The sequence below is a fragment of the Limimaricola cinnabarinus LL-001 genome (assembly GCF_000466965.1).
In the GTDB taxonomy this organism is placed as follows: Bacteria; Pseudomonadota; Alphaproteobacteria; order Rhodobacterales; family Rhodobacteraceae; genus Limimaricola; species Limimaricola cinnabarinus.
In genome coordinates this window covers 1-45214 of record NZ_BATB01000026.1, presented here as the reverse complement: position 1 = coordinate 45214, position 45214 = coordinate 1, and the positions used below count along the sequence as shown (strand labels likewise).

General features: G+C 66.4%; 36 protein-coding genes, 1 tRNA gene and 9 pseudogenes. 21 read left to right on the top strand and 25 right to left on the bottom strand.

The window, feature by feature from the left end:
• A partial coding sequence (locus tag MBELCI_RS21030; protein WP_200861268.1) for a nucleotidyltransferase-like protein occupies positions 1-492 on the top strand: 492 nt, incomplete at its 5' end.
• Positions 493-600: 108 nt separating this feature from the next.
• On the opposite strand, the pseudogene gyrA reads toward MBELCI_RS21030, so the two are convergent.
• Positions 601-3365, bottom strand: a pseudogene (gyrA, locus tag MBELCI_RS10330) (DNA gyrase subunit A).
• A 207-nt stretch (positions 3366-3572) separates the two neighbouring features.
• On the opposite strand from gyrA, the gene MBELCI_RS10325 reads away from it, so the two are divergent.
• Positions 3573-3848, top strand: a complete 276-nt coding sequence (locus MBELCI_RS10325) for an usg protein (RefSeq protein WP_021694143.1) — start codon at positions 3573-3575, stop codon at positions 3846-3848.
• Between the two features lie 58 nt (positions 3849-3906).
• On the opposite strand, the gene rocF is transcribed toward MBELCI_RS10325, so the two are convergent.
• From rocF to MBELCI_RS10310, 3 genes are all read right to left on the bottom strand, one after another.
• Entirely contained in the window at positions 3907-4767 is an 861-nt protein-coding gene (rocF, locus tag MBELCI_RS10320) for an arginase (RefSeq protein ID WP_021694142.1), read from the bottom strand.
• A gap of 120 nt (positions 4768-4887) precedes the next feature.
• Positions 4888-5346, bottom strand: coding sequence for a disulfide bond formation protein B (locus MBELCI_RS10315; protein ID WP_021694141.1), 459 nt, complete (start codon positions 5344-5346; stop codon positions 4888-4890).
• Complete coding sequence (locus tag MBELCI_RS10310) at positions 5343-5921, bottom strand: YqaA family protein (RefSeq protein WP_021694140.1); 579 nt, start codon at positions 5919-5921, stop codon at positions 5343-5345. The genes MBELCI_RS10315 and MBELCI_RS10310 overlap by 4 nt, the downstream gene beginning before the upstream one ends.
• A 93-nt stretch (positions 5922-6014) precedes the next feature.
• Here MBELCI_RS10310 and ypfJ point away from each other — a divergent pair, with 93 nt between their 5' ends.
• From ypfJ to MBELCI_RS10285, 5 genes and pseudogenes are all read left to right on the top strand, one after another.
• Positions 6015-6872, top strand: coding sequence for a KPN_02809 family neutral zinc metallopeptidase (gene ypfJ, locus MBELCI_RS10305; protein WP_021694139.1), 858 nt, complete (start codon positions 6015-6017; stop codon positions 6870-6872).
• A 45-nt stretch (positions 6873-6917) separates the two neighbouring features.
• A tRNA-Leu gene (locus MBELCI_RS10300) sits at positions 6918-7002 on the top strand.
• Positions 7003-7117: 115 nt separating this feature from the next.
• Positions 7118-8292, top strand: a pseudogene (locus tag MBELCI_RS10295) (glutathionylspermidine synthase family protein).
• A 22-nt stretch (positions 8293-8314) separates the two neighbouring features.
• On the top strand, positions 8315-8920 hold the full coding sequence (locus MBELCI_RS10290) for a DUF1190 domain-containing protein (protein ID WP_021694137.1): 606 nt from the start codon (positions 8315-8317) through the stop codon (positions 8918-8920).
• A 548-nt stretch (positions 8921-9468) separates the two neighbouring features.
• On the top strand, positions 9469-11898 hold the full coding sequence (locus MBELCI_RS10285) for a Hint domain-containing protein (protein WP_021694136.1): 2430 nt from the start codon (positions 9469-9471) through the stop codon (positions 11896-11898).
• Positions 11899-11931: 33 nt separating this feature from the next.
• On the opposite strand, the gene MBELCI_RS10280 is transcribed toward MBELCI_RS10285, so the two are convergent.
• Positions 11932-12561: a CTP--molybdopterin cytidylyltransferase gene (locus tag MBELCI_RS10280; RefSeq protein ID WP_021694135.1), complete on the bottom strand. Its 630-nt coding sequence runs from the start codon at positions 12559-12561 to the stop codon at positions 11932-11934.
• A 113-nt stretch (positions 12562-12674) separates the two neighbouring features.
• Here MBELCI_RS10280 and MBELCI_RS10275 point away from each other — a divergent pair, with 113 nt between their 5' ends.
• Positions 12675-13931 (top strand): DUF2254 domain-containing protein, encoded by a 1257-nt coding sequence (locus tag MBELCI_RS10275; RefSeq protein ID WP_021694134.1) that lies wholly within the window; start codon positions 12675-12677, stop codon positions 13929-13931.
• Positions 13932-13933: 2 nt separating this feature from the next.
• Here MBELCI_RS10275 and MBELCI_RS10270 read toward each other — a convergent pair whose 3' ends face one another.
• Positions 13934-14491: a lipid-binding SYLF domain-containing protein gene (locus MBELCI_RS10270; protein ID WP_021694133.1), complete on the bottom strand. Its 558-nt coding sequence runs from the start codon at positions 14489-14491 to the stop codon at positions 13934-13936.
• A gap of 103 nt (positions 14492-14594) precedes the next feature.
• Positions 14595-15596: a porphobilinogen synthase gene (gene hemB / locus MBELCI_RS10265; protein ID WP_021694132.1), complete on the bottom strand. Its 1002-nt coding sequence runs from the start codon at positions 15594-15596 to the stop codon at positions 14595-14597.
• 130 nt (positions 15597-15726) lie between these two features.
• On the opposite strand from hemB, the gene MBELCI_RS10260 reads away from it, so the two are divergent.
• The 5 genes and pseudogenes from MBELCI_RS10260 (at position 15727) to MBELCI_RS10240 (ending at position 22197) form a co-directional block, all read left to right on the top strand.
• Positions 15727-16251 (top strand): hypothetical protein, encoded by a 525-nt coding sequence (locus MBELCI_RS10260; RefSeq protein WP_021694131.1) that lies wholly within the window; start codon positions 15727-15729, stop codon positions 16249-16251.
• Between the two features lie 47 nt (positions 16252-16298).
• Positions 16299-19761 (top strand): annotated as a pseudogene (gene mfd / locus MBELCI_RS10255) (transcription-repair coupling factor).
• Positions 19761-20504 (top strand): glycosyltransferase family 2 protein, encoded by a 744-nt coding sequence (locus tag MBELCI_RS10250; RefSeq protein ID WP_045319999.1) that lies wholly within the window; start codon positions 19761-19763, stop codon positions 20502-20504. The pseudogene mfd and the gene MBELCI_RS10250 overlap by 1 nt, the downstream one beginning before the upstream one ends.
• A complete protein-coding gene (locus tag MBELCI_RS10245) occupies positions 20501-20818 on the top strand; it encodes a lipid-A-disaccharide synthase N-terminal domain-containing protein (protein ID WP_021694128.1) in 318 nt (105 codons plus the stop codon). The genes MBELCI_RS10250 and MBELCI_RS10245 overlap by 4 nt, the downstream gene beginning before the upstream one ends.
• On the top strand, positions 20815-22197 hold the full coding sequence (locus MBELCI_RS10240) for a glycosyltransferase family 39 protein (protein ID WP_021694127.1): 1383 nt from the start codon (positions 20815-20817) through the stop codon (positions 22195-22197). The genes MBELCI_RS10245 and MBELCI_RS10240 overlap by 4 nt, the downstream gene beginning before the upstream one ends.
• Here the strand turns inward: MBELCI_RS10240 and MBELCI_RS10235 are convergent.
• Positions 22194-22837 (bottom strand): annotated as a pseudogene (locus tag MBELCI_RS10235) (DsbA family oxidoreductase). The gene MBELCI_RS10240 and the pseudogene MBELCI_RS10235 sit on opposite strands and share 4 nt — an antisense overlap.
• An 86-nt stretch (positions 22838-22923) precedes the next feature.
• On the opposite strand from MBELCI_RS10235, the pseudogene MBELCI_RS10230 reads away from it, so the two are divergent.
• Positions 22924-23552, top strand: a pseudogene (locus MBELCI_RS10230) (helix-turn-helix domain-containing protein).
• A 9-nt stretch (positions 23553-23561) separates the two neighbouring features.
• Here the strand turns inward: MBELCI_RS10230 and MBELCI_RS10225 are convergent.
• From MBELCI_RS10225 to MBELCI_RS10220, 3 genes are all read right to left on the bottom strand, one after another.
• Positions 23562-23900 carry a hypothetical protein gene (locus MBELCI_RS10225; protein WP_021694123.1) on the bottom strand — a complete coding sequence of 113 codons (339 nt, stop codon included), beginning with the start codon at positions 23898-23900 and terminating at the stop codon, positions 23562-23564.
• Between the two features lie 124 nt (positions 23901-24024).
• Positions 24025-24153: a hypothetical protein gene (locus MBELCI_RS22280; RefSeq protein WP_021694122.1), complete on the bottom strand. Its 129-nt coding sequence runs from the start codon at positions 24151-24153 to the stop codon at positions 24025-24027.
• Positions 24150-26015: an extracellular solute-binding protein gene (locus MBELCI_RS10220; protein ID WP_021694121.1), complete on the bottom strand. Its 1866-nt coding sequence runs from the start codon at positions 26013-26015 to the stop codon at positions 24150-24152. The genes MBELCI_RS22280 and MBELCI_RS10220 overlap by 4 nt, the downstream gene beginning before the upstream one ends.
• Before the next feature lie 376 nt (positions 26016-26391).
• Here MBELCI_RS10220 and MBELCI_RS10215 point away from each other — a divergent pair.
• Together MBELCI_RS10215 and MBELCI_RS10210 are read left to right on the top strand one after the other, a co-directional pair.
• Positions 26392-27164: pseudogene (locus MBELCI_RS10215) on the top strand (3-hydroxybutyrate dehydrogenase).
• Complete coding sequence (locus tag MBELCI_RS10210; RefSeq protein WP_045319998.1) at positions 27161-28192, top strand: patatin-like phospholipase family protein; 1032 nt, start codon at positions 27161-27163, stop codon at positions 28190-28192. The pseudogene MBELCI_RS10215 and the gene MBELCI_RS10210 overlap by 4 nt, the downstream one beginning before the upstream one ends.
• A 7-nt stretch (positions 28193-28199) precedes the next feature.
• Here the strand turns inward: MBELCI_RS10210 and MBELCI_RS10205 are convergent, their stop codons facing one another.
• From MBELCI_RS10205 to MBELCI_RS10190, 4 genes and pseudogenes are all read right to left on the bottom strand, one after another.
• Entirely contained in the window at positions 28200-28925 is a 726-nt protein-coding gene (locus MBELCI_RS10205; protein WP_021694118.1) for a DUF502 domain-containing protein, read from the bottom strand.
• 98 nt (positions 28926-29023) lie between these two features.
• Entirely contained in the window at positions 29024-29938 is a 915-nt protein-coding gene (locus tag MBELCI_RS10200; RefSeq protein ID WP_021694117.1) for a pseudouridine-5'-phosphate glycosidase, read from the bottom strand.
• Positions 29935-30826, bottom strand: a pseudogene (locus tag MBELCI_RS10195) (carbohydrate kinase family protein). Before MBELCI_RS10195 ends, MBELCI_RS10200 begins: the two are co-directional and overlap by 4 nt.
• A 32-nt stretch (positions 30827-30858) precedes the next feature.
• Positions 30859-31653: a DUF4198 domain-containing protein gene (locus MBELCI_RS10190; protein WP_021694115.1), complete on the bottom strand. Its 795-nt coding sequence runs from the start codon at positions 31651-31653 to the stop codon at positions 30859-30861.
• A gap of 28 nt (positions 31654-31681) precedes the next feature.
• On the opposite strand from MBELCI_RS10190, the gene MBELCI_RS10185 reads away from it, so the two are divergent.
• Positions 31682-32791: a HupE/UreJ family protein gene (locus tag MBELCI_RS10185; RefSeq protein ID WP_081698550.1), complete on the top strand. Its 1110-nt coding sequence runs from the start codon at positions 31682-31684 to the stop codon at positions 32789-32791.
• 79 nt (positions 32792-32870) lie between these two features.
• Here MBELCI_RS10185 and MBELCI_RS10180 read toward each other — a convergent pair whose 3' ends face one another.
• From MBELCI_RS10180 to MBELCI_RS10150, 7 genes and pseudogenes are all read right to left on the bottom strand, one after another.
• The gene (locus MBELCI_RS10180; protein WP_021694113.1) at positions 32871-34169 is read right to left on the bottom strand and encodes a branched-chain amino acid ABC transporter permease; all 1299 of its coding nucleotides are present in this window, start codon (positions 34167-34169) and stop codon (positions 32871-32873) included.
• A complete protein-coding gene (locus tag MBELCI_RS10175; RefSeq protein WP_021694112.1) occupies positions 34166-35179 on the bottom strand; it encodes a branched-chain amino acid ABC transporter permease in 1014 nt (337 codons plus the stop codon). Before MBELCI_RS10175 ends, MBELCI_RS10180 begins: the two co-directional genes overlap by 4 nt.
• Entirely contained in the window at positions 35176-35556 is a 381-nt protein-coding gene (locus MBELCI_RS10170; RefSeq protein ID WP_021694111.1) for a hypothetical protein, read from the bottom strand. The genes MBELCI_RS10175 and MBELCI_RS10170 overlap by 4 nt, the downstream gene beginning before the upstream one ends.
• A 1-nt stretch (position 35557) precedes the next feature.
• A complete protein-coding gene (locus MBELCI_RS10165) occupies positions 35558-36271 on the bottom strand; it encodes an ABC transporter ATP-binding protein (protein WP_021694110.1) in 714 nt (237 codons plus the stop codon).
• Positions 36272-36310: 39 nt separating this feature from the next.
• Positions 36311-37095, bottom strand: a pseudogene (locus tag MBELCI_RS10160) (ABC transporter ATP-binding protein).
• A gap of 100 nt (positions 37096-37195) precedes the next feature.
• A complete protein-coding gene (locus MBELCI_RS10155) occupies positions 37196-38392 on the bottom strand; it encodes an ABC transporter substrate-binding protein (protein ID WP_021694108.1) in 1197 nt (398 codons plus the stop codon).
• 140 nt (positions 38393-38532) lie between these two features.
• A complete protein-coding gene (locus MBELCI_RS10150) occupies positions 38533-39540 on the bottom strand; it encodes a GlxA family transcriptional regulator (RefSeq protein WP_021694107.1) in 1008 nt (335 codons plus the stop codon).
• 211 nt (positions 39541-39751) lie between these two features.
• Here MBELCI_RS10150 and MBELCI_RS10145 point away from each other — a divergent pair, with 211 nt between their 5' ends.
• Positions 39752-41122 carry a class II 3-deoxy-7-phosphoheptulonate synthase gene (locus MBELCI_RS10145; protein WP_045319997.1) on the top strand — a complete coding sequence of 457 codons (1371 nt, stop codon included), beginning with the start codon at positions 39752-39754 and terminating at the stop codon, positions 41120-41122.
• Between the two features lie 142 nt (positions 41123-41264).
• On the opposite strand, the pseudogene MBELCI_RS22950 reads toward MBELCI_RS10145, so the two are convergent.
• The 3 genes and pseudogenes from MBELCI_RS22950 to MBELCI_RS10130 form a co-directional block, all read right to left on the bottom strand.
• A pseudogene (locus tag MBELCI_RS22950) lies at positions 41265-41642 on the bottom strand (integrase core domain-containing protein); the annotation flags it as partial.
• Between the two features lie 26 nt (positions 41643-41668).
• Positions 41669-41878, bottom strand: coding sequence for a hypothetical protein (locus MBELCI_RS22945; protein WP_021694104.1), 210 nt, complete (start codon positions 41876-41878; stop codon positions 41669-41671).
• A gap of 197 nt (positions 41879-42075) precedes the next feature.
• Positions 42076-42924 (bottom strand): LysR family transcriptional regulator, encoded by an 849-nt coding sequence (locus MBELCI_RS10130; RefSeq protein WP_045319996.1) that lies wholly within the window; start codon positions 42922-42924, stop codon positions 42076-42078.
• 132 nt (positions 42925-43056) lie between these two features.
• On the opposite strand from MBELCI_RS10130, the gene MBELCI_RS10125 reads away from it, so the two are divergent.
• The 3 genes from MBELCI_RS10125 to MBELCI_RS10115 are packed head-to-tail and all read left to right on the top strand — an operon-like array spanning position 43057 to position 45127.
• On the top strand, positions 43057-43413 hold the full coding sequence (locus MBELCI_RS10125) for a DoxX family protein (RefSeq protein WP_021694102.1): 357 nt from the start codon (positions 43057-43059) through the stop codon (positions 43411-43413).
• Positions 43414-43464: 51 nt separating this feature from the next.
• The gene (locus MBELCI_RS10120) at positions 43465-44091 is read left to right on the top strand and encodes an NADPH-dependent FMN reductase (protein WP_021694101.1); all 627 of its coding nucleotides are present in this window, start codon (positions 43465-43467) and stop codon (positions 44089-44091) included.
• Positions 44030-45127 (top strand): NAD(P)/FAD-dependent oxidoreductase, encoded by a 1098-nt coding sequence (locus MBELCI_RS10115; RefSeq protein WP_045319995.1) that lies wholly within the window; start codon positions 44030-44032, stop codon positions 45125-45127. The genes MBELCI_RS10120 and MBELCI_RS10115 overlap by 62 nt, the downstream gene beginning before the upstream one ends.
• The last annotated feature ends 87 nt before the right edge of the window (positions 45128-45214 follow it).

The following is a 45214-nucleotide window of genomic DNA, read 5'->3' as shown; positions in this document are numbered from 1 at the left end:
GATATGTGCAACAGCGCCCATCGCAACTATCCCTTTTTGTTCCGGCACCACATTGACCAAAAGGGAAAGGAAACCGATGACGGCGCGAAGATGGCCATACGATTGCTGAAGAATCTCAGCGCAGACAGTCAAAAAGACTTGTCAATCAGCAGCTATGACATTGCCAGCGTAGTTTTTCACTGCCCGTCCCATGTGATTGGGCGCCATGTTGCGAGAGACTTGGCAATCCTTTCAGGGATCAGTGCTTTCCTGAATCAGTTGGCGGCCAATCGTTCGCAAGCTGAAGCTCTCATGTCTCCGGATGGAACTCGAAAGATCTTCGACAAGAGCGAAAAATGGGGCAGCTTCTTGACGTTAGCTGGAAACACTTCTCAGCTCGCACGCGAGGTGGAGCGGGAGCTGGTCGGGCCTCAGCTCCTCATGGACCGGGATTTTGGTCAGGTCCTCAAGAGCCTGAACGAGAGCAAGATTCCCGTCGTCCCAACCTATTGAACGACCCGCATCATCACCAAACGAGATCGCGCCCGAAAACACATTGTTTCCGGGGCGCGGTGTCCCATATTCCGGAATGAGCCACGGTGGTCCGGACGGGGCGTTGTTTCATTCGGCGTCGCCCTGCGGCGCTTCGGGAGTGGCGGCTTCGACCGCCTCCACCGCGTCGCCCTGATCGGCGATCCGCGCCACCGAGACGACCTCTTCGCCGCGCCCGGTATCAAACACCTTCACGCCGCCGGCGGAGCGGGAGCGGAAGGAGATGCCGTCCACCGGCACCCGGATCGATTGGCCGGCGGAGGTCACCAGCATGATCTGGTCGCCGGTCTCGACCGGGAAGGCGGTGACGATCGGCCCGCCGCGCATCGCCTTGTCAGTGGCGTTCACGCCCATGCCGCCGCGACCGCGCACCGGGTAGTCATGGCTCGAGGACAGCTTGCCCGTGCCGCGCGACGAGATCGTCAGGATCAGCGTCTCGGAGGCCGACATTTCGGCGTAGCGATCGGGCTGAGCGCCCCGGCGGCGACGCCATCATCTTCGTCTTCGGCCTCGGCATCGTCGGCGATCCCCGCCATGGCGCGACGCATCTTGAGATAGGCCACGCGCTCTGAGGCTTCGGCTTCGAAATGCGGGATCACGGCCATGGAGACGACGTGGTCGTCGCCCGACAGGCGGATGCCGCGCACGCCGGTCGAGGACCGGCCCTGGAACACTCGCACGTCGGTGGTGCGGAAGCGGATCGCCCGGCCCGAGTCGGTGACCAACATCACGTCGTCCTCCTCGGACGCGATGCGCGCGTTCACCAGCGTCACATCATCGGGCAGCTTCATCGCGATCTTGCCGTTACGCATGACGTTGGTGAAGTCGGACAGCGCGTTGCGGCGCACGTCGCCTGCAGAGGTGGCAAAGATGATCTGCAGGTCGGACCAGTCCTCCTCGGGACGGTCGACCGGCATGATCGCCGCGATCGAGACGCCCGTGGGAATCGGCAGGATGTTGACGATCGCCTTGCCGCGCGCGGTGCGGCTGCCAAGCGGCAGGCGCCAGCATTTCAGCTTGTAGACCATGCCCTCGGTCGTGAAGAACAGCATCTGGTCATGCGTGTTCGCCACGAAGAGCGAGGTGACGACGTCGTCCTCCTTGGTCTGCATGGAGCCGAGGCCCTTGCCGCCGCGCCGCTGGGAGCGGAACTCGGCCAGCGGCGTGCGCTTGATGTAGCCGCCCTGGGTCACGGTGACGACCATGTCCTCGCGCTCGATAAGGTCCTCGTCCTCCATGTCGCCGGCCCAGTCAACGATCTCGGTGCGGCGCGGTACGGCAAAGAGATCGCGCACCTCGCGCAGCTCCTCGCGGATGATCGTCAGGATGCGTTCGCGCGACGACAGGATGTCGAGGTAATCGCGGATCTTTTCGGCCAGCTCCTGAAGCTCGTCGGTAACCTCCTGCACGCCGATCTGCGTCAGGCGCTGCAGCCGCAACTCGAGGATCGCGCGGGCCTGCGCCTCGGAGAGGTTGTAGGTGCCGTCCTCGTTCACCGGGTGGAGCGGGTCGTCGATCAGCTTGATGTATTCGATGATCTCATGCGCGGGCCATGCCCGGGTCATCAGCTTTTCGCGCGCGTCGCCCGCATCGGCCGAGGACCGGATCGTGGCCACGACTTCGTCGACATTCGACACGGCCACGGCGAGGCCGCACAGGATGTGGCTGCGTTCGCGCGCCTTGCGCAGAAGATACGCGGTGCGCCGCGCGATCGCATCCTCGCGGAAGTCGAGAAAGGCGGTCAGGAAGCCGCGCAGGGTCAGCGTCTCGGGACGGCCGCCATTGAGTGCCAGCATGTTGCAGCCAAACGAGGTCTGCATCGGGGTGAAGCGGAACAGCTGGTTCAGCACGACGTCGGGGGTGGCATCGCGCTTCAACTCGACCACGACGCGCACGCCGTTGCGGTCGCTCTCATCCTGCACATGGGCAATGCCCTCGATCCGCTTGTCGCGCGCGGCTTCGGCGATCCGGTCGATCATCGAGGCCTTGTTCACCTGATAGGGGATCTCGTCGACGACGATGGCGTAGCGATCCTTGCGCAGTTCCTCCACGTGGGTCTTGGAACGGATGATCACCGAGCCGCGCCCTTCGAGATAGGCCTTGCGCGCGCCCGAGCGCCCGAGCATCAACCCGCCGGTCGGAAAGTCGGGGCCGGGGACGAATTCCATCAGCCCCTCGGACGACAGGTCCGGATCGTCGATCAGCGCGAGGCAGGCGTCGATGACCTCGCCAAGGTTGTGCGGCGGGATGTTGGTCGCCATGCCGACGGCGATGCCGCCCGCGCCGTTGACCAGCATGTTGGGGAAGCGGGCAGGCAGGACCGTCGGTTCGCGGTCCTTGCCGTCATAGTTGTCCTGGAAATCGACCGTGTCCTTATCGATGTCCGACAAAAGGAACGCGGCGGGGCGGTCCATGCGGACCTCGGTGTAGCGCATGGCCGCGGCGTTGTCGCCGTCCATGGAGCCGAAGTTGCCCTGACCGTCGAGCAGCGGCAGCGACATCGAGAAGTCCTGCGCCATGCGGACCAGCGCGTCGTAGATCGCGCTATCGCCATGCGGGTGATACTTGCCCATCACGTCGCCAACCGGGCGGGCCGACTTGCGGTAAGGCTTGTCATGCCCGTTGCCGGTCTCGTGCATGGCGTAGAGGATGCGCCGGTGCACGGGCTTGAGTCCGTCGCGCAGATCCGGGATCGCGCGGCTGACGATCACGCTCATCGCGTAATCGAGATAGGAGGTCTTCATCTCCTCGACGATGGAGACCGTGGGGCCGGTGGGCGCGGGGCGCTCGGGCATGGAATCGTCGGTCTCGGGTGTGTCGGGAATGTCGCTCACGGGGGGAAAGCCTGCTGTCTTGTGACTGCTATATATTGTGAGCCAAACCTATAGCACCCGCGCCATATGGGGCGCAACAGAGGATGCCGCCGCCCGCTGGCAGCCGCCGATGCACGTGGCTAACAATCTGGGATAATTGACTTTTCACGGTTCTAAGCTGGAATCAAACTGCGGGGTCAAGCCCGCGCGCCATGCAGGAGCCATTTCATGCCCGCAAATCCCTCGGAAACCGAGTTGATGCTCAGGGGCTACGGCCTCACCACGGCCGAACTGTTCTACCGGATGCCGGACTACAGACACGTGCTCAACAGCTTTGTCTGGCAGGAGTACGACCTCGCCCCGGACCACCCGAAACTCTTCGAGTTCATCGAGTTCTGGCAAGACGAGATCGAAGGACCGTTGCACTCGGTGCGCTTCACCCATCGCAAGATGATCTCGCCCGGCGAATGGCGCAACGTGACGGGCGAGTTTCATTATCACTGAGGATGCGCCCGGGGGCGCTGCCCCCGGACCCCCGGAGTATCTTGGGAATGAAGTAGCCTCAGAGACCGCGCGGTGTCGGCCGGTCGAAGACGCGGCGGCCCATGAGCGAGGCCGCAAGTTCCACCATCAGCGCGGCGGTGCGGCCGCGCTCGTCGAGCGAAGGGTTCAACTCCACGAGGTCGAGCGAGGCGACGAGGCCGCTGTCGGAGAGCATCTCCATCGCCAAATGCGCCTCGCGCACCGTTGCTCCGCCCGGGACCGTGGTGCCGACCGCAGGGGCCGCCGCCGGATCGAGAAAATCGACGTCGAGCGATACGTGCAGCAGGCCGTTGGCCGATTGCACTTTTTCGAGGAACTCCGACAGGGGGCGCGCGATGCCGATCTCGTCGATCATGCGCATGTCCACCAGCGTTGCATCACCATCCTCGAGCGCGGCGCGCTCCTCGGGATCGACGCTGCGCAGGCCGATCATGCCGACCTGACTGACCGGGACCGTGGCGGGCAGGGACGGGAAGGCGTCAAAACCTTCGCGGCCCGTCACATAGCCTAGCGGCGTGCCGTGCAAGTTGCCGGTAGTGGTGCTGTCGGGCGTGTGGAAATCGCTATGCGCGTCGAGCCAGAGCACGAAGAGCGGGCGCCCGACATCCTTGGCATATGCGGCCATGCCCGCGACCGAACCCAGCGACAGCGCGTGGTCGCCGCCCATGAAGATCGGAAAGCCATTGGTCGCCTGCTCGCGCGCCGTGCGCATCAGCGCGGCGGTCCAGCCGACGTTGAGCGCCAGCTCGTGGATCACGCCGTTGCGGGGCGGCGCCACCTCGACCCGGTCGGGGGCGACGTTGCCGATATCAATGACCCCGTGACCCAGCGAGGCAAGCGCCTCGGCAAGACCGGCGGTGCGGTAGGCGTCGGGGCCCATGAGGCAGCCGCGGCGTCGTTTGCCGCAGTCCACAGGGCGCCGATGAGGATGCAATCTGTCATGCGCGGATCATGGCGCGGCAGCGCGGGGGCGGGCAAGGGGTTTCCTCGGGTCGCCCTCTCAGCTGCGGCGCAGCGCGGAGATCCACAGCACGACGAGCACGGCCGAGAACAGAGCGTTCCAGCTTGCCATCGACAGGCCGAGCAACTCCCAGCTCACCACATCGCACATCACCAGCCGCGGCCCGTCGGTGGCGAGCAGATCGCCGCCCTTGAGCGAACCGAGGCTTTCGCCTGTGCCGGTGCAGCTCGACGGGCCTTCCCACCAGTCGCGCTCGACACCGGTGTGATAGACGCCGATCGCGGCGGTGGTCGTGGCAGCCAGCGCGCCCAGCAGGGGAAGAACGCGGCCCGGCAGCACCAGCGCGATCAGGCCCACCGCGATGGCGATGCCATGCGGCCAGCGTTGCCAGATGCACATCGCGCAAGGCGGATAGCCGAAGGCCTGAAAGAGGAAGGCCCCGCCCAGAAGCGCGGCGGAGCCGAGCGTGGCGAGAAGGACGGTCAGATAGCGGCTCACAGATACCTCGTTGCGTAAAACCCGGCGAAGAGCATGGCGCAGAACACCGTGAAGACCAGCCCGAGGCGGCGTTCGATGAAGTCGCGCGCCGGGTCGCCGAAATAACGCAGGATCGCCGCGACGAGGAAGAACCGCGCCGCCCGCGCCACGATCGACGACAGGATGAACACCGGCAGCGACAGCCCCGTCACGCCGGAGGCGATGGTGATGACCTTGAAAGGGAAGGGCGTGACACCGGCGATCAGCACGGCCCAAGCGCCCCAGTCGTTGTATTTGAGCTTGAATGCCTCGAATTTCTCAGCCTTGCCATAGAGGTCGAGCACCCATTGCCCGACGCTGTCGAACAGCGCGGCGCCGATCCAATAGCCAAGCAGTGCTCCCGCGACAGAAGTCACCGTGCAGACCAGCGCGATCAGCCAGGCCCGGCGCGGTCGCGCGAGGATCATCGGGATCATCAGCGCGTCCGGCGGAATCGGGAACACCGAGGATTCGGCAAAGCTCACCGCGCCGAGGGCCGGAAGGGCATGGCGGTGGCCCGCCAGAGAGATCGTCATGTCATAGAAACGGCGCAGCATGGAACCCGCATCACCTGTGAAACGTCCCCTGTTCAGGAACACGGCCCCGTCGCGGGGTCAACCGGGCATTCGCCCACGAAGGAGAACGATGACATGAAATGGCGCGGACGCCGGGGCAGCGGCAACATCATTGACCGGCGGCGCTCAGGCGGTGGGCGAAGCGGGCGCGGCGCGGCAATCGGCGGAGCCGGCGGATTCGGGCTGCTGGCCGTGGTGGTCGTCGGCTATTTTCTCGGGGTGGACCTGACGCCCTTGCTGAATGACGGGCAGATGCAGCAAGGCGGCGGCGAGATCACCGCGGCCGACGAGGAGGCCGCGCAGTTCGTCTCGGTCACCCTCGCCGACACCGAGGAGATCTGGGCCGACATCTTCGAACGTGAGATCGGCGCGACCTATGATCCGGCCGAACTGGTGCTGTTCAAGGGGGCGACGCAATCGGCTTGCGGCGGTGCCTCGGCTGCCACGGGGCCGTTCTATTGCCCGCCCGAAGAGCGGATCTTCCTCGATACGGCGTTCTTCACGACGCTCGAGCGGCAGCTCGGCGCGGGGGGTGATTTCGCCGCCGCCTATGTGGTGGCGCATGAGGTTGCCCACCACGTTCAGAACGAGATCGGTGTGCTGGGCGAGGTCAACGCCGTGCGCCAGCGCAGCGACGAGGCGACATCGAACGCGCTGTCGGTGCGCATCGAGCTTCAGGCCGATTGCTTCTCCGGCATCTGGGCGCGCCGCGCCGAAGCCCGCTTCGGATCGCTCGAACCGGGGGATGTGGAAGAGGCGATGAACGCCGCCGCGCAGATCGGCGACGACACGCTGCAACGCGAGGCCGGGCGCACGGTGCGGCCCGATAGCTTCACCCACGGCACTTCCGAACAGCGGCAGCGCTGGTTCGCCACCGGCTATGAGCGGGGCAGCGTCGCCGCCTGCGACACCTTTGCCGCGGATCGCCTCTGACCCACGTTGACGAGATCGCGGGCGCGGTCTATTCGGATTGCGCTGGCCGGTGTGGCGGAACGGTAGACGCAGCGGATTCAAAATCCGCCGCCCACAAGGCGTGGGGGTTCGAGTCCCCCCACCGGCACCAGCGATCCTCACGATCTCCCGAGAACTGCCCCCGAACGGTTCTGGGGGGCTGGCCCGCATGCGCCATGCGCGCTAGGTCCCCCAGGCGCGCCCGATCGCGCGCCGGAGGACAGACCATGCAGCGCATCGCCACGGGGGCCCGACCCGATCTCAAGGAAAAGGCCCGCGAGGCCGGGTTCACGTTTCATCACATGCATGGCGAACCCTATTGGGACGAGGAGACGGTCTATGCCTTCGATCTCTCCGAGGTCGAGGACATGATCGAGGACCCCGCGACCGAATTGCACGGGCTGTGCCGCGAGGCGGTGGATCACGTGCTACGCTCGGAGGACTTGATGGACCGCCTCGCGATCCCGCCCGGCGCGCGCGCGATGATCGCGGCCTCGTGGGAGGCGGGCGAGCCCGAGCTCTATGGCCGCTTCGATCTCGCCCATGACGGCGAGGGTCCGGCCAAGCTTTTGGAATACAACGCCGACACGCCGACCGCCTTGTATGAGAGTGCCGCGTTCCAGTGGCAGTGGCTCGAAGACATGGTCGGGGCGGGGCGGCTGCCCCAGGGCACGGACCAGTTCAACGGGCTGCACGAGGCGCTGGTGGCGCGGCTGGCCGAAATATTCGCCCGCGACACGACGTGCATTTCGCCTGTTTTCCCGATGACCCCGAGGATTACGCCACCACCGAATACATGGCCTGGGCCGCGCGCGAGGCGGGGCTTGGGGCGCATTTCGTGCCGATCCCCGAGATCGGCCTGACCGATGCAGGGCAGTTCGCGGATGGCGAGGGCCGGGTGATCGGCGCGATGTTCAAGCTTTATCCGTGGGAGGACATGCTGCGCGACGATTTCGCCCAAGCATTGCCTGGCGCGCGCTGCCATTTTCTGGAGCCGCCATGGAAGGCGATCCTGTCGAACAAGGGGATCCTGCCGGTGTTGTGGCGGCTGTTCGAGGGCCACCCGAACCTGCTGCCCGCCTATTTCGAGGACGAGGCCGACGGCGCCGCCGCCCGCGCGGCGCTCTCGGGGGGGCATGTGCGAAAGCCGCTCTTTTCGCGCGAGGGGTCGAGCATTGACATCGTGACGCCCCAAGGGACGGAAGCGTCGCCCGACCGCAGCTATGAGAACCACCCGGCGGTCCTGCAGGCCTATCATCCGCTACCGGTCTTCGACGGCATGTACCCGGTCGTGGGTGCATGGGTCGTGGGAGAGACCTGTGTCGCCATGGGGCTGCGCGAGGATCGTGGCCGCATCACCCGAGACCTGAGCCGCTTCAAGCCGCATTTCATTCGCGCCTGACCCGCACGAGGAGGAGACCGCCATGACCATCGCCAGCCCCCGGAGCCCCGCCGCCCCGCGCAAACGCTCGCGCCACGTTCGCCTCGCGCTTGTCGGGGCCACCGCCTTCACGCTCGCCGCCTGCCGCGACGAGGACGTGCCCTCCGCCGCGTTCCCGACGCTCGACGCCTGTCTCGAGGCCGCCGCGGGCCCGGGGACATGGGTCACCGAGGAAAGCTGCGAAAGCGGCTTCGGCGAGGCGCTCGAGGCGCATGTCGAAACCGCGCCCCGCTATGACGATCAAGCCTTGTGCGAGGCCGAGCATGGCGGCGAATGCATGGTCGAGGAACGCCCCGGCGGCGGCGGATCGGTGTTCCTGCCGCTGATGGCGGGCTATCTGCTGGGCAACATGCTGGGTGGGAGGGGCGCGCGGGCGCAGCCCTTCTACGGGCGCTCCTCCGGCGGTTTCGCCACGCCGGGCGGCACAGTGCTCAACCGTGCGAGCGGCAGCACCACGCTGTCGCCCAATGCCTACAATGCCGGACCCTCGACCCGCACCGCCGCGCCGATGACCCGGGCAACCGTGGGCCGGACGGGTGGCTTTGGCGCGGCGCGGACCGCCACAGGGGCCCGGGGGTTCGGCGGCTGAAGGCGCCAAACCCCCGCCACATCGGCACAATCCGGATCGAATGCCGAAACTGATTGCGGATCGGCAACGAAGATTGCGGCCAAAAATGGGCAACCCGGTGGAAGGCGGCGGCAACGCCGCGCCACCGGATTGTCCACTGATACCGCGCAATGAACGGCGAGATGACGCCGTTCCCCCAGAAAACACCCGAGTCGCAGCCGTGTATGCGACAGAATGGTTTCGCTTTTCTTAACAATGTAGGGCAGGATCGCCGCAATCTGCTGCGGGATTTTCGGATCATGGCCTACATCGCAACATTTTTCAGACACTTTTCTATTTGTCCCCCGCCTTGGGCGGGATAATTATGGTCCAGGCCCGATGAGGGCGGTCCGCCGGGGGTGGTTGGATCAAGAGCGTCTGCAAGTGGTCCTGGGGGGACAACAGCAGCACATCGATGAGCTCTCTGCCGAAGTCGGCACCGGATGGTGCGACCCGCGTCTCGGCGCGGGACGGGCAGGGCGGTTCGAGCAACGAGGCGGGGCAGTCACCCGCGGTTAAGGAGACGACGGATGGCGGACAATCGGATCGACGGAACGCCGGGTGACGACACGCTCTTTGGCGGCGCGGGCAACGACGAGATTTTTGGCGGGGCGGGCAACGACACGCTCGATGGCAAGGGCGGGACCGACACGCTCCATGGCGGTGATGGCGAGGATCACCTCTCGGGTGACGCGCATGACACGCTTTATGGCGGCGCGGGCAGCGACACCTTCACCCCCGGTCGCGGCGGCGTCGTCTATGGCGGCGGCGATGGCAGCCTCGACGATGTCGATACGCTCGACCTGCGCGGCATGGGCAACATCTATGCCAAGGATATCGTGCCCGATGGCGATGGCAACGGCTCCAGCGGCTGGATCCAGTTCCTCGACGAGAACAAGGTGCCCACCGGCGAGCGTCTCGATTTCTACAACATCGAGAACTTCCTGAAGGACCCGCAGAGCAACCACGCGCCGGACGCGCAGGACGACACCGCCACCACCGGGAGGGACATGGCCGTCACCATCGACGTGCTGGCCAATGATTCCGACCCCGACGGCGATCCGCTGCGCGTGACCGAGGCGCGCGCCAGCCGCGGCGAGGTCGTGATCAACGATGATGGCACGCTGCTTTATACTCCCGAACCCGGCTTCGATGGCGACGTGACCATCGACTACGCGATCGCCGACGATCGCGGCGGTGTGGACAATGCCAGCGTGGCGCTCCGCGTCACCTGCCAGGCCGGCCCCGACGGCATCGTTTCGGGCACGATGGGCGATGACCTCATCGATCTGGCCTATGACGGAGACCCCGATGGCGACCGCATCGACAACGGCGATGCTATCCTCGGCGACGACGCCCCTGATGACGACCGCGTCGAGGCCTATGGCGGCAACGACACCGTGCTGGCGGGCAATGGCGACGACGAGGTCTATGGCGGGGCCGGCGACGACACGCTCCACGGCGAAACTGGCGACGATCGGTTGTTCGGCGGAGAGGGGCGGGACACGCTCTTTGGCGGCACCGGCGATGACACGCTCGATGGCGGCGCAGGAAATGACGAGCTTTTCGGAGGCCGCGGCCGCGACGTGATCCATGGTGGCGACGGCGATGACGTCATCGACTCGAGTGATGGGGACCGCGAAGCCGACTTCGACCGCTTCGACAATCCCTATCCCGGTATCGGCCTGACCCCGGACCCCGATGTCTTCGATGACCGCGACACCGTCTATGGCGGCGCGGGCAACGACACGGTCCACACCGGCGACGACCGCGACACCATCTTCGGCGGGACTGGCAACGATACCATCGACGCGGGCATCGACGACGACCGTGTGCTCGGCGATGAAGGCGACGACACCCTCACCGGTGGCGAGGGCAACGACACCATTTTCGGTGGCGAAGGCAACGACGTGATCCACGGCGGTCTCGACCCGCGCTTTCCCGACAGCCTGAACATCCGCAACGATGAGGGCGACCGTCTCACCGATAACGGCCAGGACGAGCTCTATGGTGGCGAGGGCGATGACACGATCTTCGGTCAGGACGACGACGACAAGCTGTTCGGCGGCGCCGGCGACGACCGCCTCGATGGCGGCATCGACAACGACACGATCTTCGGCGGGGCCGGCAACGACACGATCATCGGCGGTCAGGGCGTCGACCGGCTGTTCGGCGATGACGACCGCGACCTCTTTACCGGCGGCAATGGCGGAGATCAGGTCACCGGCGGCGAAGGCGGTGACGATTACGACACGCTCGACCTGACCGGCGCGGATATCGACCGGATCGAGTATACCTCGGAGGACCGCGAGGACGGTATCGTCTACTTCAAGGACGGCACCCAGATGCAGTTCGAGGAGATCGAGAACGTCGTGCCATGCTTCACCCCGGGCACCGTGATCGCCACGCCGCGCGGCGAGCGCCTCGTCGAGGAGCTGCGCGAAGGCGACCGCATCATCACCCGCGACAACGGCATCCAAGAGATCCGCTGGGTCGGCCACAAGCAAGTCGGACCCCAGCAATTCCTCACGAGCCCGCATCTCAAGCCGGTGATGATCCGGGCCGGGGCCTTGGGCAACGGCCTGCCCGAGCGCGACATGATGGTCTCGCCCAATCACCGTGTGCTGCTCTCGGGCGATCGCGCTCAGCTCTACTTCGAGGACAGCGAAGTGCTGGCCGCCGCCAAACATCTCGTCGGCTCCAAGGGCATCCATACGGTCGAGGTCCCGCGCACCAGCTACATCCACTTCATGTTCGACCGCCACGAGGTGGTGCTGTCGAACGGGGCCTGGACCGAAAGCTTCCAGCCGGGAGATCACTCGCTCAAGGGTATCGGGACCGAACAGCGTGACGAGATTTTCGAGCTGTTCCCCGAGTTGCGTGGGCGCGCAGGGATCGACGGATACCGATCGGCCCGCAAGGCGCTCAAACGCCACGAAGCCCGTCTGATGGTCGTCTGATCGCAACCGCTGTCTTTCACAAGTAGCCGTTTTTTAATTAGTCTTTATCCCGTGCGGGCGAAGGGCCATGTCCCTTCGCCCTTTTTCCATACGCCATTCGGCCCAAGCTTCTGGCGTGTCGAGATCGTGCGTGGCGATGACGCCGGGCAGGCGCACCAGACGGGTCCGCGGCCCGTACGGAGCCAGCACCGCACGCCCGCCCGAGGCGCCCGATAGTGCCATGAATCTCGGCCTCAACGCGGCGTCGCAGACCACAGGGTGGCCGGGCCGCCCCACCGCGGAAGCCCCGCGCCATACCAGCGTACCATCTTCTCGCGCGGCCGCGTCGAACACGCGGGCGATCGCCGACGCGTCGAGATCCGGCAGGTCCGCGGGCATGAGGCCAAAACGTCGGGCGCGCGGCAGCCGCGCCACACCTTCGCGCAATGTCGCCCCCATGCCCTCGGCGCTGGCCGCGATCTCGAACCGCGCGACGTCGAGCCCGTCGAGCAGCGCCGCGCGCGGATCGTCGGGCCGCAGCGCCACATGCACCCGCGCCCCCGCCGCGATCCCGGCCATGACCTGCCGGCGCAGCAGCGATACGCCGTCGATCGTCATCGCCAGCTTGTCGTCGCCGCGCATCCGTGACGAGGCGCCGGCGGCGAGGATCAAAAGCGGAAACATGTGCAACTCCCGGAGTTTGTGCGACGTTGGTACGGGGATGCCGCGTTCAAGGGAGCGGGGCCCGCATAGGCGTGCCACGGACAATGCCGTGCCGCGCCGGAACGGAAGGGACCATGTTCGCCACGGTACTGCGCAAGATCCACCGCTTGTCGCGTCGCCTCTGGGTGCGCGTCACGCTTATCTCCGGTCTGGCCTTCGTCGCCCTCGGAGCGGCCAAGCTGTTCGGGCCGATGATCCCCGACGGGCTGTCGGACATGATCGGTGCGGATGCGCTGAACCGGCTTTTGGACATCATTTCGACCTCGATGCTCGCCGTCACGACCTTTTCTCTCTCGGTGATGGTCTCGGTGCACCAGTCCGCATCCTCCAAATGGACGCCGCGCGCGCACCGGATGCTTCTGGCCGACACCACGACCCAGACCGTGCTGGCCACCTTCGTCGGGGCTTATATCTATTCGCTCGCCGCGATCATCCTGCTCTCGACGCCCTATTACGGTGAAAAGGAAATCGTCACGCTCTATATCGCGACGCTCGCGGTGCTGGTGCTGATCGTCTTCGTGATCCTGCGCTGGATCCTGCATCTGCAGGCCTTGGGCAGCCTCGTCGACACCACCGCGCGGATCGAGCGCGAGGCGCTTCGCACCTTTCAGGGTCGGATGGAGCGCCCTTGCCTCGGCGGTCATGCGCTCGACCCCGGTGATATTCCCGGCACGGCCCGGCCCCTGCGCGCGGATCGCACCGCCTATATCCAGGCGATCTACGAGGACAGCCTGCAGCAGGCCGCCGATGAGCATGATGGCCGGGTCTATCTCGACGCGCCCGTCGGCCGGTTCGTGCACGAGGGCGAAACCATCGCGCATCTGATCGGTGGCGGCGAGGCGCTGGATGAGGCGGTTCGCAGTCATATCCACATGGGCGAGCTGCGCACCGCCGAGCAGGATCCGCGTTTTGCGCTGATCATGCTGTCGGAGATCGGATCCAAGGCGCTGTCGGCGGGCATCAACGATCCCGGCACGGCAATCGACGTGATTGGGCGCATCGGCCGGGTCATCGGATCCTATCGCGACGAGATCGCGCATGGCCGCGAAAAGGCGATCCACGATCGGCTCTGGGCGGTGCCGCTCGATCCGCGCGACCTGATGCAGGACGGGTTCGGAGCGATAGCGCGCGACGGTGCGTCGCAGGTCGAGGTGCTGACCGCGATGCTCAAGACGCTCGAGGCGCTCGGCCGTCACCCCGACGCGACCATCGCCGCCGCCGCGCGTGCCATGGCGCACGAGGCGGTGGAGCGCGGTCGCGCGGCGATCGATTTCGCGCCCGATCGCGACCGGCTCGCCCGCGCTGCGCCAGAACTGGCGGAGCGCAGCTGAGATCAGGGGATGATGCGGCTGTATTTCGTGCCCTCGAGGGTCGCGCCGACACGCAGCCCGGTCTGCGCGAAGACCACGGCGATCACCGGCGACAGCGAGGTGATCGTCTCGGCGCGCAGCATCTCGCCGCGGTCGTTGATCGCGTATTCGACATCCGCACCGGCGGCCCAACCCGGCGCGCGCCGAAAATCTCCAAGCGCCTGCTCGGTCATGAAAAACAGCACGTGGCTGAACTGCTGCGCACCGATCTGCAGCCCCGCGCTCGCCGTGGCGGCGGAATAGTAATCGACGACGCTGCGCCCCACGAGAAGCGCGCCGCGCCCATAGGCACCGCCGAGGCCAAGCCCGACCTCGGTCATCAGCGGCATCACCAGCATGCCGCGCGATTGGGCCGAAAGCTCGCGCGTGCCGGGGTAGAGATCGTACATGTGATCGAGCGTGCTTTGCACCCGCGCGTCGATGCGCGATCCGCCGTCGCTGCCCACGCCGTTGCCGCAGGCGGCCAGAAGGCCGGTCGCGCCGAGGCCGAGCATCATCCCGCGCCGTGTCGTCTTGTCCATGTCGCTGCCCCTCATGCGATGTCGCGCCGCCCTTGTGCCGGACGGTCGGGCCGACCATAGGCCAGCCCGGCGGCGCTGTCATCCGCCGATGGGGGAGCGGGGCTCAGCCGGCCATGATCCGCGCGGCGCGCGGCGCGAAATAGGTGAGCACCCCGTCGCAGCCGGCGCGGCGGAAGGCCATCAGGCTCTCCATCATCACCCGGTCGCCGTCGAGCCAGCCATTGCGCGCGGCGCCCTCGATCATCGCGTACTCGCCCGACACCTGATAGGCGAAGGTCGGCACCTCGAAGGCGTCCTTCACGCGGTGGCAGATGTCGAGATAGCTCATCCCCGGTTTGACCATCACCATGTCCGCGCCCTCGGCAAGGTCGCGGCCCACCATGCGCAGCGCCTCCTCGGCGTTGGCCGGATCGATCTGGTAGGTCTTCTTGTCGCCCTTGAGCGCGCCGGACGCGCCGACCGCGTCGCGGAACGGCCCGTAGAAGGCCGAGGCGAATTTGGCCGCGTAGCTCAGGATCGCGACATGGCCGTGGCCCTCGGACTCGAGAGCGGCGCGGATCGCGCCGATGCGCCCGTCCATCATGTCCGACGGCCCTAGGATATCTGCCCCCGCGCGCGCCTGCGCCAGCGCCATTTTGACCAGCGCCTCGACGGTTGGGTCGTTGACGATCTCGCCATCGACGACATAGCCGTCATGGCCGTTGATGTTGTAGGGGTCGAGCGCGATGTCGGTCATCAGCGCCATCTCGGGCACCGCGTCCTTGATCGCGCGGATCGCGGTGTTGGTGAGGTTGTCGTCCGACCACGCCTCGGCGCAGTCCTCGGTCCGGCTCTCGGGGCCGGTATAGGGGAACAGGCACATCGCCGGGATGCCCAGGGAACGCGCCTCGCGCGCCGCCGTCACGGCCCGGTCCACCGTCAGCCGCGACACGCCCGGCATCGAGACTATGGCGCTCTGTTCGTCGCGGCCCCCCTGCAGGAAGATCGGCCAGATCAGGTTGTCCGGCGTCATCGCCGTCTCGCGGGTCATGGCGCGAAGCGCCGGGGTACGGCGCAAGCGGCGCGGGCGCGACAGCGGGAAGGGGGCGGCGAAGGGCTTCGGCATCGAGCGTCTCCCGAGCGGGGTTTTCATATCACAGCATCGGGTTGGCACGGTTTGCCGCAGGCCACAAGTCTGGGCATCGGCCGGGGGCGCGGCTAGGTTCCGCCCGAGCGAACGACCGGATGATCCACGCGTGACCCTGACCCAGACCCTCTTCGAAGTGATCGACATGCGGTCCTTCTCGAACCTGTGGTTCTGGATCATGCTGGCGCTGGTCTGGTCGTCGGCCAGCCACCGGGTGATCGGCGTACCCTTCGACATGGTGGCGCGGGCGCGCCGTTTCGGCGGCCAATCCGAGCGCGACCTCGTCGATCTGGTGCGGATCAACGTCAACCGGATGCTGCATGTCGCGCATGTGGCGGGTGGCTGGCTGATCGCCGTCGCGGGTTTCGTGCTGAGCTCGCTGCTGCTGCTGGCGTTCTGGTACGATGTCGAATTCGCGCAGGCGGTGGTCCTGATCGCGCTGCCGATGGGGCTGGTGGTCGTCATGGGCTTTGCCACGGCGCGGCGCATTGCCGCGGAGCAGCCCGACGCGCAGACGCTGTGCCGCAGGCTGGCGCGGCATCGTTTCTGGGTGCAGGTGATCGGCATGATCTCGATCTTCGTGACCGCGATGTACGGCATGTATCAGAACCTTTCCGTCGCGCCGGGGTTCTGACCCTTCGGGACGCTTGACAGCGCCCGCCCGAAAGGTAGGTCAGCGCAATGGTAAAGACGAACGGCAGCAGGATCACGGTTTCGGGCGCGCCCGAAGGCTTCGACGCGACACTCGTGCTCAAGGAGATCGAGAAGGCCGGCGGCCCTGTGATCCATGTCGCGCGCGACGACAAGCGCATGGCCGCGATGCGCGCCGCGCTCGAATTCTATGCCCCCGACATGCCGGTCGTGACCTTTCCGGCGTGGGATTGCCTGCCCTATGACCGCGTCTCGCCCGCTGCCGAGATCTCGGCGGCGCGCATGGCGGTGCTGGCGGGGCTGATCCATGGCATGCCGGAGCGCTTCGTCCTGCTCACCACGCTCAACGCCGCGACGCAGCGCGTGCCTGCGCGCGCCACGCTCAAGGACGCGGCCTTTGTCGCGCATGTCGGCGACCGGATGGACGAGGCGGGTTTGCGCGCCTTTCTTGTGCGGATGGGCTTCACCCAGAGCCCGACCGTCACCGAGCCGGGCGATTACGCCATCCGCGGCGGCATCATCGACATCTATGCCCCCGGTCAGGCGGCCCGGTCCGGCTCGACATGTTCGGCGACGTGCTCGACGGCGCGCGCCGCTTCGACCCCGCGACCCAGCGCACCACCGAAAAGCTCGACCGGATCGAGCTGGCGCCGGTTTCGGAGGTGATCCTCGACGAGGCTGCGATCACCCGGTTCCGGCAGACCTATCGGATCGAGTTCGGCGCCGCAGGCACCGACGATCCGCTCTATGAGGCCGTCACGGCGGGGCGCAAGCAGTCGGGCATGGAGCATTGGCTCGGCTTCTTCCAGGACGATCTGGAGACGCTGTTCGATTATCTTCCCGGCGCACCAGTAACGCTCGACGACCAGACCGCGCCGGGCCGCGACGCGCGCTGGACGCTGATTGCCGACGCCTATGACACCCGCCGCCACGCCATGTCGCAAAAGGGGCGGATGGACTCGGTCTACAAGCCCAGCCCGCCGCAGCTTCTCTATCTCGACGACGACGCGTGGGTCAAAGCCACCGAAGGCCGCCGGGTGCTGCGCTTCGCACCGATCCAGCAGGCCACCGGCCCCGGCGTGATCGACGCGGGCGGGCGCATCGGGCGCAACTTTTCGCCCGAACGGCAGCAGGAAAGCATCAGCCTCTTTGCCGCGCTCGCCACCCATGTGAAGGACCGCATGAAGGCCGGGCCGGTGGTCATCGCCTCCTATTCCGAAGGCGCGCGAGAGCGGCTATCGGGGCTGATCGAGGATGAGGCCTTACCGAGACGATCCACGTGCGCGACTGGAACGGCGTGGGCAAGCGCGGGCTGCATCTGGCGGTCTGGCCGCTGGAGCACGGTTTTCAGACCGAGACCGTCACCGTCATCTCCGAGCAGGACGTGCTGGGCGAACGGCTGATCCGCCGCGCCCGCAAGAAGCGCCGGGCCGACAATTTCCTTACCGAGACCCAGAGCTTGAGCGCGGGCGACCTCGTCGTGCATGTCGATCACGGCGTCGGCCGCTATCACGGGCTCGAGGTGGTGACGGCGTTGGGGGCGGCGCATGAATGCCTGCTGATCGAATACGCCGAGAACGCCAAGCTCTATTTGCCGGTCGAAAACATCGAGCTTCTGAGCCGCTTCGGCCACGAAGAGGGTATGCTCGACAAGCTTGGCGGCGGCGCGTGGCAGGCCAAGAAGTCCAAGCTCAAGGAGCGCATCCGCCAGGCCGCCGAGCGGTTGATCCGCATCGCTGCCGAACGGGCGCTGCGCAATGCGCCCAAGCTGATCCCGCATGACAGCATCTGGGAGCAGTTCCTCGCGCGGTTTCCCTATGACGAGACCGAGGATCAGCTTCAGGCGATCGAGGACGTGCTCAACGACATGGAGTCGGGCCACCCGATGGACCGGCTGATCTGTGGCGACGTGGGCTTCGGCAAGACCGAGGTGGCGATCCGCGCGGCCTTCGTCGCCGCGATGTCGGGCGTGCAGGTGGCAGTCATCGCGCCGACCACGCTGCTGGCGCGCCAGCACTACAAGAACTTCGCCGAACGCTTCCGCGGCTTTCCGATCAACGTGCGCCCGCTGTCGCGCTTCGTGTCGGCCAAGGAGGCGGCCGAGACCCGCGCCGGGATCACCAGCGGGCAGGTCGATATCGTTGTCGGCACCCATGCGCTGCTGGCCAAGAGCGTGAAGTTCCGCGACCTCGGGCTTCTGGTCATCGACGAGGAGCAGCATTTCGGCGTCAACCACAAGGAACGCCTCAAGGCGCTGCGCACCGATGTCCACGTGCTGACCCTGACCGCGACGCCGATCCCGCGCACGCTGCAGATGTCGCTCACCGGGGTGCGGGATCTGTCGATCATCGGCACGCCACCCGTCGACCGTCTCGCGATCCGCACCTATGTCAGCGAATTCGACGCCGTCACCGTGCGCGAGGCGCTCCTGCGCGAGCGGTTCCGCGGCGGGCAGAGCTTTTTCGTGGTTCCGCGCGTCAACGACCTGCCCGAGATCGAGGCCTTCCTGCGCGACGAGGTGCCCGAAGTGTCCTATGTCGTGGCACATGGCCAGATGGCGGCGGGCGAACTCGACGAGCGGATGAACGCCTTCTATGACGGGCGCTACGACGTGCTTCTGGCGACCACCATCGTCGAAAGCGGCCTCGACATCCCCACCGCCAACACGATGATCGTGCACCGCGCCGACATGTTCGGACTGGCGCAGCTCTACCAGATCCGGGGCCGCGTCGGCCGCTCCAAGACCCGCGCCTATGCCTATCTGACGACGCGCCCGCGCGCACCGCTGACGCCCGGCGCCGAAAAGCGGCTGCGCGTTCTGGGCAGCATCGACAGCCTGGGCGCGGGCTTCACCCTCGCCAGCCAGGACCTCGACATTCGCGGCGCCGGCAACCTCATCGGCGAGGAGCAGTCGGGCCAGATGCGCGAGGTGGGCTTTGAGCTTTACCAGCAGATGCTCGAGGAGCAGATCACCAAGATCCGCTCCGGCGAGGCCGAGGGCCTGTCCGAGAGCGAGGGCCAATGGGCGCCGCAGATCAATCTGGGCGTGCCGGTGCTGATCCCCGAGGCCTATGTGCCCGATCTCGACGTGCGGCTCGGGCTTTACCGTCGGTTGTCGGACTTGACCACCAAGGTCGAACTCGAAGGGTTCGCCGCCGAGCTGATCGACCGCTTCGGCCCACTGCCGCGCGAGGTCAACACGCTCATGCTGGTCGTGCGCATCAAGGCAATGTGTCTGCGCGCCGGCATCAGCCAGCTGGATGCCGGCCCGAAAGGGGCCACCATCCGTTTCCACAATGACAAGTTCGTCTCGCCCGAGGGCCTGGTCGAATTCATTCAGGACCAGAAGGGCCAGGCCAAGGTGAAGGACAACAAGATCGTCGTCATGCGCGACTGGTCGAAGGAGGCCGACAAGATCCGCGGCGCCTTCGGCCTCGCCCGCGAGCTTGCCGAAAAGGTCAAGGCGGCCAAGAAGGCGAAAGCAGAGACCTGATGACGGAACCGACTTCAACAACGGAACGCAACCACAGGATAACGCTCGTTATTCCAGCTTATAACGAAGCAGGGAACATCGACGCTCTGGTGCAGGAATCCTTCGACGTGCTGCCGGAGGCGCTTTTGGGAGAGCTGATCGTCGTGGACGATTGCTCGACCGATGACAGCACGGTGCGGTTGGCGGCGTTGCGGGCGCGACATCCGCGCCTGCGGGTACTGCGCCATACCGCGAATGCCGGGCAGAGCGCCAGCGTGCGCAGCGGCGTTGCCGCCGCGCGCTTTCCCCTGATCGCCACGCTCGACGGCGACGGGCAGAACCCGCCGGGGGACATCCCGGCGCTGGTCGCGGCCTACGACCCCGCCGGTCCCCAGCTTGTCGGCGGTGTGCGCGCCAAGCGGCGCGACACATGGTCCAAGCGCACCGCTTCGCGGCTCGCCAATGCGCTGCGCCGCCGGGTCCTGCGCGACGATTGCCCCGATACCGGCTGCGGCCTCAAGGTGTTCGAACGCGACCGTCATCTCGCCTTGCCGTTCTTTCACGGCCAGCATCGCTATCTGCCGGCGCTGTTCCGCGCCTATGGAGCGAGTACGGCCTATGTGCCGATCGGCGACCGGGCCCGGCGTCATGGCGCTTCGAACTATACCAACTGGAAGCGGGGCCTGCAGGGCATTCCCGACCTGATGGGGGTCCGCTGGCTGGTGATGCGCGCGCGCCCGGCGCGGACCGAGGAGATCCTATGACCTTGTTCACCGAATGGTTCGCCCGGACCGGCTGGGCCGAGATCGCATGGTTGACCGTCGGCTTTCTGGCCCAAGCTCTGTTTTCGGCGCGGTTTCTCGTGCAATGGATTGCCAGCGAGCGGGTGCGCAAGTCGATCGTGCCCGAGGCGTTCTGGTATTTCTCGGCCAGTGGCGGCGCGATGCTGCTCGCCTATGCGATCTGGCGGCAGGATCCGGTGTTCATTCTCGGCCAAGCCTTCGGCCTGGTTGTCTATGCGCGCAACATCTATTTCATCTGGTCCGAACGGCAGGCCGAGAACCGCGCCGAACCATGACGAGCGATCGCGCCTGGATCGCGCTGATCGTCGTCTGGGCGATGGTTCAGGTGGCATGGCGCTTCGCCCAAGGCCCCGCGCTCGAACTTGACGAGGCCGAGGCGTTCTATTTCGCGCGCAATCTCGCCTTGGGCTACAACGCACAACCGCCGCTGTATTTCTGGCTGCAATGGCTGGTCTTTGCCGTGGTGGGTCAGGGGATCCTCGGCCTCGCGCTGCTTAAATACGCGTTGCTCGGTACGGCGGGACTTTTGCTTTATGCGATGCTGCGCCGCTTGCGTCCGCCTTTCGAGGCGGGGGTGGCGGTGATGGGTCTCGGCCTTTTGCCGCAGGTTTTGTGGGAGGCCCAGCGCGCGCTTACCCATTCGGTGCTGGCGCTGACCATGGCGCTTCTCGTGATGGCGCTTGCGGACCGTGTGTTGCGCGGCCCGGGGCGCGCGGGATTGGGGGCGTGGGCGGCCTTGGGCATTACGGCAGGGCTCGGGGCCATCTCCAAATGGAACGTGGCGCTGCTGCCGCTGGCGATCCTGCTTGCGGCCTGTCTGCGTGCCGAATGGCGGGCGCGGATCGACCCGCGCGGCGTCATGTTGGCGGTGGTCGCGGCCGCAGCGGTGGTCGCCTTGCCGTTCTGGTGGGTGTTTCGCAACCCGGTCGTCGCGGGAGGGTCCTTGCACAAGCTGGGGATCGATGAGGCCGCGCCGCTGTGGCGCATGCTCGCCGGGCTGGGAAGCCTCGCCTCGGCCTGGATCGCCTTTTGCGGTCTGGTGATCGTGGTCGGCGGTCTCATCGCCTTCAAGCTTCGCGGCCAAGCCCGCTGGCGTCCTGATCCGCAGTCGCGGCTGATGCTGGTCACCATGGGGGCTGGCGCGGGGCTGCTCGCGGTCGGGGTCGTGCTGTCCGGCGTGACCGACGTGGCCGATCGCTGGCTGCTGCCGATCGCCGTGTTCTCCGCCCCGGTTTTCGTGCTCTGGGCGCTCGACAGCCTCGGGCCGCTCGGCGGGCGGTGGCTCGCGCGCGGGCTCGGCGCGCTCTGGGTCACGGGCTTTGCGCTGTTGCCGGTGTCGGGCTGGGTTGAGCCGGGCTACCGCGCCGCCGATTTCGCGGGGCTGGCAAAGTGGATCGAGGACCGCCACTCCGACGCGGCGGTGGTGAGCGACAGCATCTGGATCGCTGGGAACCTGGCGCTCGTCCTGCCGGACCGCCCGGTCTGGCGCAGCGTTGATACGCCCGAACTGACGGGCGCGGTGCTGTGGGTGGCACGGCAGGGTACGGCGCAGGCCTTGGCCGCCACGAGGGGAAAGACCGCCGCGCCGGCAGGCGGCCACCCCTTGCGGCGCGGCGGCCGACGGGAGGCGGTGGACCTCGCCTTCAGCCCCTAGCCCTCGTCGGCGATCTGGGCGCGGATGTCGCCGATCACCTTGACCCACATCTCCTTGGTTTGGGCGCCCGGCACGCCGTGGCGTTGTGCCACGATGAAGGTCGGCACGCCGGTCACGCCCATCTCGCGGCTATGCGCGTCGCGGCGGCGGATATTCTCAAGATCGGAATCGCCGTCCAGAAGACGGCGCACCATGGCCGCGTCCATCTCGATCCCGTCGGCAATGTCGGCGAGCACATCGTGGTCGCCAATGTCGCGCCCGTCGGTGAAATAGGCCCTGAACAGCGCGCTCACCGCCGCTGTCTGCCGCCCCTCGATCCCGGCCCAGTGAATGAGCCTGTGCGCATCGAGTGTGTTCGGCGTGGTGGCGATCCGGTCGAGGTTGAGCGCGAGACCGGCTTCGGCGGCGCGCTCGACGATCGGCGCATAGGCCCGTGCCGCGCCGTCGCGGCGCCGAACTTGGCTTCGAGATAGGCGCGCCGGTCCATGCCGCCCGCCGGCATGTCGGGGTTAAGCTGGAACGGGTGCCATTCGATGGAAAAGGGATGGTCGGGGGTCTCGGCCAGCGCCGCGTCGAGACCGGCCTTGCCGATCCAGCACCACGGGCAGATCGGATCGGAGAGGATATCGAGTTTCACCATGGTGCCGCCTCATCGTTATGCAGCCTCGCAGCTAGCCCCGCTGGCCTTCGGTTGCAAGCGCGCGCGCCTCGCGTATATGTCGGCGCATGCCCGACCCAGACACCCGTCCCGGCGCCCTGATCCGCATCGCGCGCGAGAACGGCACCTCCGAAACCGCCCCTCCGCTCGATCTCGGGCCGCGCGTGCGTGAGCTGCGTCAGGCGCAGGGCTGGACGCTCGAACAGGCGGCGGGGCATGCAGGTCTCGCGCGCTCGACGCTTTCGAAGATCGAGAACGGGCAGATGTCGCCGACCTATGACGCGCTCAAGAAGCTGGCGCAGGGCTTGGGCATCACCGTGCCGCAGCTGTTCACCCCGCCGCGCCGCGATCGGGTACTGGGCCGCATGGTGACGACCCGCGCAGGCGAGGGTACGGGGCAGATCACCGCGACTTACGAGCACAAGCTTCTGGCCGAAGGTATCAGGGCCAAGAAGATGCTGCCTTACCGCGCCCGGATCAGGCGCGCGCCTTTGAGGAGTTCGATGGCTGGGTGCGACACGACGGGGAGGAATTCCTCTACGTGCTCACCGGCACGATCCGGCTACTGACCGAGTTTTACGAGCCGGTCGAGATGAAGCGTGGCGACAGCGCCTATTACGACGCCGCGATGGGCCACAACGTGATCTCGACCAGCCCCGAGGACGCGACGATCCTATGGGTCACGTCGCTCGAGTGAGCCGCGCGCTCAGCTGTCGCGCCCGTCCTTGCTGTCGTCATCGCCGAATTCGGCGTCGTCGCTGAACACGTCCTCGCCGGGATGCATCGACCGGGCCGAGGCGATAATCCGTTCGTTGTCGCGGGTCTCGTCCATCACCGCGTCGGCCGGGTCCGTGCCCTCGAGCCATTCCGAGACCTCGTCGCGCGCGTCTTCGCGGCTCATGCCGGTCACCTCGCACATATGATCGAGGAACGGGCCCAGCTCCCCTTCGGTGGCCTCGACCTCGTCGCTGTCGAGATCCGGCCACTGCGTCAGGATGTTGGGCACGAAAGCGTGCCAGTGCTTGGCCACATGGCTCCATTTCATCGCGGGTCTCCTCATGCTGCCCGATGCTTCATGGCGGCAACGGAAAGGGGGCGGACCGGGTTCCGGTCCGCCCCCTGCGGAAGGTCGCCCCGACCATCGGGTCGGATCGTGAGGGACCCCCGGCTCAGATCGCCATATCGACGACCCCGAGACCGAGCTGCGCGGTGCCGACAGCGGCGTTGCCGACGACCTTGACCGGCGTACAGGCCGCAACGAGGCCCAAGAGCGCCAGCACGAGCGCGCAGCGCCTCACTGGGCGCTCTCCGCTTCGCTGGCGGTATCAGGCGCATCCGCGGCGTCCTCGGTGCCCTCTGCCGCCTCTTCGTGCCACCAGACGTCAGGCTGCCAGCCGGGCCAGTCGCCGAAGACCGGGATGGTCTCGGGGTGGTGCAGGTCGGCGTCATAGGCAATGCGGCTGATGTTCCACTGGTAGATCGGGATCACGTAGCGCCCCGTCGTCAGCACCCGGTCGAGCGCCTTGGTCGCGGCGACGAAATCGTTTTGGCTCTCGGAGGTGAGCAGCAGGTCGATCAGCCCGTCGACGGCAGGGCTCTGCACGCCCATGGCGTTGCGCCCGCCCGGCGTCCCGGCGGCCTCGGCCCCCCAATAGGCGTATTGCTCGTTGCCGGGGCTGAGCGACAGGCCGCGGCGGAAGTAGGTCATGTCGAAATCGTAGGCGTCGGTGCGCTCCTTGAACTGGGCGCTGTCGACCGTGGTGATGGTCGGCGTCACGCCGATCCGCTCGAGCGCCTGCACATACATGTCGATGATCGACGCGTTCTCGGAGCTGCCGGTCTCGAGCAGGATGTCGAAGGCGAAAGGCTCGCCGGTCGACTCGTTGGTCAGCACCCCGTTCTGGATCACCCAGCCCGCGCTCGACAGCAGCGCCAGCGCGGCCGCCGTGCCCTTGCGGTTGCGCTCCGAGCCGTCACTGACGGGGAGGGCATAGCCTTCGAGCGCGCCGGGCAGCAGGTCGTCCTCCCAGCGCATCAGGAATTCCTTGACGCGGCCCTCGGCCGGGCCTTCGTCCATGCCGAGCGGCGAGTTCGAGAAATACGAGGTGATGCGCGGCTGTGCGCCGCCGGTCATCGCGTCGTTGATGAACTCGAAGTTGAACGCCTCGATCATGGCCTGTCTTACGCGCCAATCCTCGAACACCGGCTTGCGGCTGTTCATCACAAAGCCGGTCATGCCCGAGGGACGGCCGTGCGGCAGCTCCTCAAGCACCACCTCGCCCGAGCGCACGCGCGGGAAGTCATATTGGCTTTCCCACCGCGCGACGTTGAATTCGCGGGTGAAATCGGTTTCACCGGTCTTGAAGGCCTCGAAGGCCGCCGTCTCGTCGCCGAAGAATTCGAGCCGGATCTCGTCGAGCACGTTGGTGCCGCGCCGGAACGGGATATCGGCGCCCCAGTAGTCGGGGTCGCGCTTGAGCGCGATGAAGCGGCCCGCCTCGAAATCGTCGATCACGTAGGGTGCCGAGGTGATCGGGATGGTGTCGAGCCCGCTCTCGGCAAAGTCCTTGCCCTCCCACTGCGCCTTTTTCAGGATCGGTCGCATGCCCGCGAGCAGTGCCAATTCGCGGTCGGGGGTGTTGAAGGTGAGCCGGACCTTGCGCTCGCCGGTCTCCTCGATGCTTTCGACCTTTTCCCAGAACCCTAGATAGCGCGGGTGACCCTCGGTGCCGAGCGTCTCGAAGGACCAGATCACGTCCTCGACGGTGACCGGGCTGCCGTCGGAGAAGGCAGCGTCAGGATGCAGGGTGAACTCGACCCAATCGCGCTCGGGGCTCGTCTCGACCGATTCGGCCAACAAGCCATAGAGAGAGAAGGGCTCATCGAGGGTGCGGCCCATCAGGCTCTCGCCGATCAGGTAGCTGAGCTGCCACGGGACAGACCCCTTCAGGATATAGGGGTTGAGGCTGTCGAAGCCGCCGACCTCCGCCGTGGCCATGCGGCCCCCGGTCGGCGCGTCGGGATTGGCATAGGGCAGGGCGGTAAACCCTTCCGGCAGTGCGGGTTCTCCATACATGGCGATTCCGTGCGATGGCTCGGCCTGCAACGCGGTCGTGCCGCAAAGCAGCATGAAGACGCCACCTTGAAGCAGTGTGGTCATGGATCGTGTCATCTTGAAAGGAGCCCCTGTCGGTTCGGTTTTCTGACCAGATTTGTAGTTGAAGAAAACCGTATAGCCCCCCCTGTTCTTTATCAAACTTTTAGCTTGGAGGACGGCAGGGAAAGGCTTATAAGAGACTCACTGCTCGATAGGTTTCTTGCCTGTATGAAACCTGCCTCATAACTCAGCGCCCGCCTCGTGCGGGCGTTTTTTTTTGAGGCCATGGAGGCGACAAGACTGATGAAGCTGTAAGCCGATAGGCCGAGCGCTATCGAACCATCTCACGCTTATCAAGGGGTTGCGGGAGATAACGCTTCGCTTTTCCACTGCCATACCCCACATTCCATGGCAGATGTCATCAAGAAGGACGGCGACGATGCAGCTCAAGGGCAAGACCGCGATCATCACGGGTTCGAACTCGGGAATCGGACTGGGAGTGGCGCGCGAGCTGGCGCGGGCGGGCGCCGATGTCGTCCTCAACTCCTTCACGGATCGCGATGAGGACCATGCGCTTGCGCAGGAAATTGCCGACGCGCATGGCGTCAAGGCGCGCTACATCGCGGCAGATCTCTCCGACAGCGACGCCGCTCGCGCTCTGGTCGAGACGGCGGGGCGCTGCGACATCCTGATCAACAATGCCGGGGTTCAGCATGTCGCGCCGATCGAGCGCTTTCCTACCGCCAAGTGGGACGCGATCATCGCCATCAACCTCAGCTCGGCCTTTCACACCACCGCCGTCGCGTTGCCGATGATGCGCGAGGCGGGCTGGGGCCGGGTGATCAACATCGCCAGCGCCCATGGCCTCACCGCCTCCCCGTTCAAATCCGCCTATGTCGCCGCCAAGCACGGCATCGTCGGCCTGACCAAGGTGACCGCGCTCGAGACCGCGCGCGAGCCGATCACCGCCAACGCGATCTGCCCGGCTACGTGCTGACGCCGCTGGTCGAGTCGCAGATCCCCGATCAGATGAAGACCCATGGCATGGATCGCGACACGGTGATCCGCGAGGTGATGCTGGAGCGCCAACCTTCCAAGGAGTTCGCCACCACCGAACAGCTCGGCGGCACAGCCATCTTCCTATGCTCCGACGCCGCGACGCAGATCACCGGCACCACGATCAGCGTCGATGGCGGCTGGACCGCGCTGTGATCCGGCTCAGCCTCGCACTTCAGGGCGGCGGCGCGCATGGCGCTTTCACCTGGGGGGCGCTGGACCGGCTTCTGGATGAGGAGGACATCGAGATCGCCGCGATCTCGGGCACCTCGGCGGGGGCGATGAACGCGGTGGCATTCAAGGCGGGCTGGGCGCAAGACGGGCGCCGCGGCGCGCGCGCCTCTCTCGCGTGGTTCTGGGCCCGTGTGGGGGCGATCACCGATGCCCGCTGGTCGGACTGGATCGCTGCGCTGGCGCCCACCGCTCCGGCTCTGGCTCGCGCGATCGAGATGTCGCCGAGCTTCAAGATCTTCGACATGACAACGCGGGCGTTTTCGCCCTATGCCTACAGCTCGCTCCTGCGCAATCCGCTGGAGCGGATCCTTAACGAGATCTCCTTCGACGCGGTGCGCGGACCCGGCGGCCCCGCGCTTTTCGTGGGCGCGACGAATGTGCGTTCGGGCAAGATCCGCGTGTTCTCGGGCGAGGCCCTCGGGCCGAAGGCGATCCTTGCCTCGGCCTGCTTGCCGACGTTGTTCCGAGCGGTTGAGATCGACGACCCGGCGACCGGCCGGCGCGAGGCCTATTGGGACGGGGGATATACGGGAAACCCGGCGCTTTTTCCGTTATATAACAAGGATTTGCCAGCCGATGTTCTGATCGTGAACATCAATCCGCTCTACCGCGAGGACGTTCCCGGCGACAGCCCGTCGATCCAGAACCGGATCAACGAGATCAGCTTCAACTCATCGCTCCTGCGAGAGCTTCGCGCGGTGGATTTCGTGCGCCGACTGCTCGACGGTCATACGCTGCCCGAAGGCGCGATGAAGCGGGTGCTGATCCACATGGTCGGCGACGACGCGCTGATGAACGATCTCAACATCGCGACCAAGGCGATTCCCGCGCCAGTGATCCTCGCGCGGCTGCGCGCCGCCGGTGAAGCTGCGATGGACCGCTTTCTCATCGATCACAAGCAGGATCTGGGCCAGCGCGACACCGTCGATCTGCGCGCGATGTTCTCCTGATCGCGCCTCAGCGCCCGGCCGTGCCGGTGCGCAGCGCCGAGGCGTCCACGCTTCCGGGCCGCAGATGGTCGGGGGGCGTCACGAGGCCCGCCGAGATCACCAGCTTGGCCGCATCCTCGACCGACATGTCGAGCACGGTGACTTCCGAGCGCGGCAGGAACAGCAGAAAGCCCGAGGTCGGGTTGGGCGTGGTCGGCAGAAACACCGTGACGATATCCTCGCCGCCCGGCAGGCGGCGCGCCACCTCGCCCTTGGCCGAGGTGGAGATGAAGGCCAGCGCCCACAACCCCTTGCGTGGATATTCGATCAGGCAGGCTTGATCGAAGCTGGTCTCGCTCTGCGCGAAGACCGTCTCCGCGATCTGCTTGAGCCCCGAATAGACCGAGCGCACCACCGGCATCCGGGCCACGAGGCTTTCGCCCATCCGCAACAGGCTGCGCCCGACAAATCCCTTGGCCAAAGCGCCCACCAGAAAGGTGAACAGGATGAAGAAGATGACGCCGACACCGCGCAGGTTGATTCCGATATACTGCTCGGGATTGAACCGGTTCGGCACGAATGGCAGGACCCAGCCATCGATCCAGCCTACCAAAGTCCAGATCAGCCAGACGGTCAGGCCGATCGGCGCGATCACCACGACGCCCGCGATGAAGTTGTTGCGCAGAATGCCGATGAGGCGGCGGCGACGCGGCGGCTCGTCTGGGTACGGCGGCAGGATCGGCGGGCGGGTCACGGGCGGGCTCGTCCTTTGCGCGTCGAGGCTACAGCCTATCTAGGCGCGCGCACGTGCCCCGGCAATGGGGCACGCACATGCCGGGGCCGGGACTAGGCCTAGCTGCGCGTCTTGCCCAGCTCGACGGCGATGGCCGCGCCGAGCCGCGCGTTGTTGAGCACCAGCGCAATGTTGCTCTCGAGCGAGCGGCCCCCGGTCAGCTCTAAGATCCGGCCCAGCAGGAAGGGCGTCACGGCCTTGGCGGCGATGCCCTGCGCCTCGGCCTCGGCCAGCGCCTGTTCGATCACCGGGCGCAGCTCCTCGGCCGGGATCTCGGCCTCGGCGGGGATCGGGTTGGCGACGAGCTGGCCACTATCGAGCCCCATCGCCGCGCGCATCCGGGCGGCGGCGGCGATCGCGGCGGCGCTGTCCATGCGCAGCGGCGCGGGCATGTCGGAGGTGGCCGACCAGAAAGCGGGCAGCATGTCTTGCCCATAGGCGATGACCGGCACGCCCAGCGTCTCCAGCACCTCGAAGGTTTTGGGCAGGTCGAGGATCGCCTTGGCGCCCGCCGCGACGACGGTCACCGGCGTCTTGGCCAGCTCGTGCAGATCGGCCGAAATGTCGAAGCTGTCCTCTGCGCCGCGATGCACGCCGCCGATCCCGCCCGTCGCGAAGACCTCGATCCCCGCAAGCCTCGCCGCAATCATCGTCGCGGCCACCGTGGTCGCGCCGTCGCCGCCACGCGCAAGGCAGGCGGCGAAATCGGCGCGCGACAGCTTGGCCACGTCGCGTGCCTGCCCCAACCGGTCGAGTTGGTTGTCGGTCAGGCCGACATGCAGCCGCCCCTCTAGCACCGCGATGGTGGCGGGCACGGCGCCATGGGCGCGGATCTCGGCCTCGACGCGGCGCGCCGTTTCGACGTTCTGCGGAAACGGCATGCCGTGGGTGATGATCGTGCTTTCGAGCGCGACGAGCGGGCGGCCTTCGGCGCGCGCCTCGGCGACCTCGGGCGAATATTGGATATCGATCACAGCGGGTTGTCTCCGGATACGTAGGTGGCGGCGGCGGTGAGCGCGCGCGCGAGCGCGGCCTCGGGTGCCATGCCCTCGGCCTCGGACGCGATATGCGCCGCCATGAAGGTGTCGCCCGCGCCGGTGACCCGGGTGACGAGCACCTCCGGCGGGGTCTGGGTGAACACGTCGTGCGCCGTGGCCACGGTCGCGGCACGGCCGCCATCGGTGACCAGCGCCCGGTGCGCGCCGCGCGCCACCAGCGCGCGGGCCGCGGCGTCGGAGCTTTCGAAGGCGGCATGGCACAGCAGCCCGGCCTCCTCGAGATTGACATAGAGCGTCGCCGTCGGGTGGCCCATCAACGCCAGGAGCCGCTCGGCCTTGCCGGGGCTGGCGGGGGCCACGCGCAGATCGGCGCGCGCGAACAGCGGCGATCGGGCGATCTGCGCCAGAAGCTCGGTCGTGAGGTTGCCGTCAAGCGCCACGAGTCCCGCCCAAGGAGCGTCGGCCGAGCCCAGCCGCCCGTCATCCAAGGGGCGCAGGATCTTGTCACCCGCCTGTTCGAGCGAATGCGCGTCGCGATCGCGCGATGAGGCCGTTGGCGCCCTCGATCGCCATGTAGATGTCGGTGGGCAGGTCGTCCGAGCGATAGAGATGCTCGACCTCCATGCCCATGCGCGCCGCCTCGGCGGCCAACTCGTCGCCCTCGACGTCGCGGCCCAGCGCGCTCAGCAGCGCCGGACGCAGGCCGAAACGCACCAGCGTCATCGCGATGTTCATCGCGACTCCGCCAGGCAGGCGGTGGATGCGGCCGGGCACGTCCGAGCCCACGCGCATGTGGCTCGCCGTGCGGCCGATCACGTCCCACAGCACGGAGCCGATGCACAGGATGTCAGGTGGCTTGTTCATGGGCTCCGGTCTGCCGCAGCCCCGCGCCCCGGTCAATCGGGGACGGCAAAGGTCAGCGCCGCCCAGAGGCTTTCCCACACGGCACCCGTGGCCGCCGCTATGGATCTGTCCGGCGCCCGCAGCACCACGGCGCTGACGAGGTAATCATGCCCCGGCTCGACCGGCAGCACCGCCACGCCTTCGGCATCGGTGCGGTGCAGCGTCAACTCCACCTCGCCCTCGGGATCGCGCGAGAACAGCTCGATCTGCGTGTCGGCGCGCGGGGTGTCGGCTTGGTACGACTGCACTCGCAGCCCGTCGGAAAGATCGTCGGTATACGGGTTGTCGAGCGCCACCAGCTCGACCGCGAGGCCGAGGTGACTGTCGCTGCCTTCGGAGTCGCCGACGCCGATCAGCGCCTTGGAATAGCGCGTGAAGACCTCGGTGGGGACGTCTTTTGACTGATCTCCACGGGCCTGCACCACCGCGCCAAGATCCTTTTCGGCGATGAATTTCTCGAATGTCTCACGGTCGTCATAGGTCAGCAGGTTCAGGGTCGAGACATAGGCCGCGACCACGAGACCCTCGGCGGGGGCCTTCTTGTCGAGGGCCGGGCGGGATCCGAGCCGCCCGGTCACAGGAACCGCCCGGCCATTCGAAATCAGGTCGAAGCGGGTAAAACGATCGGGCAGAAAGGCGAACTCGATGCCGACGAAGTCCGATCCGTTGACAAGCCGGGCCTGCACCTTATCGTTCGCGCCGATCTGCCAATCGAGCGGTTCGATCCAATATTCATGCGCCGCGACGGGCGTGGACAACAAGGCGAGGCAGATGGAAATAACACGCATGCACGGGCTCCTTGGGTTGGGGGCGAGAGTGGCTCTCGCCCTGCTGCTGTCAAGCATTCTTGCATCATGGGCAATGCTGGCGCGGGCGCATGAAGTGCTGCCCGCGATCGCCGACATGGAGCGGCAGGGCGACCGTCTGACCTTCGCGGTCGAGGCACCCCTCGAAGGCTATGTCGCCGGGATCGACCTTGGTGCCGTGACCGATACCAATGCAGCACCCGAAGCCGAAACCTACGACACGTTGCGCGCACTCGACGCCGAGGCCATGGAGGCGCGGTTCCGGGCCTTCTGGCCCGAGATGGCGTCGCGGATCGAGATCCTCGTCGACGGGGCGGCCGTGACGCCCGAACTCGATGGGGTGGAGATCCCCGAGCCGGGTGACCTGTCGCTGCCTCGTCCGGCCCGGCTGTCCTTCTCGGCGCCGTTGCCCGAGGGGGCCGAAACCGTGCAGGTCGGCTGGGATGCCGCCTTCGGCACGCTGGTGCTGCGCCAGCAGGGGGTGGAAAAGCCCTATGATGGCTATCTCGAGGCGGGCACGCTCTCGGATCCGATCCGCCTTGGCGGTGGCGACCAGGCCGGGTCTTGGGCCAGCCTCGTCAACTACATCCCCGTGGGCTTCGACCACATCCTGCCCAAAGGGCTGGACCATATCCTGTTCGTGCTGGGCCTGTTCTTCCTCGCCGCCCGGCTGCGGCCGCTGCTGTGGCAGGTCTCGGCCTTCACGCTGGCGCATACGGTGACGCTGGCGCTGGCGGCCTTGGGTTACGTGTCGGTGCCCGCCGCCATCGTGGAGCCGCTGATCGCAGCCTCGATCGCCTTCGTCGCGATCGAGAACATCGTGTTCCCGCATCTGGGCCTCTGGCGGCCGGTGATCGTGTTTGGCTTCGGCCTGCTGCACGGGCTCGGCTTTGCCAGCGTCTTGGGCGAATTCGGCCTGCCGGAAGGGGCTTTCGTGCCCGCGCTCATCGGCTTCAACATCGGGGTGGAGCTGGGCCAGCTCACGGTGATCGCGCTGGCCTTTCTCGCGGTGGGCTGGGCTTGGCGCAAGCCGTGGTATCGCCGCGTCATCGCGGTCCCGGCCTCGGCCGCGATCGCGCTGGTGGGCATCTGGTGGGTGATCGAGCGCACGCTGCTCTGAGCCTCATCGCCCGGCGCATGAAAAAGGGCGGCGACCATATCCGGTCGCCGCCCTTTACCTTTGTCCCCGGACGCGTCGCTCAGCGTTCGGGCATGAGGCCCTTGGGGCTGAAGCGCAGCACCGCGAGCAGGATCACCCCCATGGTCATCAGCCGCATCTGCGCCGCCGAGTCCGTGAGATGCCCGCGCAGCCAGCTGTCGGCGGCCATGCCCGAGGTGATCAGGTCCATGGTCCACAGGCCCAGCGGCTCGACCATCACCCACAGCCACCAGATCAGGAAACCGCCCAGCACCGCCCCGTAATTGTTGCCCGATCCACCGACGATCACCATCACCCAGACGAGGAAGGTGAAGCGCAGCGGCTGATAGGAGCCGGGGGTGAGCTGACCGTCGAGCGTGGTCATCATCGCGCCCGCGATGCCGCAGACGGCCGAGCCGAGGATGAACACCTGCAGGTGCCGCGCGGTGACGTTCTTGCCCATTGCGCTGGCTGCGACCTCGTTGTCGCGGATCGCGCGCATCATCCGGCCCCATGGCGAAGCGAGCGCCCGCTGCGCCAGCCACAGGATGATCACCAGCACGACGGTGAAGAGCCCCGCATAAAGGATCTTGACCCAGAGCGTCGAGGCGGTGACCGGATCGAGCCCGTAATTCGCCGCACGCTCGACGAAGCCCGCATCGCGCTGCAGGTCGACCTCGTAGGGCACGGGACGGGGCAGGCCGACCACGTTCTTCACGCCGCGCGACAGCCAGTCCTCGTTCTTGAGAACCGCGATCACGATCTCGGCGATGCCCAGCGTCGCGATGGCGAGGTAGTCCGAGCGCAGGCCCAGCGCCGCCTTGCCGATGATCCACGCGGCCCCGGCGGCCAGCAGGCCGCCCACGGGCCACGCCACGATGATCGGTAGGCCCAAGCCCCCGAGATAGCCCGAAAGCGAAGGATTGATCGCCTCGATCGCCTCGACCGCCGGGTCGAGCGCCGCGCGAAACAGGAAGAAGCCGCCGATCAGCAGCGCCAGCATCACCAGAGTGCGCATCCGCCCGCCGATCTTGCGCTTCCAGATCTGCACCGCCGCGACCAGCACGGCGGCACCCAGCGCCAGCGCGCCCAAGAGCCGCAGGCCGCCCGCGTTCCAGCCCTCGGCCACGGGCGGCTGCGACACCAGCACGGCGGCAAGACCGCCCAGCGCCACGAAGCCCATGACGCCGACGTTGAAGAGCCCGGCGAACCCCCATTGCAGGTTCACGCCCAAGCTCATGATCGCCGAGATCAGCCCCATGTTGAGGATCGTCAGCGCTAGGTTCCAGCCCTGGAACATGCCGGTGAGGACGACCAGCAGCGCCATTCCGGCATAGAGTAGATAGCCACGCGCGGTCATACGGACTGTCCCTTGAAGAGGCCGGTGGGCTTGAACAGCAGCACGATGATCAGGATCGCGAAGCTCACGGCGAATTTGTAGTCGGTGGAGAGAAGCTGCACGAGGCTCGACGGCTCGAGATTCTCGGGCAGCAGGTATTCAAGCACCTTCTTCCAAGCATAGGTGACCAGCACCTCGGAAAAGGCGATCACGAAGCCGCCCGCGATGGCGCCTAGCGGGTTGCCGAGGCCGCCGACGATGGCGGCGGCGAAGATCGGCAGCAGCAGCTGGAAGTAGGTGAAGGCCTTGAACGACTTGTCGAGGCCGTAGAGCACGCCGGCGGTGGTCGCGAGTGCGGCGACGATGAGCCATGTGACGGCAACCACGCGCTCGGGGTTGATGCCCGACAGCAGCGCCAGATCCTCGTTGTCGGAAAAGGCGCGCATCGACTTGCCGGTGCGCGTCCTGTTAAGAAACCAGAACAGCAGCGCCACCGCGATCGCCGCCGTGACCAGCGTGATCAGTGTGGTGGAGCGGATGGCGAGACCCTCGTCGAGGCCGGTCATCTCCTTGAACTCGCGCGCGTTGATGACGAAACGCGCGCCATCGGCGAAGTTGATGTCGCCGACGCCGATGATGAAGCGCACGAGGCCGTTCATCACGAACATCACGCCGATCGACACGATGACGAGGACGACGGGCGCGGCCTTCTGCTTGCGGTAGAAGCGGTAGATCACCCGGTCTGTGCCCAGAAGCAGCAGACCGGTGATGGCGATGCCGATGGGCAAGGCGATGAGGGCCGTCGGCAGGAAGCCGAAGCTGATGCCGATGGATTGCAGCCCCCATGTGACGAGGATCGTCGCCATCGTGCCGAAGGCCATGGTGTCGCCATGGGCGAAGTTGGAAAACCGCAGGATGCCGTAGATCAGCGTCACGCCCAAAGCGCCGAGCGCCAGCTGCGCGCCATAGGCGGCCCCCGGCACCAGAACGAAGTTCGACAGCGCGACGATCGCGTTCAGAAGATCGGTCATTGCAGCACCTCGCAGCGCAGGAAGGCGATCTCGGTGTTGCCCGCGTCGTTCTCGCGCAGCCGGTGCCATGTCGCATGTGTGTCGTCGTTGAGAAGCAGGGTCTGCCGGTCGGCCTCGCCCTCGCTCCATGAGAATTGGCGCAGCCCCGCCGGGGCCTCGGCCTTGGCCGTCACCTCGTCATAGCTCACCTCGTAGAGGTCGATCTCGTCGGTGCCGCGCGCCAGCGGCGCAAAGGTGAAGCGGTGCGGATCGGTCGCGACGTCGCAGGACCCGGCGGCGTCGCAGCGCGTCAGGGTCCGGCAGTCGAACACGATCCGCGCGCCTTCGGCGAAGGCCGGAGCGGGCAGGGCGGCGATCATAAGGATCAGAGATTTCATCTCAGCCTCCCAGGAAGGTGCGGCGCACCTCCGGATCGGCCAGAAGCTCGGCCCCGGTGCCGGTATAGGCGTTGGCGCCCTGCACGAGGACATAGCCGGTATCGGCGATCTCGAGCGCCTGACGCGCGTTCTGTTCGACCATCAGGATGGTAATGCCGGCGCGGGCGACCTCGATGATCCGATCGAACAGTTCGTCCATGACGATGGGCGACACGCCCGCCGTCGGCTCGTCGAGCATGAGCACCGAAGGCTGCGTCATCAGCGCGCGGCCCACGGCGACCTGCTGGCGCTGGCCACCCGACAGCTCTCCCGCGGCCTGCCGACGCTTGTCGCGCAGGATCGGGAACAGGTCGTAGATCTGCTCCATCGTCGGGCGGATGTCGTCGCGGCGCAAGAACGCCCCCATTTCGAGGTTTTCCTCGACAGTCATCGACGGGAAGATGTTCGAGGTCTGCGGCACGAAGGCCATGCCCTTGGCGACGCGGTCCTGCGGTGAGAGGGCGGTGATGTCCTCGCCACCGATGCGAACGGAGCCCGACCGCAGGTTCAGCATGCCGAACACCGCCTTCATCGCGGTCGATTTGCCGGCGCCGTTGGGGCCGACGATCACCGCGATCCGGCCCTTGTCGACCGACAGCGTGCAGCCATGCAGGATGTCCGCGCCGCGCCCATAGCCGCCGGTCATCGCCTCGCCGATCAGATGCGGCTCAGACATGGCGGTTCATCTTTCCTGAATTGCGCAAATTTCGTCCTCTCATGCCGTCTCCCCGACGGTCTTGTTCTTGAGACCGGTGCCGAGATAGGCCTCGATCACCGCCTCGTTCTTCATGATGCTGTCGGCGGAGCCTGGGCCAGAACCTTGCCCTCGGCCATGACGATCACCGGGTCGCAGAGCCGACCGATGAAATCCATGTCGTGCTCGATCACGCAGAAGGTGTAGCCGCGCTCCTTGTTGAGCCGCACGATGGCGTCGCCGATGGTGTTGAGAAGCGTGCGGTTCACGCCGGCGCCGACCTCATCGAGGAACACGATCTTGGCGTCCACCATCATCGTGCGGCCCAACTCCAGAAGCTTTTTCTGGCCGCCCGAAAGATTGCCCGCGCGCTCATCGGCGAGATGGGAAATCGTCAGGAAATCAAGAACCTCGTCGGCCTTCTTCGCAAGCTCCCGTTCCTGCGCCGCGATCTTGCCCCGTCCGAACCAAGCGTTCCAAAGCGTCTCGCCATGCTGGCCCTCGGGCACCATCATCAGGTTCTCGCGCACCGTCATCGAGGAGAACTCATGCGCGATCTGGAAGGTGCGCAGCAGACCCTTGCTGAAAAGCTCGTGCGGCGGCAGGCCGGTGATGTCTTCGCCATCCATGGTGACGCGCCCCGACGTCGGTGGAAGTCTGCCGGCTATAACATTGAAAAGCGTTGTCTTTCCTGCGCCATTCGGGCCGATGAGCCCGGTAATCGAGCCGGTCTCGATCCGCAGGCTGGCGCCGTCCACGGCGTGAAAACCGCCGAAGTGGCGGTGAAGGTTCTCGACAGTGATCATCTGGTCCCCGATCGACCCGGTTTCCCCGAAGTTTCGGGGGTCTGGGCCATGTTCTTGTTGAGGAATGCGCCGCGCCCCGAGGGGCACGGCGCGGCTTGGATCAGCGGAAGCCGACGGTTTCGATGGCACCGTCCTTGATCTCGATCTCCTTGAAGGTGCCAGCGCTCTCGCCCGGCTCGACCAGTTCCACGGCGGTGGCGCCGACATAGTCGATCTCCTCGCCGGCCTCGATCAGCTCAAGCGCCTTGGCCAGGTCGCCGGGCAGGATCTGCTCGCCCGGGGCGTTGGCGATGTCCATGATCTCGCCCGCGTAATCGGCGGCCGAGGTCGAGCCCGCCTTCGCCATGGCGAGGATCAGCAGCGCGGCGGCGTCGTAGCTCTCTCCGGTATAGACGCCGGTCGGGTCGATGCCCGCCTCGGTCGCCATTTCCTGAAAGATGGCCGAGCCTTCGCTGTCCGAGCCCGGAAGCTGGCCGAAGGAGCCGTCGAGCGCCGAGCCGAGATCGTCGACGATCTGCTGGCCGATCATGCCGTCGGGCAGTACGAAGGTGTCGAACGCGCCCGAGTCGACCGAGGCCTGAATGATGCCCTTGCCGCCCTGATCGGTGTAGCCCGCCACCACGAGCGCCGCGCCACCGGCGGAGGCCAGCGCGCCGACCTCGGCGGAGTAGTCGGCCTTGCCGTCCTCATGCGCCGCCGAGATGGTCACCGAGCCGCCATCGGCCTCGAAGGCCTTCTGGAAGCTGTCGGCGAGACCCTTGCCGTAATCGTTGTTGGTGTAGGTGAGCGCGACCTCATCGATGCCACGGTCCATGATGACTTTGGACATGATCTCGCCCTGACGGGCGTCGGAGGGCGCGGTGCGGAAGAACAGCCCGTCATCCTCGGCTTCCGACAGGGCGGGCGAGGTGGCAGAGGGCGAGATCATCACCACGCCGTTGGCGCGCGCGACGTTCTGCAAGATCGCGCCGGTGACACCCGAACAGTCGGCGCCCATGATGCCGGCGACGCCGTCATTGGTGATCAGGCGCTCGGCCGCGGCGGTCGCGGCGGCGCTGTCGATACAGGTGGAATCCGCGCGCACGGCCTCGATCGTAGCACCGTCCATGAAGGCGCCGGATTCGTTGACTTCGTTGATCGCCAGCTCCGCGCCGCCAGCCATGTCGGGCGTGATCGACTCGAGCGGGCCGGTGAAGCCGAGAATGATGCCGATCTTGACCGGACCCATGTGGCTTTCGGCCATGGCGGAGCCCGCGACGAGCGCGGTCGCGGCGGAAGCCAGCAGCAGTTTCTTCATGTTCGTCTCCCTGACGATTGATTTTTATACAGGCACGCTAGACGTCGCTCATGCGAAAAGAAAGTGGTTGCGCAAGCCTGCCGTAAGGAGAACGACGCACCGTTCCGGTCCGAGTCGCCGACGCTTTCGACCGGCCAAAGCTACTGCGGGGCAAGGCGCGCGCCGTGGCTGCCGCGTTCGCGGTAGGGCGTGGTCTGGTAATGCGCGCGGTAGCATTTGGAGAAGTGCGAGGGTGAGGCGAAACCGCAGGCCAGCGCCACGTTGATCACGCTCATGTCGGTCTGCATCAGAAGGTTGCGCGCACGGCTCAGGCGCAACTCCATGTAGTATCGCTTGGGGCTGCGGTTGAGATAGCGGCGGAACAGCCGTTCGAGCTGACGCGTCGACATGCCGGTGCGCTCGGCCAGAATGGCCGGGCTGATCGGCTCCTCGATCGCCTTTTCCATGGCCTTGATGACCTGCGCGAGCTTGGGGTGGCGCACGCCCATCCGGGTCGGCGTCGACAGGCGCTGCGTATCCTGATCGGTGCGGATCGACGAATAGATGAGCTGATCGGCCACCGCGTTGGCGAGATCCTCGCCATGATCGTCGGCAATGAGCTTGAGCATCAGGTCGATCGAGGCGGTACCGCCCGCCGTGGTGATCCGGTTGCCATCGACCACGAAGACCGACCGGGTGAGCGTCACCTCCTCGAACTCCTCGGCGAAACTGTCCTGGTTCTCCCAATGGATCGTCGCCTTCTTGCCGTCGAGCAGACCCGCCTTGGCCAGCGTATAACCGGCGGTGCACAGCCCGGCCATCACCGCGCCGCGCCGCGCCTCGCGCCTGATCCAGTTCAGCATCCGCTTGGTGCTCGCCGACTGCACGTCGAGACCGCCGCAAAGCATCACCGTGTCGTCGCGTGTCAGCTCGTCGAGATCCATGTCGAGCTTGAACACCGTGCCGTTCGAGCAGATCGCTGTCTCGCCGCCATCGCCCGCTAGCGTCCAGCTATAGATCTCGCGGCCCGCCATGCGGTTGGCGATCCGAAGCGCCTCGACCGCGCAGGCGAAACACAGCATGGTGAAATTCGGCAGCAGCACGAAGACGAAGCGCCGCGGGCGGCCCGGATCGCCTGAGCCAAGGGAGATCGTGGTGTCGTCTGTCATGTCGCGCCCGGCCTGACCCGTGGCGGCGTGCCACGGTTGCCCAGGACCGAAACAGGTTTGCTCGCCCGCATCAAGTGCGCCCGACAGCGGCGACGCGGCGGGCAAACCGACCCATGATATGGCCGCGACGCGGCATTTCGCGTTGGCCCGCCCGCCCATGCGCGCTATAGAGACCGCCGATATTCCCGAAGCCTCCATTGGAGCGATGACCATGACCGAGTGGAAAAAGGCCGACTGGCGCGCCAAGCCGCGGGTGCAGATGCCCGATTATACCGACGCGGAGCGTCTCTCCGCCGTCGAGGCGCGTCTTGCCTCCTATCCGCCGCTGGTCTTCGCGGGCGAGGCGCGCCGCCTGCGCGCCAAGCTCGCCGCCGCCGGGCGCGGCGAGGCGTTTCTGCTGCAGGGCGGCGACTGCGCCGAGAGCTTCGCCGCCTTCAACGCCGACCATATCCGTGACACCTTCAAGGTGATGCTGCAGATGGCGGTGGTGCTGACCTTCGGCGCCAAGGTGCCGGTGGTGAAGGTGGGTCGCATGGCCGGCCAGTTCGCCAAGCCGCGCTCCGCGCCGACCGAAACCGCGAATGGCGTCGAGTTGCCGAGCTACCGCGGCGACATCATCAACGGCTTCGATTTCACCCCCGAAGCCCGGATTCCCGACCCCGAACGAATGTTGCAGGCCTACACGCAGGCCGCGGGCACGCTGAACCTGCTGCGCGCCTTCTCCACCGGCGGCTATGCCGACGTGCACAAGGTCCACGCCTGGACGCTGGGTTTCATCGGCGCGCCCGAGGCCGAGAAGTACCGCGACATGGCCAACCGCATCACCGATGCGCTCGACTTCATGGAGGCCGCCGGCATCCGTGACGAGGCCGCGCATGCGCTGCAGACGGTGGAGTTCTTCACCTCGCACGAGGCGCTGCTCTTGGAGTACGAAGAGGCGCTGACCCGCGTGGATTCCACCTCGGGCAAGTGGCTCGCGGGGTCGGGTCACATGATCTGGATCGGCGACCGCACCCGTCAGCCCGACGGCGCGCATGTCGAGTTCGCCAGCGGCGTGCAGAACCCGATCGGCCTGAAATGCGGGCCCTCGATGACCACCGGGCATCTGAAGGCGCTGATGGCCAAGCTCAACCCGCTCAACGAAGAGGGTCGCCTGACCCTGATCGCGCGCTTTGGCGCGGGCTCCGTGGGCGAGCATCTGCCGCGCCTGATCAAGGCGGTGCAGGAAGAGGGTGCCAAGGTGACGTGGTCGTGCGATCCGATGCATGGCAACACCATCAAATCCTCCTCGGGCTACAAGACGCGCCCCTTCGAGAGCGTGCTGCGCGAGGTGCGCGAGTTCTTCGGTGTGCACAACGCCGAGGGCACGATCCCCGGTGGCGTGCATTTCGAGATGACCGGCGCCGACGTGACCGAATGCACCGGCGGCGTCCGCGCCGTGACCGACGAGGATCTGTCGGACCGCTATCACACCGCCTGCGATCCGCGCCTCAACGCTTCGCAATCGCTGGAGCTGGCTTTTCTCGTGGCCGAGGAACTGTCGTCGCGCCGGGCCGGAATGCAGGCCGCCAAGGCGGTCTGATCGCTCCGCATCGGATGGTAGGGTCGAAGGGGCGGCTTTCGGGCCGCCCCTTTCTATTGCGCCTCAGACGGGCACGTGCCTGAGTGACCTGAGACCCGTCTTTCCTCCGGTTTGACGGAGAATCCGTGGGTGGTATTTGAGGCTATGCGGCCGTCTGTTCCAGTGCTGTCTTCATGGCGAATTCGGCGGGAGGGATGTTGCCCAAGGCTGAGTGGGGGCGGTGCAGGTTGTAATCGAGCTGCCATGCCTGGATTTGACGCCGGGCATCGCCGAGCGTCGAGAACAGCACCTCGTTGAGCAACTCGTCGCGGAGCCGGCCGTTGAAGCTCTCGACGAAGCCGTTCTGCATCGGCTTGCCGGGCGCGATGTAATGCCAGCCAACCGCCGTGCGCTGGCTCCAGGCCAGGATGGCCATGGAGGTGCACTTCGTCCCGTTGTCGCTGACGATGGTCAGAGGCTGGCCCCGCCGAGCGATGAGCGTGTCGAGCTCCCGAGCCACTCGTTGCCCCGATAGCGAGGGCGAGCTTTTGTCCGCCATCCACTCCATCAATGGCGCGCCAATGGCGACCGTCGGGGCCGAACGCTGCGGTAGCGCACGCTCGATCGATCCACCGCCAGTGCCTGACGCCGGGCGCTACCATTTTTTGCCGCGACAGCCCGCAGGATGGCGTTGTCGAGCATCTGCTCGGCCAGCAGCTTCTTGAGCTTGGCGTTCTCGTCTTCGAGTGCCCGCAGCAGACGCGCGTCCGTTGCCAAGGCGGAACGAAGCTGCCGTTCAAATATCGGCAGCTAACTGGAATGAGCGGCCCATAGCGGAGGCTCAAGGACTCCGTCACTGATGTTTGATCTCGGGACGAACGGCAGTTGATCCTGACGGCTGCTCGCTCGCCGCAAAAGAACTGCTCAGCTAAGCGTCCCTCGGGGCGAAGCACCGCATAATCCAAAGCTGCGGTTCAAAGCTTCTCGAGGAACCGCTGCACTTTTTCTGTGCGATGAAGGTCGGCGTGAGTGACAACCCATATCGGCGCCGACCATTCTTCTGACGGGGGCAGGATCTCGATGAGGTCCGGGTCCCGGGCTGCGTCGTGCTCGCCGAGGAACCCGGTGCCCATGCCGTCCTTGACGGCCGCGCCGAGAACCTGCGGGTCCGTCACCTTGATCAGCATCGTGCCCGCACTGAGGTTTTCCCGCATCCACCCCACGAACGGCAGCCGCGAGGTTTCGTCCACCGAGCCGACGAAGCTGTGGCCGTCCAGCCTGCCGATGTCCGGTCCCCCGCGCCTGCGGACATAATCGCGGCTGGCATAGAGGCCGAAGCGGACATGGCGGAACAGTTTGACCACGTAGTCCGGGGTCTGCGGTTTGGCACCGGCGCGAAAGGCGACATGCGCCTCGCCGTGCTCGAGGCGCGCCAGGTTGGTCGTGGCCGTGAACTCCAGCTCGATCTCCGGGTGGTCGAAATGGAACTCCCGCAGCGCCGGCGTGATCAGCGGTGCGACGCCCGCGAGGGCAGTCACGACGAGCTTGCCCGACAGCCTGCCCGAACGCCCCCGGTTGCGGCCGGCGAGATCGGCGAACATCTCGTCGGCGCGATGGGCAACCTCCAGCATCTCCTGGCCGCTCTCCGTCAGCGTATAGCCACGGGCGTGGCGCTGAAACAGCCGGGTCTGGAACGCCGTCTCCAGCGTATCGACGTGCCGATTGACGGTGGCCCTATGCACGCCGAGCGCCTCCGCTGCCGCGCTGACGGTGCCATGGCGGGCGAGCATGAGCGCAGTTCGAAGTTCCGTCCAATGTTGCATGTGACCTGGTTAGCAGTCCAACGATGTCGCATCAACGCGCATATGATGCGCAACTCAGTATCTGGTGCGCATCACCGACCGGTGGCACTTACAGGGTCAACCGCCCACACATGAACACAGAGAACGAACGTCATGAAATACATCTCGCTCGGCCTGCGCGTCCTTTTGACAATAGCCTTCGTCGGAGCCGGTGCCGCCAAACTTGCCGGTGCCGAGATGATGGTCGCAACCTACGACACGATAGGGCTGGGCCAGTGGTTCCGGTATCTCACCGGGATCGTCGAAATCGCCGGTGCGGTTCTGCTCTGGCTGCCCGGCCGTCAAGTCGTGGGCGCGGGCCTGCTTGGTGCCACGATGGTTGGCGCGGCGCTGGCTCACTGGCTCGTTCTTGGTCCGTCAGCCGTCCCTTCCATCGTCCTCGGCCTGCTCAGCGCAGGTGTCCTCTACCTCCATCGCGCACAGATTCCCGCCTACCTCGGCCGCGCCTGATTGGCGTTCAGTCATCCTGCCCCTGCTTCAAGATCAGAACGGAGTTGGCCCATGAAAATCCTCGCTTTCGCGGCTACAAACAGCAGCAATTCCATCAACCGCGCCCTGATCGAATTCGCGGCCGCGCGCTTCCAGTCCAAGATGTCGCAGGAAGCGGAGGTCGCCTTTGTCAACCTGACCGACTTCGAAATGCCGATCTACTCCATCGATCGCGAGCGTGCGTCCGGTATCCCGCAGGCTGCCCGGAGCTTCTTTGACACGATCGGCGCGGCGGATGCGGTGCTGGTCTCCTTCGCGGAGCATAACGGCACGGTCACGTCCGCCTGGAAGAACCTCTTTGATTGGATGAGCCGGATCGACATGAAGGTCTGGCAGAACAAGCCGGTCGTCTTCCTCGCCGCCACCCCGGGGCCGCGCGCCGGCGCGGGCGTGCTGGGCCATCAAGCACAACTGGCGCCATTCTTCGGGGCCGACCTGCGTGGCGTGCAAGGGATCGGCACATGGGGCGAAGCTGGAATGCCGACACCGCATCGCTCACCCGCGCCGAGGACATCGCGGCGCTGGACGCCGCCCTCTCGGCGCTGGTCACGGAGCAGGCGCAAAAAGGAGAGGCCGCATGAGCCCGAAGTCACGCGAGCCGAAGCTTGTCATCGTTGGTGGCGGCTACCTGGGCAGTGACCTGGCAAAGTCTCTGGACGCGGTGATGGATGTCACCCTGATCGAGCGCGCCAGCCATTTCACCCACGCCCCTGCGATGATCCGCGCCATGGTCGACCCGGCGCTGCTGGACCGGGCGCTGATCCCCTACGACGGGCTGCTCAAGCGCGGGCGGGTGATCCGGGGCGAGGCCGCTTCGATTGACGGCACCGGGGTGACGCTGGCCGACGGCACGCAGATTGCGGGCGACACCATCGTGCTGGCCACCGGCTCGTCGAATTCCGCACCGTTCAAATCCGCGACGGGCGACATCGAAGGCTTGCGGGCGGACAATGCGCACTGGAACGCCGCCCTGCGCGACGCGTCCCGGGTTCTGATCATCGGCGCAGGGGCGGTCGGCACCGAGTTGGCAGGCGAGATCGCCCATGCGCACCCTGAAAAGAAGGTCACCCTGGTCGCCAGCGACCCGGCGCTCTTCCCAGGCTTTCCCGCGAAGCTCGGCGCCTCGCTGGCCGCCAAGCTCGCGGCGATGGGGGTGGAGGTCATCACCGGCGCCCGGGCCCAGACCTTGCCTGGCCGGGATCGGCCAAAGGGCGGCACCGTCGCCCTGTCGAACGGGCGTGAAATCGAGGCTGACCTGATCGTTCCGGCCGTGGGGTCGCGCGCGCAGACGTCGGTGGCCGACGCTCTGCCGGACGTGGACCGCGCCGCTGATGGTCGCATCAAGGTCGACGGCTATCTCCGCCCGTCCACTCTGCCCAACGTCTTCGCCGCCGGGGATGTCGCCGCCGCCGGCGATGCGATGACCATCGTCGGAATATCTCGCCAGAAACCGTGGTTGGAGAAAACGCTGAAGTCCCTCGCCGCCGGCAAGCGCCTCGAAGAGATCAAACCCTATGCCCCCTGGGGCGAGAAGGCCCCGATCCTCGTCCCGCTGGGGCCGAAGCGCGGCAGTTCGTTCATGATGGTCGCAACGCTCGGCGATTGGGTCACGCGAATGATGAAGGGCCGCGACCTCTTCCTGACCAAATACAACAAGCTCCTGGGTCGGGCCTGACCGCGCCGGAAGATCGCCTCCTCGCCGGAAGCGTTGCCCAAACTTAGAACTGAAGGAAACCAAGATGACTGAGGTGCTCCCCGATCC

Coding starts and splice junctions, on each gene's coding strand:
- hemB (WP_021694132.1), bottom strand. CDS start 15,596: ATGCCGAAGCCCTTCGCCGCCCCCTTCCCGCTGTCGCGCCCGCGCCGC.
- MBELCI_RS10180 (WP_021694113.1), bottom strand. CDS start 34,169: ATGACCGCGCGTGGCTATCTACTCTATGCCGGAATGGCGCTGCTGGTC.
- MBELCI_RS10285 (WP_021694136.1), top strand. CDS start 9,469: ATGGCGGACAATCGGATCGACGGAACGCCGGGTGACGACACGCTCTTT.
- MBELCI_RS10310 (WP_021694140.1), bottom strand. CDS start 5,921: ATGCTGCGCCGTTTCTATGACATGACGATCTCTCTGGCGGGCCACCGC.
- MBELCI_RS10115 (WP_045319995.1), top strand. CDS start 44,030: ATGAGCCCGAAGTCACGCGAGCCGAAGCTTGTCATCGTTGGTGGCGGC.
- MBELCI_RS10170 (WP_021694111.1), bottom strand. CDS start 35,556: ATGAAATCTCTGATCCTTATGATCGCCGCCCTGCCCGCTCCGGCCTTC.
- MBELCI_RS10120 (WP_021694101.1), top strand. CDS start 43,465: ATGAAAATCCTCGCTTTCGCGGCTACAAACAGCAGCAATTCCATCAAC.
- MBELCI_RS10250 (WP_045319999.1), top strand. CDS start 19,761: ATGACGGAACCGACTTCAACAACGGAACGCAACCACAGGATAACGCTC.
- MBELCI_RS10175 (WP_021694112.1), bottom strand. CDS start 35,179: ATGACCGATCTTCTGAACGCGATCGTCGCGCTGTCGAACTTCGTTCTG.
- MBELCI_RS10225 (WP_021694123.1), bottom strand. CDS start 23,900: ATGAAATGGAGCCATGTGGCCAAGCACTGGCACGCTTTCGTGCCCAAC.
- rocF (WP_021694142.1), bottom strand. CDS start 4,767: ATGGGCCCCGACGCCTACCGCACCGCCGGTCTTGCCGAGGCGCTTGCC.
- MBELCI_RS10165 (WP_021694110.1), bottom strand. CDS start 36,271: ATGTCTGAGCCGCATCTGATCGGCGAGGCGATGACCGGCGGCTATGGG.
- MBELCI_RS10280 (WP_021694135.1), bottom strand. CDS start 12,561: ATGTTTCCGCTTTTGATCCTCGCCGCCGGCGCCTCGTCACGGATGCGC.
- MBELCI_RS10290 (WP_021694137.1), top strand. CDS start 8,315: ATGACCATCGCCAGCCCCCGGAGCCCCGCCGCCCCGCGCAAACGCTCG.
- MBELCI_RS10190 (WP_021694115.1), bottom strand. CDS start 31,653: ATGCGTGTTATTTCCATCTGCCTCGCCTTGTTGTCCACGCCCGTCGCG.
- MBELCI_RS10270 (WP_021694133.1), bottom strand. CDS start 14,491: ATGGACAAGACGACACGGCGCGGGATGATGCTCGGCCTCGGCGCGACC.
- ypfJ (WP_021694139.1), top strand. CDS start 6,015: ATGAAATGGCGCGGACGCCGGGGCAGCGGCAACATCATTGACCGGCGG.
- MBELCI_RS10145 (WP_045319997.1), top strand. CDS start 39,752: ATGACCGAGTGGAAAAAGGCCGACTGGCGCGCCAAGCCGCGGGTGCAG.
- MBELCI_RS10150 (WP_021694107.1), bottom strand. CDS start 39,540: ATGACAGACGACACCACGATCTCCCTTGGCTCAGGCGATCCGGGCCGC.
- MBELCI_RS10240 (WP_021694127.1), top strand. CDS start 20,815: ATGACGAGCGATCGCGCCTGGATCGCGCTGATCGTCGTCTGGGCGATG.
- MBELCI_RS10125 (WP_021694102.1), top strand. CDS start 43,057: ATGAAATACATCTCGCTCGGCCTGCGCGTCCTTTTGACAATAGCCTTC.
- MBELCI_RS10130 (WP_045319996.1), bottom strand. CDS start 42,924: ATGCAACATTGGACGGAACTTCGAACTGCGCTCATGCTCGCCCGCCAT.
- MBELCI_RS10325 (WP_021694143.1), top strand. CDS start 3,573: ATGCCCGCAAATCCCTCGGAAACCGAGTTGATGCTCAGGGGCTACGGC.
- MBELCI_RS10155 (WP_021694108.1), bottom strand. CDS start 38,392: ATGAAGAAACTGCTGCTGGCTTCCGCCGCGACCGCGCTCGTCGCGGGC.
- MBELCI_RS10245 (WP_021694128.1), top strand. CDS start 20,501: ATGACCTTGTTCACCGAATGGTTCGCCCGGACCGGCTGGGCCGAGATC.
- MBELCI_RS10275 (WP_021694134.1), top strand. CDS start 12,675: ATGTTCGCCACGGTACTGCGCAAGATCCACCGCTTGTCGCGTCGCCTC.
- MBELCI_RS10220 (WP_021694121.1), bottom strand. CDS start 26,015: ATGACCACACTGCTTCAAGGTGGCGTCTTCATGCTGCTTTGCGGCACG.